Below are 57,671 nucleotides of genomic sequence, written 5' to 3'. Positions count from 1 at the left end.
CTCCTCGAACGATTGCTGGACGAGGTGAGCAAGATCTTGACCAACCCGGGAGTTCCGTGGCGGGTGTCCAACGCGGCTGAGTCGTGGAGTACCGAGGTTGGCGCCAGGGTAAGCGCGCTCGTTGCGAGGGTGATGTCGGATTCACTGAAAGCCGACAACAGATGGGAAGGGCCGGCCGCCGAAGCGTACAAGGACGCCTTGGACCGGCAGAAGGAGGCGCTTGCGGCCATCAAACCAATCACCGACGGTATCGATGCTGCACTGTCCGGAGCGTCAGGGGCGATCTGGGCGCTATGGGGCGCAGTTGTCGCGGCGCTCCTGTCCTTAATTGTCGCAATAGGAACAGGGATCATCGCTGCGATGAGTGTGGTCGGGACACCTGCCGCCGTAGCCGCTGTGATAAGCGGTGCTATCGCGGCAATCGGCCTTGTCACCGCTGCGGTCACGGCGTTTGTGACCTTCGTGGGTTCCACCCAGACTGCCGTGAGCCAGTTGCGCCAGCAGCTGACGGCCAACCAGGGCTTCGACGGTGACCACCGCTCGCGTCACTGGCCCGTCAGCGATACACCAGCCTTTGCCGATGGCCACATCTCCGGCCAGAAGTGGAAGATCAAGTGACTGGCCGGCGCGGGGCCGCGCCTCCGGGCTACATGCCACCCGCCGGTGCGACGCTCGCCAAACTGCGTACCGCGTTGGCGGTCTACGCCGCCGTTCTCGCGATGATGATTGCGGGATTCCTGCTCGGGCTTGCGCTCTGTGTGCTGATGCTGGTGTTTGCCCGCGGGTACCGCGTGGGCGCGTACGCGGGTGTCTGTTCCAGCAGCGGCTTGGTTCTTGCCTCTGCGGCACTGGTCGTTGCGGGTATCCTTGGCCGCCGGGCCATCGACACCTCGACCCTTTCGGTGTGCTCCGATCGGATCCGCGCGGCCAGGCAGGGCGTAATTGTCGCCTGGCTCGTGGTCGCTCTTACCGCCGCGGCAGTGGTCGCTGTCGCTGTGACGGTGCGGGGCTCTGGCGGCGAGCGTGCGTTCGCCCTTCTTTTGATCACTGTCCTTGCCCTGCCGGCGGGATTCGCGTACGCGACGGGCAGCACGCTACGCGCGGCCGTCCGGGTCGTTTCCAGCTAGTTATGTGCTGAAAGTCACGTCGTGTTCATATTCGCGCCGTATCTGGATGGTGCACTGGGGTCTCCCGGGGAGCAGAGAGGTGTGGGTGTGACGCGCTGGCAGGTTGCCTGTATCGACATGGCGGGGACCACGGTCCACGACGAAGGCCTGGTCGATCAGGCCTTCACGGTGGCCGTGGCAGGCCAGGGGGTGGTTCCGGGGGCGGCGGAGTACGAGCGGATGCGCGCCGTGGTCCGCAAGACGCAGGGGCAGAGCAAGATCGACGTGTTCCGGCTGCTGTTCGGTGGGGACGAGCGACGGGCCGACGCCGCCAACGAGACGTTCGAGGAGGCGTACGGGCTCCTCGTCGACGAGGGCGCCGTCACGCCGATCCCGGGTGCGGCCGAGGCGATCGAGGCGCTGCGCGCCGCCGGCGTGAAGGTGGCGCTGATGACCGGCTTCGCCCGGGCCACCCAGGAGGCGATCGTCGACGCCGTGGGCTGGCGGGGCCTGGTCGACCTGACGCTGTCGCCGGCCGAGGCCGGGCGCGGTCGTCCGTACCCGGATCTGGTGCTGGTGGCGGCGCTGCGCCTGGGCGTCGAGGACATGCGCCGGGTGGCGGTCGTCGGCGACACCCCGCTCGACGTGATCGCCGGGTGCCGTGCCGGGGCCGGGCTCGTCGCGGGCGTACTCACCGGCGGGTGCGACCGGTCCACCCTGCTGGCGGCCGGCGCCACCCACGTCATCGGCTCGGTCGGCGAGCTGCCCGAGCTGCTCGAGGTGGAGCAGCGGCAGCCGTCATTGCACCTCGCCTGAATCGTCTGTGGACTTGCGCCGGCGCAGCTCCTCCTCGCGTCGGCGCAGGTCGGCCTCCCAGCGCCGGAGCATCTCCTCGTCGTCGCGGCGCTCGCGGGTGAGGTTGCGCAGGAACTCGGGGTCGTCGTCGGGTGCGACCTGGCGGGGCCGTGACCGCTCGGAGAAGCCGTCACCGGGCCGCCAGGGCTGCGGTCGGGCCGCGGTCTCCCGCTGCGGCCTGCCGGCGACGAACCAGACGATGGGGCCGATCGGCGAGAACAGCAGGATGATGAAGACCCAGGCCACCTTCGGCAGCGCGCGGATCTCGTACTCCTCGGAGGACAGACAATCGATCAAGGCGATGACCAGCAACGCCAGGTCGACGAGCGCGAACAACAGGTACAAGCGGCCCATGGCGCTTATCATTACGCAACCTTCACGCCCTGCGCAGTCCCCATAGGAGCATGCCGAGCAGGGCGTAGCCGAGCACGGCCGCGGCGAGCGCCGCCGGTGAGCGGCCGGCGTCGACCCGCCGGGGCGCTGCCAGGGCGTTGATCCGTCGCTGGGTCACCGCGACGACCACGAGCCAGAGCGCGGCCACGCCGGCGGTGCCGAGCGCCCCGCGGGCGGTCAGCCGGTACCCGACGGCCAGCCGTACGGCCAGAATGGACACCACCGTCGCCGCGAGAGCAGTCCGCCGCCAGGACAGCCGGGTCCGCTCCGACTGCAGTCCCGGCTCGGGCCGCGCGTCCCGCTCCGGCCGCGGCCCCGCCCCGCCGCTCACCGGCCGACCGCGCCGGCCAGCACCATCGCCAGCAGGGCACCCGCGCCGAACGTGACGAGCAGGGCCAGTACCGCCGGGAAGCGCGACGGCGGCAGTTCGGCGCCCCGGCGGATGGCCCGTTCGCAGCGGGCCCAGTGGTCGAGCGCGCGGACGGCGACCAGGCCGCCGAGCGCGAGCAGCACCAGCGCGAGAACGTCGCGGGCGAGCCCGCCGGACAGGAACTGGGCCACCGCGAGGCCGCCGCCGATCAGCGCGAGCCCGGTGCGCAGCCAGGCCAGGAAGGTCCGCTCGTTCGCGAGCGAGAAGCGGTAGTCGGGTCGCTCGCCCAACCGGTGGTTCTCGCTCGGGTCGAGCCAGGTACGTACGGAGCTGAGCACACCGAATTATGTTCCCCACAGCGGTCGCAGCCGCCGGCGCACGCACTCCTCGCGTAGCAGCCCACAGGTACACCGGGGGTTGTCTCGGTGCGGACGGTGGGTGACGGGCTCCGCGGATTTCGCCGCGCCATCCAGGTCACTCTCCGACGAAGTCGACATATCAGACCTCAGCTCTCTCGCGCCTTCAATTCCGAGCACGGTGAGCCGAGTCACGCCGGTTCAATCGGGGTAAAAACTTACTCGTAGGTAACATCTGAGGTGTCCAGGCGGGCCCAGGTCGCGCTGACCGGTCCCGTAACGTGTGGCGGGACCAACGCGCCGTGTTCACCAGAACACTGTCAAGCAGGAGGACGTCGGAGAACGATGAAGATCGTCGTACTCGTCAAGCAGGTGCCGGACTCCGGCGCGGAGCGCAACCTGCGCAGTGACGACAACACCGTCGACCGTGGGTCGGCCAACAATGTGATCAACGAGATGGACGAGTACGCCATCGAAGAGGCGCTGTCGATCCAGGAGAAGCACGGCGGCGAGGTCGTGGTGCTGACCATGGGCCCCTCGGGTGCCACCGAGTCGATCCGCAAGGCGCTCTCGATGGGGCCGGACTCGGCCGTACACGTCGCTGACGACGCCCTGCACGGTTCGTGCGCCGTCGCCACCTCGAAGGTGCTCGCCGCGGCGATCGGTCAGCTCGACGCCGACCTGATCATCTGCGGCGCCGAGTCGACCGACGGTCGGGTGCAGGTCATGCCGCACATGATCGCCGAGCGGCTCGGGATCGCGGCGCTCACGGGCGCCCGCAAGCTCACCGTCGACGGCTCGACGCTCACGATCGAGCGGCAGACCGAGGAGGGCTACGAGGTCGTCACGGCCTCCACCCCGGCCGTGGTCAGCGTGTGGGACACCATCAACGAGCCGCGGTACCCGTCGTTCAAGGGCATCATGGCGGCCAAGAAGAAGCCGCTGGAGACCAAGTCGCTCGCCGACCTGGGCGTGGACGCCTCCGAGGTGGGCTTCGACGGTGCCACCAGCACGGTGGTCGAGCACAGCAAGCGGCCGCCGCGCCAGGCCGGCAACAAGGTCGCCGACTCCGGTGACGGTGGCGTGCAGCTGGTCCAGTACCTGTCCAGCGAGAAGTTCGTCTGAGAGGGGCCGGAGAGATGGCAGAAGTACTCGTTGTCGTCGAGGCCTCCCAGGCCGGCGTCAAGAAGGTCACCCTCGAGCTGCTGACGATCGCCCGCGAGCTGGGCGAGCCGTCCGCGGTCGTCCTCGGCGGGCCGGGTGCGGCCGCCGCGATGTCAGACAAGCTCGGTGAGTACGGCGCGCAGAAGATCTACGCCGCCGAGAGCGAGGAGATCGACGGTCACCTGGTGGCGCCGAAGGCGACCGTCCTGGCCAACCTGGTCACGTCGGTCTCGCCGGCCGCCGTCCTGCTCGCCTCCAGCCAGGAGGGCAAGGAGATCGCCGCTCGCCTGGCGGTCAAGCTGGACAACGGCATCCTCACCGACGCCGTCGGGCTCGACGCCGACGGCACCGCCACCCAGGTCGTCTTCGCAGGCCAGACGATCGTGAAGTCGAAGGTCACCAAGGGCATCCCGCTGGTGACGATCCGACCGAACTCGGTGACCCCGACCCCGGCGGCGGCGTCGCCGGCCGTGGAGAACCTGACGGTCGAGCTGACCGACAAGGACAAGCTGGCCCAGGTCGTCAACCGGGTCGCCGAGCAGAAGGGCTCCCGCCCGGAGCTCACCGAGGCCTCGATCGTCGTCTCCGGCGGCCGCGGCGTCGGCAGCGGCGACAACTTCAAGCTGGTCGAGGAGCTGGCGGACCTGATGGGCGCCGCCGTCGGCGCGTCCCGCGCGGCCGTCGACTCCGGCTTCTACCCGCACCAGTTCCAGGTCGGCCAGACCGGTAAGACCGTGTCGCCGCAGCTCTACGTGGCGCTCGGCATCTCCGGTGCGATCCAGCACCGCGCCGGTATGCAGACCTCGAAGACGATCGTCGCCGTCAACAAGGACGAAGAGGCTCCGATCTTCGAGCTGACCGACTTCGGCGTCGTCGGCGACCTGTTCAAGGTCGTACCGCAGGCGGTCGAGGAGATCCGCAAGCGCAAGGGCTGAGCACGGTTCTACGGATCGGGGTGGGCGCCGAGAGGTGCCCACCCCGATCCGTCTTTTCGACGCGGCTTTTTGGACCGGGCGCCGGGTAGAGGACCGGTACCGGCCCGATAGGCTGGACGCGATGACCTATCTGGATCATGCCGCTACCACGCCGATGCTGCCCGAGGCGTTGGACGCTTACGTCGCAACCGCGCGTGAGCTGGGCAATGCTTCGTCGTTGCACGCCCCCGGCCGCTACGCGCGCCGCCGGGTGGAGGAGTCGCGTGAGCGGATCGCGGCGGCGTTGGGTGCGCGGCCGTCCGAGGTGATTTTCACCAGCGGCGGTACCGAGAGCGACAACCTCGCCGTCAAGGGCATCTTCTGGGCCCGCCGGGCCGTAGACCCAGCCCGTACCAGGATCATCGCCTCCGCGGTGGAGCACCACGCCGTGCTGGACTCGGTGGAGTGGCTGGTCCGCCACGAGGGCGCCACGGTCACCTGGCTGCCGGTCGACGGGGTCGGCCGGGTCGAGGTGGACGCGCTGCGGGTGGCGCTCGACGAGTACGGCGACGAGGTGGCCCTGGCCACGGTGATGTGGGCCAACAACGAGGTGGGCACGGTACAGCCGGTAGCCGAACTGGCCGGGCTCTGCGCCGGCCGCGGCGTGCCGCTGCACACCGACGCGGTGCAGGCCGTCAGCCAGGTGCCGGTCGACTTCGCCGGCAGCGGCGCCGCCGCGCTGACCGTGACCGGCCACAAGCTCGGCGGCCCCGTCGGGGTCGGCGCGCTCGTCCTCGGCCGCGACGTCGAGTGCACGCCGCTGCTGCACGGCGGCGGTCAGGAGCGCGACGTCCGCTCCGGCACCCTCGACGTCCCCGGCATCGTGGCGTTCGCCACCGCCGTGGAGATCGCGGTCAAGGGGCGCGCCGAGTACGCCGCGCGGGTCGGCTCGATCCGCGACGCCCTGGTCGCCGGCGTACGCGAGGCCGTACCGGGCGCGGTCCTCAACGGCGACCCGATCGACCGGCTGCCCGGCAACGCGCACTTCTCCTTCCCCGGCTGCGAGGGGGACGCCCTCCTGCTGCTGCTCGACGCGCAGGGCATCGCCTGCTCGACGGGGTCCGCGTGCTCGGCCGGGGTCGCCCAGCCCTCCCACGTCCTGCTGGCGATGGGCGCCGACGACGACCGCGCGCGCTCCTCCCTGCGGTTCACCCTCGGCCACACGTCGACCCCGGGCGAGGTCGACGCACTGGTCGCCGCGCTGCCCGCCGCGGTGGAGCGGGCCCGGCGGGCCGGAGCCGTCCGAGCCGCCCGCGCCTGACCGGCTAATCTCGGTAGCTGTGAAGGTTCTCGCGGCGATGTCGGGCGGTGTCGACTCGGCGGTGGCGGCCGCCCGGGCGGCGGCGGCGGGGTACGACGTGACAGGCGTCCATCTCGCGCTCTCCCGCAACCCCCAGACGTACCGGTCCGGCGCGCGCGGCTGCTGCACCCTCGAGGACGCCCGCGACGCCCGCCGGGCCGCCGACGTCATCGGCATCCCCTTCTACGTCTGGGACATGGCCGAGCGGTTCCACGAGGACGTGGTCGACGACTTCGTCGCCGAGTACGCGGCCGGGCGTACCCCGAACCCGTGTCTGCGCTGCAACGAGAAGATCAAATTCGCCGCGGTCCTCGACCGGGCCCTGGCCCTCGGCTTCGACGCCGTGGTGACCGGCCACCACGCCCGGCTGGGCGCGGACGGCCTGCTGCGCCGATCGGTGGACCTCGGCAAGGACCAGTCGTACGTGCTCGCCGTGTTGACCCGCGAGCAGCTCGATCACTCGATCTTCCCGCTCGGCGACTCCACCAAGGCCGACGTCCGGGCCGAGGCGGCCCGGCGGGACCTGGCCGTGGCCGACAAGCCCGACAGCCACGACATCTGCTTCATCGCCGACGGCGACACCCGGGGCTTCCTGCACGGGAAACTGGGCGCCACGCCGGGCGACATCGTCGACGCGACCACCGGCGAGGTCGTCGGTACGCACGAGGGCGCGTACGCGTACACAGTGGGCCAGCGGCGCGGGTTGGACCTGCGGCGCCCGGCCGCCGACGGCCGGCCCCGGTACGTGCTCTCGATCACGCCGGTGACCAACACAGTGACCGTCGGGCCGGCCGAGGCGCTCGAGGTGGACCGGGTGTACGGCGAGCGTCCGGTGTGGACCGGCGGTTCGGTCCCGGCGGCTGACGTGGAGTGCGAGGTGCAGTTGCGGGCGCACGGCGCGCCGGTACCGGCGACCGTGCGGGTCGAGGACGGCCGGCTCGTCGCCTCCCTGCACCGGCCGGCTCGCGGGATCGCCGCGGGCCAGGCCGTTGTCGCGTACCGCCCCGACCCGGCCGGGGACGTCGTGCTCGGCTCGGCCACGATCGCCACGACCGAGCGGGCCGGCGCTGCGGGCTCGCCGGCCTCCGGCGGTACCCATTGATTTCTTCTCCACATCCACGGCGGTGCGGCTACGACGCGGGACCGTGGCCGCGAGAGCGGGCGTGCCCCCGGAACGGCGACCGGGCCCGACGGTAACCTCACCGAGGTGAGCACTTCCTGGCCCTGGCCGTCCGGCGCCGCCACCGGCATCGGCTCGCTGCCCGGCACCGACATCGTCGAGGCGGTACGCGTCGTGCTGGGGGAGCTGCCGGACCTGCCGCACCTGCCCGAGCTGCCCGACCGGGGGCCGGGCGCGGACCTCATCGGGCGCGCGGCCGGGCTGCTGGTGGACATGCCGGTCGAGGTGTACGCCAACCGCTGGCGGGTGGCCGCCCGGCCCGGTCACGACCTGCGGGTCGCGCACGACCTGTTGGAGCGTGACCTGGACGCGGTGACCGAGCAGGCCGCCGACTACGCGGGGTCGTTCAAGGTACAGGCGGCCGGCCCGTTCACCCTCGCCGCCGGGATCGAGCTGCCGACCGGCGGCCCCCTGCTGCGCGATCCCGGCGCGGTCCGCGATCTAGCCGGGTCGCTCGCTGAGGGGCTACGCGGCCACCTGGCCGACCTGGCCGCCCGGTTGCCGCGCGCGACGCTCCTGCTGCAGGTCGACGAGCCGTCGCTGCCCGCCGCGCTGGCCGGCCGGGTGCCGACCGAGAGCGGCTTCGGCACCCTGCGCCGGGTGGAGGAGTCCACCGCCCGGTCCGCGCTGGCCAGCATCGTCGACGCGGTCGGGGTACCGGTCATCGTGCACTGCTGTGCTCCGGACGTACCCATTGATCTTGTGCGTGGTGCCGGTGCCGCGGCGGTCGCGCTCGACCTGACCCTGCTGGAGGATCTGGACCCGCTGGGCGAGGCGCTCGACGCCGGGTTGGGGCTGATCGCCGGGGCCGTGGACACCCGCACGCCGGGCGGGCGCCCGCCGTCGTCGACTCAGGCCGCGACCCGGGTCCGCGAGGTCTGGGCGAAGCTCGGTTTCCCCGCCGCGCGGCTTCCCGAGCAGGTCGTGGTCTCCCCGACGTGCGGGCTCGCCGGCACGACCTGGGAGTACGCGCGGGCGGCGATGGCCGCGTGCCGGGATGCCGGGCGGCGCCTGCGCGAGGACTGACGTTTTCTGTCGTACCCGCCGGGCATAGTGACGGGCATGATTGGACGTCTGTACTCGGTGGTCATCGACTGTCCCGAGCCGGAAGCGCTGGCGCGGTTCTACGAGGAACTGCTCGGGCTGTCCCGGAAGAGCACCGACAGCGACTGGGTCACGATCGGCGACGACACCACGAGGATCGCTTTCCAGTCGGCACCCGACCTGCGCGAGCCGCGCTGGCCGGACCCGGAGCGGCCGCAGCAGTTCCACCTCGACGTGGTCGTCGACGACGTGGACGCGGCCGAGGCGAAGGTGCTGGCGCTGGGCGCGAGGCGGCTGCCGGGGGAGGGCGACGACTTCCGGGTGTACGCCGACCCGGCCGGTCACCCGTTCTGCCTGGTCTGGGACGTGTAGCCGGTTGGGTGGCATAGCCGGCGGCTTGCGCGCCGGCTATGCCACCCAACCGGTGTCGTGCATTCGCCGCACCGCGCGCCAGGTCTTGTCGTCGATCGTGCCCGCCTTGCGGGAGAACGCGGCGTCGCGCAGCCGGAACGGGTCCGTCAGGTCCAGGAAACTGTTGTGGGTCGCCTTGCGGTCCCACGCCGTGGTCGGGATCTCCAGGTGATCGGAGCGGGCGCTCCGGTCCTGGCTGGTGATCTTCAGTACGTCGACCTGGCGCCGGTGCGTGCGCAGTACCAGGCAGGGGCGCACCTTGTGGCCGGAGCCGTCCTCGTACGGGACGTCGGCCCACCAGATCTCGCCGGGCTGCGGTCGGGTGCGCCACGACGCGTCCGGGGGCGCGGTGCGCAGCCGCGGCCGGGTCGGTTCCGGCCGCCGTCGCGGTGGTCGGACGGGCCCCCGCCGGCGTCGCGCCACCCACCAGGCCAGCGCGGCGAGCACGATCAGGACCGCCAGCCACACCAATGCCGTACGCACCGTCGACCTCCCCTTTGTCGCCCGCGAGCCTAGGTGAGTCGATAGACCGGCCGGTTACTGCCCGTTTGGTCGGGTCCGTTATGAGCGGCGTGTCGACATTCGTCGGTAGACCCCTCCCGTAGATTTATTAGCGTACGTCGTAAGGGTTGCAGATAACGATGTACGTAAATGAGAGGGAGATCGGCGTGTTCGCAGCGCTGGGCAGGGCCAGCTTCCGGTACCGGCGTTGGTTCCTGGTGTTGACCGCGTTGGTGACGGTGTTCGCGGCCGTGTGGGGAACCGGGGTGTTCGGGGCGCTGGGCGGTGACGGCTTCGACGACACGGGCAGCGAGTCCTACCGGGCGGGCAAGGCGGCCCAGGCCGTTCTCGGCGGTCGCGGCGCCGACGTCGTGCTGCTGGTCGAGCATCCGACCCTGACCGTGGCCGACCCGGCCTTCGGCAAGGCTGTCCAGGAGATCGTGGGCTCCCTGCCGGCGAGCGAGGTCGACATGGTCGCCACCTACTGGACCACGAAGTCACCCGCGATGGTCTCCCGGGACCAGCGCGCCACGTACGCCGCGATCCGCTTCGCCGGCGATCATCCGGGGGACACGTACGAGCGGCTCGCCGACAAGGTACGGGCACCGGCCGGCTTCACGGTCTCCAAGGGCGGCCGGGTGCCGCTCAACCAGGACATCAACGACCAGGTCGGCAAGGACATCGCCCAGGCCGAGATGCTGTCGTTCCCGGTCCTGCTGCTCCTGCTCGTGGTGGTGTTCGGCGGCCTCGTCGCCGCCAGCCTCCCGCTCGCCGTGGGCGGCGTCGCGATCCTGGGCGCCTTCACCGTGCTGCGGGTGATGACCGGGTTCACCGAGGTGTCGGTCTTCGCGATCAACATCGTCACGATGCTCGGGCTCGGCCTGGCCATCGACTACGCCCTGTTCATCGTCAGCCGGTACCGGGAGGAGTTGCGGGCCGGCCGCGACGTCGAGCAGGCGCTCGTCGCCACGATGTCGACCGCCGGCCGTACGGTCGCCGTCTCCGGTGTCACGGTGGCGGTGTCGCTCTCCTCGCTGCTGCTGTTCCCGCAGGTGTTCTTCCGTTCGATGGGGCTCGGCGGCATCGCCGCGGTCGGTGTCGCCATGCTCGCCGCGCTGACCGCCCTTCCCGCGCTGCTCGCGGTGCTGGGGCCGCGGGTCGACGCGCTCCGCCTGCCTGGTCTGCGCCGGCGCTCGGGCGCCACGGACGGGCGCGGCGCGTGGTACCGGATCGCGCACAGCGTCATGCGCCGGCCCGTCCTGTACGTGGCCGTGATCGTCCCGGTACTGCTGCTGGCCGGCTCGCCGTTCCTGCGGGCGCAGTTCGGCGGCGTCGACCACCGGGCGCTGCCCGACGGGGTGCAGAGCCGCGAGGTGTCGGAGCGGCTCGTCGCGGACTTCCCGGGTGGCGGCGAGAAGATCCGGGTCGTCGTGGACGGCGCCACGCCGGCCGTACTCGAGGCGTACGTCGGTTCGTTGAAGACTCTGGACGGAGTGAAGGGCGTCGCCGTCGCCGGGGCGTCGGGCACCCGGGCCGTCGTCGACGTCGCGCACCAGTTCGACCCGTACTCGTCACAGGCCCGGTCGCTGGTCGCCCACATCCGCGACGCGCCGCCGCCCGCCGGTACCGAGGTCACGGTCGGCGGTGCGACCGCGAGCCTCGTGGATCTGCTGCACGGCCTCGCGGTGAAGCTGCCGTGGATGGCGTTGTGGGTGTTCGGCGTGACCGCCGTCCTGCTGTTCCTCGCGTTCGGGTCGCTGCTGCTGCCGCTGAAGGCGATCGTGATGAACCTGCTGTCGCTCACCGCGTCGTTCGGCGCGATCGTCTGGATCTTCCAGGACGGGCACCTGTCCGGGCTGCTCGGCTTCACCTCGACCGGCACCGTGGAGGCCACGCAGCCGATCCTGATCCTGGCGATGGCGTTCGGCCTGTCCATGGACTACGAGGTGTTCCTGCTCAGCCGGATCCGAGAGCAGTGGGACGCGACCGGCGACAACGTCCGCGCCGTCGCCACCGGGCTCCAGCGCACCGGAGGCATCATCACCAGCGCGGCGCTCCTGCTCATCGTGGTCATCGGCGCGTTCGCCACCGGTGGGATCACGATCATCAAGATGATCGGGGTCGGCATGGTGGTGGCCGTGGTCATCGACGCCACGATCGTGCGGGCGCTGCTCGTACCGGCGACGATGCGGCTGATGGGCCGCGCCAACTGGTGGCTGCCCGGCCCGCTGGAGACGGTGTGGCGCCGGTTCGGCATCCGCGAGGGCGAGGCCGCTCCCGACCTGCCCGCCGCGCGCGAGACCGAGCCGGCGCTGCGGGGCTGACGCTGCTTGGGCATAGAGCATGTGACCTGCGCACGCCCGGCAGGTCGAGGCCGTGAATGTCGGACCGGCGGGCTACCGTGCGGACAGCGCGACGGTCAGGGGGATGGCATGAGTGAGCGAAGCGAACGAATCGGGGGCTCAGTGTGTCGCGAATGCATCGCCGAGCGCAGCGAGGTGATCGCATGAGTGAGCGAAGCGAGGACGAGATCAGCGAGGTGGTGGCGACCGCCACCCCGGCGCAGGAGGCGGCTGCCGGCGGGGAGCCACCCGCGGAGGTACGGGAGCAGCACGCCGAACTGGCCCGCGAGCTCAACGAGCACCAGTACCGGTACTACGTGCTCAGCTCCACGACGGTCGACGACGCCACCTACGACCGCATGATGCGCGAGCTGGAGGCGATCGAGGAGCGGTACCCGTCGCTGCGCACCCCTGAGTCGCCCAGCCAGCGGGTCGGCGGTACGTACTCGACGCTGTTCACCCCGGTCACGCACGTGGAGCGGATGCTCAGCCTGGACAACGCGTTCGACGACGACGAGCTGGCGGCGTGGGCGGAGCGGGTCGAGCGCGACGCCGGCGGGCCGGTGAGCTACCTGTGCGAGCCGAAGGTGGACGGGCTGGCCATCGACCTCGTGTACGAGCAGGGCCGGCTGGTCCGGGCGGCGACCCGGGGTGACGGACGGGTCGGTGAGGACGTCACGCTCAACGTCCGCACGATCGACGACGTGCCCGAGCGGCTGTCCGGCGATGACGTGCCCGACCTGCTCGAGGTCCGGGGCGAGATCTACTTCCCGATCCAGTCCTTCGCTGAGCTCAACGCCGCCCTGGTGGCCGCCGGCGACAGGCCGTTCGCCAATCCGCGCAACGCCGCGTCCGGCTCGCTGCGGCAGAAGGACCCGCGGATCACCGCCGGTCGGCCGTTGCGGATGGTGGTGCACGGCACCGGCGCCCGGCGTGGCTTCGACGCCGAGACCCAGTCCGGCTCGTACGAGCAGTTGAAGGCCTGGGGGCTGCCGACGAGCACCCGCTGGCGCGCGGTCGCCGACATGACCGGCGTCCGGGAGTACATCGACTTCTACGCGGACCACCGGCACGAGGTCGAGCACGAGATCGACGGCGTGGTCGTCAAGGTCGACCAGGTGTCGGTGCAGCGCCGGCTCGGTGCGACGAGCAAGGCGCCGCGCTGGGCGATCGCGTACAAGTACCCGCCGGAGGAGGCGATGACCCGGCTGGTCGACATCCGGGTCAACGTGGGTCGGACCGGTCGGGTCACCCCGTACGCGGTGCTGGAGCCGGTCTTCGTCGGCGGCGTCACGGTGACGACCGCGACCCTGCACAACGCACAGGAGGTCGCCCGCAAGGGGGTCCTGATCGGTGACACCGTGATGATCCGGCGCGCCGGCGAGGTGATCCCCGAGGTGCTCGGGCCGGTCGTCGACAAGCGCGACGAGAACGCCGTGCGCGCGTTCGAGATGCCGGATACCTGCCCCGAGTGCGGCTCGCCCCTGGCGCCCGCCAAGGAGGGCGACGTCGACATCCGGTGCCCCAACAGCCGTACCTGCCCCGCGCAGTTGCGCGAGCGGGTGTTCCACCTCGCCGGCCGCGGCGGGTTCGACATCGAGGTGCTCGGCTACAAGGCCGCGGTGGCGCTGCTCGACTCGCAGGTGATCACCGACGAGGGCGACCTGTTCAGCCTCGACGCCGACCGGCTGGCCACCTCGCCGTTCTTCGTCAACAAGGACGGTTCGCTGGGCAGCAACGCGCAGCGCCTGCTGGTCAACCTGGAGGAGGCGAAGAGCCGCCCACTGTGGAGGGTGCTGGTCTCGCTGTCGATCCGCCACGTCGGGCCGACCGCCGCACAGGCGCTGGCCCGCGCGTTCGGCTCGGTGGAGGCGATCGAGGCGGCGACCGTCGAGGAGTTGGCCGCGGTCGAAGGGGTCGGCCCGACCATCGCCGAGTCGGTCAAGGAGTGGTTCACCGTCGACTGGCACCGCGAGGTCGTACAGAAGTGGCGCGACGCGGGCGTACGGATGGCCGAGGAGCACGCCGAGACCGGCCCCCGCCCGTTGGAGGGGATCACCGTCGTGATCACAGGTTCGCTGCCGACGTACTCGCGGGACGAGGCGACGGAGGAGGTCGCGAACCGGGGCGGCAAGGTGACCGGCTCGGTGTCGAAGAAGACCCACTTCGTGGTCGTGGGGGAGGCGCCGGGGTCGAAGTACGACAAGGCGGTCGCCCTCAAGGTGCCGATCCTCGACGAGGACGGGCTGCGGGTGCTGCTGGCCGAGGGGCCGGACGCGGCCCGGGCGGTGGCCGTGGTCGAGGAGAACGGCGGATAACGCACGGGTCATTACGGATGTGAAGCCGGGCGTACGGTGCTCGGGTGACATCCGGGTGGATCGCCTACGTCGATGAGTCCATGCGTGTCGGGGCCGGAGCGTACGTGCTCGCCGCGGCCTGCTTGGAGGTGGTGGAGTGCGAGGACGCGCGGCGCACCGTTGCCGGTCTCGCCAAGCCCGGACAGCGGTTTCACTGGCGGCAGTCATCCGTACCGATGCAGCACAAGGCAGTGGGTGTGGTCGCCGGCTTGCCAGCGCTGCACCTGGTTGTGGTCGCCGCGCCGCTGGATCCGCGACGCCAGGAGCGCGGCCGCCGACAATGCCTGCGCCGGCTGCTCTTCGAACTTGAGAACTCCGGGGTCGGCCGAGTCGTGATGGAGGCCCGCGAGCAGCGCCTGAACGCCCGCGACATCCAGGCGGTCGACGCTTTTCGCGCGGCTGGTTTGATCGGTCCGGATATCGTTGTCGAGCACGCCTACCCGGCCGGACCAGCCGGAGAGCCTTTGCTGTGGGTGCCGGACATCGTCGCTGGGGCGATTGGTGGCGAACTGGACCGGGGTGATCCGCTCGCCGGCCAGCTCTCAAGTGTGGTGACCCGCTACTACATCGAGCTGAACTGAGCCGAGAAAGCGCGGAACCGAGGCCCTGAAATCCATCAGGAGTCCCCGGTCCACTTCCAGCCCGTCAGCGGCGGGCGGCTCCGCTTCACTGTAGCAAAATAGCTACAGCAACGGGTCGGCACATTGGCAGGCGGGCGCCGACACGGCATATCCTTCGTCGGCTTCGCAGCGGGCCAAATAGACTCGCAGGGTCGAAGGACATCTCAGATCGAAAAGGGGCACCCGATGGCTGCCATTTCCCGCGAGGAGGTCGCGCACCTGGCGCGTCTCGCGCGGCTCGCCGTGAACGAAACGGAGCTGGACACGTTTGCCGGGCAGCTCGACGTGATCCTCCAGGCCGTGGCGCGGGTGGGCGAGGTGGCTGCCGCGGACATCCCGCCGACCTCGCACTCCGTACCGCTGACGAACATCCTGCGCGACGACGTCGTGAAGCCGGGGCTGACCCGCGACGAGGCGCTGTCCGGCGCGCCGGACGCCGCCGACGGGCGGTTCCGGGTACCGCGGATTCTGGACGAGGAGGCGTGACCGCCGTGAGTGACGTAACCAGGGCGACCGCCGCGGAGCTGGGTCGCATGATCGGCGCGGGCGAGGTCTCCGCCGAGGAGGTCACCCGGGCCCACCTCGACCGCATCGCCGCGGTCGACGGCCAGGTACACGCCTTCCTGCACGTCGACGCCGAGGGTGCGATCGCCGCCGCCCGGGCCGTCGACTCCGCCCGCGCGCGCGGTGAGAAGCTGGGGCCGCTGGCCGGCGTGCCGATCGCGATCAAGGACGTGATCGCCACCAAGGGCGTGCCGACCACGTGCGCTTCCAAGATCCTCGAAGGGTGGCGGCCGCCGTACGACGCCACCATCATGGAGCGGATCAACGCTGCCGGCATGGTGATGCTCGGCAAGACCAACATGGACGAGTTCGCGATGGGCTCGTCGACGGAGTACTCGGCGTACGGCCCGACCCGCAACCCGTGGGACCTCGGCCGCATCCCGGGTGGCTCCGGCGGCGGCTCGGCGGCGGCGGTCGCCGCGTACGAGGCGCCGCTGGCCATCGGTACCGACACCGGTGGCTCGATCCGCCAGCCCGGCGCGGTCACCGGCACCGTCGGGTCCAAGCCGACCTACGGCGGCACCTCCCGGTACGGTCTCGTCGCCTTCTCGTCGTCGCTGGACACCCCCGGCCCGGTGACCCGCACCGTGCTCGACGCGGCGCTGCTGCACGAGGTCATCGGCGGCCACGACCCGCGCGACTCGACGTCGATCCCGGCCCCGCTGCCGGCGATCGTCGAGGCCGCCCGCCTCGGGGCGACCGGTGACCTGAGCGGCGTGCGGATCGGCCTGGTGCGCGAGTTCGCCGGCGAGGGTGCCGAGCCCGGCGTCGCCGCGGCGGTCCGCGAGGCGATCGAGGCGCTGGTCAAGCTGGGCGCCGAGGTCGTCGAGGTCTCCTGCCCGCACTTCGAGTACGCGCTGCCGGCCTACTACCTGATCGCGCCGAGCGAGGCGTCGTCCAACCTGGCCCGCTTCGACGCGGTGCGGTACGGCCTGCGCGTCGGCGACGACGGCCAGCACTCGCTGGAGGAGGTCATGTCGCTGACCCGGGAGGCCGGCTTCGGCCCCGAGGTCAAGCGGCGCATCATGCTCGGCACGTACGCGCTGTCGAGCGGCTACTACGAGGCCTACTACGGCCAGGCGCAGAAGGTCCGCACCCTGATCACGAACGACTTCAAGGCGGCGTTCGAGCAGGTGGACGTGCTGGTGTCACCGACGACGCCGTTCGTGGCGTTCCCGTTCGGCTCGCGTACCTCCGACCCGTACCAGATGTACCTCGCCGACCTGTACACGATCCCGACCAACCTGTACGGCGGCCCGGCGATCTCAGTACCCGCCGGCCTGTCCGAGGGGCTGCCGGTGGGCCTGCAGATCATGGCCCCCACCATGGCCGACGACCGGATGTACCGGGTCGCCGCAGCCCTGGAGACCGTGATCCCGCCGCTGACGCCGCCCGCCCTGTCTGGGAGCAACTCATGACCATCACCGCCCCGCCGGAATTCGAACAGGTCGTCGCCCGCTACGAGCCGGTGATCGGCCTGGAGACCCACGTCGAGCTGGGCACCAACACCAAGATGTTCTGCGGCTGCCCGACCGAGTTCGGCGCCGAGCCGAACACCCAGGTCTGCCCGGTCTGCCTCGGCCTGCCCGGCAGCCTGCCGGTCGCCAACAAGGCGGCGATCGAGGCGACGATCCGCATCGGCCTCGCGCTGAACTGCTCGATCGCGTCGTGGTGCCGGTTCGCCCGGAAGAACTACTTCTACCCGGACATGCCGAAGGACTACCAGATCAGCCAGTACGACGAGCCGCTGTGCGTCGACGGGTACCTGGACGTCGAGGTCGAGGGGCAGACCGTACGGGTCGGGATCGAGCGGGTGCACCTGGAGGAGGACACCGGCAAGACGCTGCACCTCGGCGGCGCCACCGGGCGGATCCACGGCGCGACCGAGTCGCTGGTCGACTACAACCGCGCCGGCATCCCGCTGGTCGAGATCGTCACCAAGCCGGTCGCCGGTACCGGGGCGCTGGCTCCCGAGGTGGCGCGGGCGTACGTGACCGAGCTGCGCGACATCATCCGCTCGCTGGGCGTCTCCGACGTCCGCATGGAGCAGGGCTCGCTGCGCTGCGACGTCAACACCTCGCTCAACCGGCCCGGAGACGACTGGGGCACCCGTACCGAGACCAAGAACGTCAACTCGCTGCGGTCGGTCGAGCGCGCGGTCCGGTCGGAGATGCTGCGCCAGGCGTCGGTACTCGACGCCGGCGGCACGATCACCCAGGAGACCCGGCACTTCCAGGAGGACACCGGCGACACCCGGTCCGGGCGCAGCAAGGAGGAGGCGACCGACTACCGGTACTTCCCCGACCCCGACCTGGTGCCGCTCGCCCCGGACCCGGCCTGGGTGGAGGAGCTGAAGGCCGCCATGCCCGAGCCGCCGCGGGTGCACCGCGAGCGGCTGCGCGAGCAGTGGGGCATCTCCGAGCTCGACATGCAGTCGGTGATCAACGCCGGCGCGGTGGAGCTGATCGAGGCCACCGTCGCGGCAGGCGCGTCGCCGGACGCGGCCCGCAAGTGGTGGCTCGGTGAGCTGGCCCGGCGGGCCAACGAGACCGGCGCGGAGCTGGCAGAGGTGGGGGCCACCCCGGCCCACGTGGCCGAGCTTCAGCGCCTGGTCGACGAGGGCAAGCTGACCGACAAGCTCGCGCGTACCGTCCTCGAGGGCGTCGTCGCGGGCGAGGGCAGCCCGGCCGAGGTCGTCGCGGCCCGCGGCCTGGAGGTCGTCTCCGACACCGGCGCGCTGACCGCCGCCGTCGACGAGGCGATCGCCGCCAACCCGGACGTGGCGCAGAAGGTCCGTGACGGCAAGGTCGCAGCGGCCGGTGCCCTGGTCGGTGCGGTCATGAAGGCCACCCGTGGCCAGGCGGACGCCAAGACGGTGCGGGAGCTGATCCTGTCGCGGCTCGGCGCAGTCTAGGCATTACGTGGATCGTGGACGCTTGGCGGTGCTGTACAGGACCGCCAAGTGTCCACGATCGCGTCAGGAGCTCGGCGACGCCGACGGTGCCGGGGCAGGGCCCTTGTCGTCCTTGATGAGGTGCCGCTGGAGGCTGACCTCGGTCTGACCGGTACCGCCGACGGTGATGTCGTCGTACGCCTGCAGCGTGTGCTGCTTGGTGTCGAAGTACAGCACCGACAGCGCCAGCGGCGTCGGCTCCTTGCCCTCCAGACCGCGCAGGCCGGCCCCGCCGGTCGAGCCCTCGATCATGTGCAGCGTGCGCGCGGCGTCCGGCTTCGTACCGGTGGGGTTGTCCAGCCGGCGGACCTCGCGCTTGTGCAGGTGGCCGGAGAGCACCAACGGGACCCGGCCGGCCAGCGGCGGCGCGGCGGCCGGGTCGTGGACCAGCGCGACGTTCGGCGGGTGCTCCATCTCCAGGATCGAGTTCGCCAACAGCTGCCCGGAGTTGAGCTGGAGCTGGCCCTTGTCCTGGCCGCCGGGGGCGTTGCCGGGCGAGGACTTGTCCGGGGTGAACTCCGGGTCGCCGATGCCGGCGATGGTGAGCCCGTCGACCGTGACCGTACCGCCGTCGAGCACCTTCGCGTTCGGCTGCTTGGCGACGGCGGCCTGGGTACGGGCCGAGTCGTGGTTGCCGCGCACGTACACGTACGGCACCTTCAGCGCCGCGATCGACGACACGTACGAGTCCTCGGGCTCGCTGCCCCAGTCGGTGATGTCGCCGGTGTCGATCACCACGCCGATGTTGAACTGCTTCACGACCGTCTGGACGACCGACCAGGCGGCCGGGTTCAGGTGCATGTCGGAGATGTGCAGCACCCGGATGGTGGAGTTGTCCGGCTCGTACAGCGGCAGGGTGGAGACCGCGCCGTAGAGCTTGCCGACGTTGCCGACCAGCTGCTGCAACTGGGCCCGGTACGCCGTGTACCGGCTGGCGATCTGCCGCGCGTCGCCGACCACGGCCGGCGCGTTCACCAGCAGACCCTCGTACCGCGGCTCCGCGATGGCGCTCGGCCGGAACGTCCCGAGCGACACGAGCGCGGTGCCGGCGAGGATGGCCAGGGCCGCGCCACCGACGGCGGCGACCCGGCGCATCGAGCGGTACAGCAGGGCGGCGAGCAGCATCGCCCCGAGTACGGACACGCCGGCGACCTGGAAGATCAGGCGGACGACGCCGGTACGCAGGTCCTCCACCACCCCGCTGGACGCCTGTGAGAGCGCGTTCGGGTTGGTGACCAGCGCTTTGGTGCGCTGCTCGTCGAGCGCTTCGAGCTGGACCGACAGGTGTGCCGGACCGGAGTGGCTGGACAGGTGCAGCGAACCGAGCGGTGGGATCGCGACGTCCGTACCGCCGTCCACCGCCGGCGTGATCGCCAGCCGCGCGTGGAAAGGCCCGACGTCCGCGTGGACCCGGCCGGCCACGAGCACGGCCAGGACCATGCCGACCGCGGCCACGGCGAGTACGCCCAGCAGCCGGCCGGCGCGCCGGGCGTGGCGGTGCCGCCCGACCCGTACGACCGGAGCAACGCCCCGGCGCAGCGGGGTCAGCCGCTGGTACACGGCCGCGACCCAGCCGCGGTTGAAGATCGCCTCGTACGATGACACGCCGTCTATAGTGCCCGACCGTCAGCTACGGTCGGCCCCTCCCGCTCCGGAGATGACAACCCGGATGATCCGGTCGTCATCGGGCTTGGGGTTGCCGCGGCCGTCCCGGTTGGACGTGGAGACCCACAGCGAGCCGTCCGGGGCCAGGGTCGCGGCGCGCAGCCGGCCGTACGCCCCGACCAGCAGCGGGGTGGGGGCGCCGAACAGCGCGCCGGTCGAGGTGAGCTGGGTCAGCCACAGCCGCTGGCCCTTCAGGCAGGCGGCCGCCAGTACCCTTCCGGCCACGACGGCCGCCCCGGAGCAGGACGCGTCGGACGGCTTCCACTGCACGATGGGGTCGACGAAGCGGGGATCGCCCGCCGCGCCCTCCACCGTCGGCCAGCCGTAGTTCTTGCCGGCCTCGATGACGTTGATCTCGTCCCAGGTGTCCTGGCCGTACTCCGTGGCGTACAGGCGCTTGCCCGCGTCCCACGCCAGCCCCTGGACGTTGCGGTGCCCGTACGAGTAGACCAGGTTGTTGAACGGGTTTCCCGGTGCCGGCTTGCCGTCGGCGGTCATCCGCAGGATCTTCCCGCCGAGGCTGTTCGGGTCCTGCGCGCTCGGGCGCTGGCCGGCGTCGCCGGTGGCGGCGTAGAGGAACCCGTCGGGGCCGAACGCGATCCGGCCGCCGTTGTGGACGCCCGCCCGGGGAATGCCGGTGACGATCGGCTCGGGCTTGCCGCCGAGGGTCAGCTTGGCGATGCGGTTGTCGGTCGCGGTCGTGTAGTACACGAAGATCGTCTTGTCCGTGGCGTAGGCGGGGGAGACCGCGAGGCCCATCAGCCCGCCCTCCCCGGCGGGGACCACGTCGTCGATGGTCTGGACCGGGGAGACCGTGAGGCCGTCCGTGCCGCCGTCCGGGCCGACCTTGAGGATCCGCCTGCTGGTGCGCTCGGTGACCAGCGCTGCCCCGTCGGGCAGGAATCCGATCTCCCACGGCACGTCGAGGTGCTTGGCGAGGACCGTGGTCACGACGCTCATCTCGCCCTGCCCGGAGCTGGCCGAGGACGAGGGGGCCGGCAGCTTCGGCGGCGAGCCGGCCTGGTCGGGCGGGGGCGGCCCGAACGAGCAGCCCGTGACGACGAGGCTCGCGGCCAGGGCACCGACCATCGCGCGTAGGGCGACCGTGGCTCGTGGCCGCCGGTTGTGCGGCGCTCGGCGCCCTCGCCGCCGGTTGCCGGCAACGGCGCGCGCGGGGGCGGGGGCGATCACGACGTCCAGCCTAACCGCCGGAGCAAACCCTCCGGCCGGACGCGGAGATCGGTGAGGATCCGTCGGCCGATACGGTCTCCTCGTGAAGGTGTGGATTCCCCATGAGATCGGTCCGTCGCTGATCGGTGAGCTACCCCCGGGTACGACCCTCGAGGTGTTCACCGGTGACGGGCAGGGCGTGCCGTCCGACCCGGAGACCGTCGAGTTCTGGTCGCCGCCGTTCCTGTCGACCGGTGACACGTCCGGCCTGCTCGAGCGGATGCCCCGGCTGCGCGTGGTGCAGCTGCTCTCCGCGGGCGCGGACGCCTGGGTTGGCCTGGTGCCGGCCGACGTCACCCTCTGCGACGCGCGCGGCGTTCACGACTCGTCCACCTCGGAGTGGGTGGTCGGGGCGACGCTGGCGTACCTGCGGAACCTCCCGGCGTTCGTCCGCGCCCAGGAACGGCACGAGTGGGCGTACGGCCCGACCGACGAGCTGGCCGGCAAGCGCGTACTGATCGTGGGAGCCGGCTCGATCGGCGCGGCGATCACCCGCCGGTTGGAGCCGTTCGAGGTGTCGCTGACCCTGGTGGCCCGGAGCGCCCGGCCGGGGGTACACGGCGTCGAGGAACTGCCCCGACTGCTGCCGCACGCCGACGTGGTCATCCTGGTAGTGCCACTGACCCCGGCGACCACCGGCCTGGTCGACGCCGCGTTCCTGGCCGCGATGCCGGAGGGCGCCCTGCTGGTCAACGCCGCCCGCGGCCCGGTGGTCAACACCGAGGCGCTCACCGCCGAGCTGGCGACCGGGCGGATCTCCGCCGCCGCCGACGTGACCGACCCCGAACCGCTGCCGGCCGGTCATCCGCTCTGGGACATGCCGAACTTCCTGCTCACGCCCCACGTCGGGGGATCGGTCCGCGGGCTGCTGCCCCGGGCGTACCGGCTCGTGGGCGAGCAGCTCCGGCGGATGGCCGCCGGACAGGAGTTGGAGAACGTGGTGACCAACGGCTACTGAGCCGTGTCGTTACCCGGATCCTTCGCGGCCGCAGTCTTCACGGCGGCTGTGTCGGCGAAGGTCGCCAGCTCGGCGGCCCCGACCGCGGGCAGCCTGACCTGCCTGCCGGTGGTCAGGACCGCGTAGGTCCGCCTGCGGTCCGCGGGCACCAGCGCGGTGATGTGCGACCACGGTACGAGCCGCGAGCCGAACAGGGCGCGGATGCGCAGCCCCGCCGACTCGACGTCGGTGCCGGCCCGCCAGCCCCACACCCCGACGAGGATCGGTACCAGGGCGATCGGCAGCAGGTACGCGCGCGAGGTGGCAAGGGGTACGGCGCCGAAGAACGCGACGACGGCGGCGACTGTGATCGCGGCGTTGTGCCGGAACTTTTTGAGGCGCACACGCGCATCGTCCCACCCGTACGCCAAGGGCATTCACGCCAGGGGCCGAACTTGTCGGACCCGGACGATGTCGGGTCTGGCAAACCCGGTCGAGGACGGCGCAAATCCGCGTGTTGCCGTCGATGGCGGGCGGCTGACAAGGTATCGAGAGTGAGCAGCGGAGAAAGCTGGACACGCGGCGCCGACCCGGCCACCCCGGAGCAGCGTGGCGGAGACGAGCGGCCGTCCGGCGAGCAGGCGGCCGACGATCGCTCGATCCCGCCGCACGCCTCGACCGATGATTCGAGCCCTCGGCGGGCCCGTTCCCGCTGGTCGAGGCTGAGCCGTACCGCCCTGCGCGAGGAGACCGCGCCACTGGCCGAGGAACTCGAGGACGAGGCGTACTGGTCCTACCTGCGCGGCGACCTGGACCGGCCTTCGGTGGACGACGGCCAGGGGCGGCGAACCGTCTCGTCCGGACAGCGCACTCCGTCGGCGAGGCAGCGTACGGACCTGCCGCACCAGCCTTCGACGACGCCCGATCGCGAACGGCCCGCAGTGCCGGAGCGGCCGCGCTTGGAGGCGAGGCCGCAGGCGCGGCGCTTTGAGGCGCCGGAGCTGGACGGCTTGAAGGCGCCGGAGCCGGACCGTCCCGGCGCGCCGGAGCCGGACCGTCCCGGCGCGCCGGAGTCGGACGGCTCGAAGGCGCCGGAGCCGTCGGTCCGGCACCGCCGCGCCGACGGCCGACCGGCGGTGCAGTCCCGTTCGGCCTGGCCGACCCGTGGGCGCGCCAGGCCGACGAGTGGGAGCCCCGGGTCGGCCCAGCCGATAACCGCGCCCGAGCCGGCCGCGGCAGCGTCGGTCACGCCCGAGCCGGCCCAGGCAGCGTCGGTCACGCCCGAGCCGGCCCAGGCGGCGTCGGCGGCGCCCGAACCGGCCGCGGCAAAAACGAAGACCCGGGTTGAGGCGAAGATCCGGACCTGGATGACCCGGACGGACCGGGTCGGGACCACCCCGACGGACCGGGTCGAGCCGGCAGCGCCGGCCCGGCTGGCGCCCCCTGCGGAGCAGGTCACCGTGTCGGAGCGGACCAGCGTGCCGGACAGGGACACTGCGCCCGACCGGCCCGGTGTGCCGGACCAGGGACCGGAGCCGGAACGCACCACGCCTCCGCGTCGCCGTGCCGACAGCGTGGCTGACACGGCCTCCGGGCCTCGGCCCGTCCTCGACCTGCCCGGCCCGCCGCTGTGGCAGCGCCTGACCGGGTCGGGCCGCCGCGAGCGCGTACTCCCCGGGATCGCCCGACCGGTCGCCCTGACGGCTGGCCCGGCGCTCGGGTGGCTCGCGGTCATGGCGTACGGCATGGTCCGGTTCGACCTGCTCTGGGGCCTGGCCGCGCTGGCGGCGGGCGTGGGCGCGCTCGCCCTGGGCCTGCGTGGCCGAGCGGTGATCGGGCTGCTGCCGGTACTGGTCGGAGCGGTGGCCTGGGGCCTGGCCACCGGTAGCCAGGCGCCGGGCCCGCACTCCGATCCCGCCGGCCTGGCGCGGCTGATCGGGTGGAACGTGCTCTACGCCGTGCCGCTGCTGATCACGTACCAGCTCACTGCCGGGTTGGAGTCCGCCGTGTCTGCCCGGGACCGCGGCCGCGCCGCGCTGAGCGGCCGGCGCTGGTGGGGTGCCGTCGACGTACCCGACGCGGAGCCGAACATCACCGCGCTGGAGGCCGTCCCGTCGGCGCGCTTCTTCCAACTCGACGGCGGCTCGTGCCCGCACCTGGTCACCGCAGGGCGGCGGGCGGCGCTGATCCGCTCGACCGTCTGGCCGCGCGGCACCTACACGGCCACCGCGGCGGGCGAGGTGCAGCGCAACGGCCGGGCCTTCCTACCCGGCCGGGAGGACGTCAACGGGATGGTCGTCGCCGTCCGTACCTGGGCCGAGCGCCTTCAGCCCGCCGCACGCGACGTCGCCGGCTTCCTCGTCGTCCACCCCGCCAGCGTCCGGATCGGCGACAGGGTGGCGCTCGACCTTCCGGAGACCGGCGGGGTAAGGCTGGTCAACGCCGACGAGTTCGCGGCGGTGGTGGGGGAGTTCCTGGCCGCCGAGCCGTACCGGCTGGACGTCCTCCTGGCCGAACGGCTCGACAGGCACCTGCCCGTCTTCGAGCCGACGGAGGGCTGAGCCGACCGCACCCGCCGTACCACGGGACCGTGGCACGGCGGGTGCGGTCGCGTCAGTCGGGTATCCGGCGGTACGCGCCGTCGCTGGCGCTGGTCGCCATCGACGCGTACGCCCGGAGCGCCGCCGACACCGGACGCTGGCGGTCGGTCGGGGTGTACGGGCGGTCGCGCTTGTCCTGCGCGATCCGGCGGGCCTCCAGCACGTCGTCGGCCACGTCGAGCACCAGCGACCGGGCTGGGATGTCGATGGCGATCTCGTCGCCGTCCTCCACCAGGGCGATCAGACCACCGCTGGCCGCCTCGGGGGAGATGTGCCCGATGGAGAGCCCGGAGGTGCCGCCGGAGAACCGGCCGTCGGTGATCAGCGCACAGGCCCGACCCAGGCCCCGGCCCTTGAGAAACGAGGTCGGGTAGAGCATCTCCTGCATGCCGGGGCCGCCGCGCGGGCCCTCGTACCGGATGACCACGACGTCGCCGGGCTTGATGTCCCCGCGCAGGATGCCGCTGACAGCGTCGTCCTGGGACTCGAAGACCCGGGCCGGGCCGCGGAAGGTAAGGCAGTCGGCCGGTACCCCGGCGGTCTTGACCACGCAGCCGTCGGGCGCCAGGTTCCCGAAGAGGATCGCCAGGCCGCCGTCGGCGGAGTACGCGTGCTCGGCGTCGCGGATGCAGCCCTCGGCGGCGTCGGTGTCAAGGCTCGACCAGCGGTTCTCCGTCGAGAACGGCTCGGTGGTGCGCACCCCGCCGGGCGCGGCGTGGAACAGCTCGACCGCCTCCGGGATCGCGGCGCCACTGCGCACGTCCCAGTCCGACAGCCAGGACTCCAGGGTCGGCGCGTGCACCGCGTGGACGTCCTTGTGCAGCAGGCCGGCCCGGTTGAGCTCGCCCAGGATGGCAGGGATGCCACCGGCGCGGTGCACGTCCTCCATGTGGTACTGGGGCGTGTTGGGCGCGACCTTGCACAGGCACGGAACCCGGCGGGAGACGGCGTCGACGCCGGCGACCGAGAAGTCGAGGTCGGCCTCGCGGGCGGCGGCGAGCAGGTGCAGCACCGTGTTGGTGGAGCCGCCCATGGCGACGTCGAGGGCCATCGCGTTCTCGAACGCCTCGCGCGACGCGATCGCCCGGGGCAGGACGCTGGAGTCGTCGTCGCGGTAGTAGCGGTTGGCCAGGTCCACCACGATCCGGCCGGCGTCGAGGAAGAGCTGGCGCCGGGCCGCGTGGGTGGCGAGGGTCGAACCGTTGCCGGGCAGCGCCAGGCCCATCGCCTCGGTGAGGCAGTTCATGGAGTTGGCCGTGAACATGCCGGAGCAGGAGCCGCAGGTCGGGCAGGCGGAGCGCTCGATCTCACCGAGCTGGTCGTCGCTGACCGCTTCGTTCGCGGAGGCGATCATCGCGTCGATCAGGTCGATCTTGGAGTGGACGATGCCCTCGATCGCGACCGTCTTGCCGGCCTCCATGGGGCCGCCGGAGACGAAGACCGTGGGGATGTTCAGGCGCAGCGCCGCCATCAGCATCCCCGGCGTGATCTTGTCGCAGTTGGAGATGCAGACCAGGGCGTCCGCGCAGTGCGCGTTGACCATGTACTCGACGGAGTCCGCGATCAACTCACGGCTGGGCAGCGAGTACAGCATGCCGCCGTGGCCCATCGCGATGCCGTCGTCGACGGCGATCGTGTTGAACTCCTTGGCCACGCCGCCCGCCTCGGCGACCGCCCCCGCGACGAGCTGCCCGAGATCCTTGAGGTGTACATGCCCCGGTACGAACTGGGTGAAGCTGTTGGCGATGGCGACGATCGGCTTGCCGAAGTCGCTTTCGGTCATCCCGGTGGCGCGCCAGAGGGCGCGCGCACCGGCCATGTTTCGACCGTGGGTGGATGTCTTCGACCTCAGTTCGGGCATGCGCCCAGTCTGGCACCGGTATCGCCGAACCGGGAGGCCTCCGCCGATGGAGTCCACGAGGCGGGACGTGGCGCATCCGCCATTCCGGCGAGCCGGCATCGGTGAAATGACCGATGCGGGTACGACGAATGGGCGACTACGGCTAGGACGGGGTCGCCTGCCTGGGGCACAGTGGAGTTCGTGCCTGTCGTCCACGGTCTCGTACCGGCTGCGGCGTCCGTTGCCGTCGCGGCCGTGCTGTGTGCGATCGTCCTGCTCAGGGCGGCACGTCGGTCGAAGGGGAGCGATACCCGGCCGGCGGGTGACGGCGGCCGCCGCGGTTACCTGACGATGGCGGCCGCGCTACCCGTGGGTGCACTCGCCCTGGGCGGTGCCGCGCTCGACGCGGTCACCACCGGCGCCCCGCCGCTCCGGCTCGGCGCGGCGGTAGCGGTCGGCTCGGCGCTGTCGATCCTGCTGATCCTGGGCGGGCTGCTCGGGGTGCTCGGCGCCGCGGACAGCGGCCGTGGCCTGTTGCGGCACATCCTGGACGGGCTGGTGATCGCGGCCAGCGTGTTCTACGCCGGCTGGACCCTGGTGATCGAGCCGCTGCACCGACACTACGTCGGCAACCCCATCCCGCTGCGGTTGCACGCCTCCTGCGTGGTGGCGGCGGGCCCCATCCTGGTCGGCGCTGTCGCACTGGGGGTGTTCGTGGCGGTGGCGCTCCAGTCGCCCGCGGTCCGGGGGCAGTGCCTCGCCGCCGCCGTCACGTGCCTGTCCGCGTCCGCGCTGCCCACCGCGGTCCTCTTCCACCACCCGGCGTTGACCGTGGTCTCGGCGGCAGGGTACGCGCTGGGCGGGCTGGTGCTGGCCGTGGTCGCCGCCGCGGCGCCACGCCGGTCGCGTCACCCGGCCGAGCCGTACCGCGACGGCCTGGCGGTCTCCCTCGGTCTGGTCGGCCTAGCCGCCGTGGCCTGCGTGGTCCACCTGCTGTTCCTCGACGGCACGATCGACCAGATCAGCGTCGCCACCGCCGTGGTCATCGGCGGGGCGCTCGCCGCGCAGCAGGCCCTGGCCAGGATGGACCTGCGCGGCACCACCGAGCGGCTGGCGAACAGCGAGGCGCACTTCCGGCTGATGGCACACACCGACCCGTTGACCGGGCTGGCCAACCGCCGGCAGTTGCTCGCCACGCTGCAGGATGAGGCCGTGGGCGGCCCGCCCTGCGTGCTCCTCTCGGTCGATCTCGACGGGTTCAAGAACATCAACGACACCCGCGGCCACGACGTCGGCGACGCGGTACTGGTCGAGGTGGCCACCCGGCTGCGTACCAACGTGCGCCCCGGCGACCTCGCCGTACGGGTGGGCGGCGACGAGTTCGCCGTGCTGATGTGGGCGCCCCCGAGCGAGGCGACGGCGGTCGCGGAGCGGCTGCTCGCAGTGCTGTGCCGCCCGTACGAGGTGGAGGGCGGCCTGGTGTTCCTGTCCGCCAGCGTCGGCCTGGCCGGCTGCGCGACCGCCGACTCGATCGAGGGCCTCGTGCGCAACGCCGACGTGGCGCTGCGCTTCGCCAAGCAGCGCGGCAAGCAGCGCGTCGAGCAGTACGACCTGGCGTACGACCAGTGGCTGCACCGCCGTACCGACCTCGAGCACGAACTGCGCGGCGCCGTCGACCGCGGCGAGCTGATGCTGGTGTACCAGCCGATCGTGCGCCTGCCCGAGGGCCGGGTGACCGGCGTGGAGGCGCTGCTGCGCTGGCACCACCCGCGGCTGGGTACGGTGCCGCCCGACGAGTTCATCCCGCTGGCCGAGGAGGCCGGGCTGATCAACCGGCTGGGCGCGTTCGTCCTGCACGAGGCGTGTCATCAGCTCTCCCGGTGGATCGTCGACGGCCACGACGTCCACGTCGCGGTCAACGTGTCACCCCGCGAACTGCACGACCCCGAGTACGCCCGGCGGGTGGCCGACGTGCTGCACGGACACCGGGTACCGCCGGAGCGGCTGGTGATCGAGGTCACTGAGCACGCCGTGGCGCAGGACGTGCAGCAGCTCGTCGACCGCCTCACCGCGCTGCGCGCCGCCGGCGTGCGGGTGGCGCTCGACGACTTCGGCTCCGGGTACTCGTCGCTGGGACAGCTGCGCACGCTCCCGGTCGACATCCTCAAGATCGACCGGACACTCGTCGCCCCGATCGGTACCGGCTCGGCGCGCTTCGCCCCGCCGCTGGCGGACGTGGTGGTCCAGCTCGGCAACCGGCTCGGGCTCGACGTGGTCGCGGAGGGGATCACCGAGGTGGGCCAGCACCGGGTACTGGAGGAGGCGGGCTGCCGGTACGCCCAGGGTGACCTGTTCGGCCGGCCCATGCCGGCGGAGCGGGTGGAGGCGCTGTTCCGGGCCGTCGAGGCGCCGCCACGAGAGCGCGACACCGAGCTGGACGAGTCGGCCAAGGTCCAAAACGTGGGATCGGTTGACTCAGGGCGTGAGATGGGGCAGAGTTAGCGCCATGTCGACCGGGTCTCGCCGAGTACTTATCACCTAGCGCGCCGACCTGTCTCGAGCGCGCTAGCCCCCGTGCCCCCCGCACGTGGGCTTTTTTAATGCCCGGCTTTCCCCCCGTACCCGCCGAGCCCGACCCGCTTAACCGAAGGCGATCCGATGAGCAGACCAACGCCAGAAGTCCTCGCCCACCGACCTTCCGCGCCGGCCGCCGCCCCCGTACCGACCTCTCCCGTGGTGCAGATCACGGAGGGGCCGATGAGCGGTGCCAGCGCACTCGTCCGTTCGCTCGAGGAACTCGGCGTAGACGTGGTCTTCGGTATCCCGGGCGGCGCGATCCTGCCGGCGTACGACCCGCTGTTCGACTCGCAGAAGGTCCGCCACATCCTGGTCCGCCACGAGCAGGGCGCCGGGCACGCGGCGACGGGGTACGCGCAGGCCACCGGGCGGGTCGGGGTGTGCATGGCCACCTCGGGGCCGGGCGCGACGAACCTCGTGACGCCGATCGCGGACGCGTACATGGACTCGGTGCCGATGGTGGCGATCACCGGGCAGGTGGCGAAGAGCTCGATCGGCACGGACGCTTTCCAGGAAGCCGACATCCAGGGCATCACGCTGCCGATCACCAAGCACAACTACCTGGTCCAGTCCGGCGAGGAGCTGCCGCGCATCCTGGCCGAGGCGTTCCACCTCGCCAGCACCGGCCGCCCCGGCCCGGTGCTGGTGGACATCCCCAAGGACGTGCTGGTGGGGCAGACGACCTTCAGCTGGCCGCCCACCCTGGAGCTGCCCGGGTACCACCCGACGCTGCACCCGCACGGCAAGCAGATCCGGGAGGCGGCGCGCATGCTCGCGTCGGCCAAGCGCCCGGTGCTCTACGTGGGCGGCGGCGTGCTCAAGGCGGGTGCGTCGGCCAGCCTGCGCAAGCTCGCCGAGCTGACCGGTGTGCCGGTGGTCACCACGCTGATGGCCCGCGGCGCGTTCCCCGACTCGCACCCGCAGCACGTGGGCATGCCCGGCATGCACGGCACGGTCTCGGCCGTGTACTCGCTGCAGCGCGCCGACCTGATCGTGGCGTTGGGCGCCCGCTTCGACGACCGGGTCACCGGCAAGCTCGACTCGTTCGCGCCGAACGCGGCGATCGTCCACGCCGACATCGACCCGGCCGAGATCGGCAAGAACCGGGTCGCCGACGTGCCGATCGTCGGTGACGCGCGGTACGTCATCGACGAGCTGATCACCGCGGTCGGTGCCGAGTACGCCGCCGGCCACAAGGCCGACATCGGCGACTGGTGGAGCCAGCTCAACGACCTTCGCGAGCGGTACCCGCTGGGTTGGGAGGAGCCGGCCGACGGCACGCTCGCGCCGCAGCAGGTGATCCAGCGGCTGGGCCAGATCGCCGGGCCGGACGCGATCTACGTCGCCGGCGTCGGCCAGCACCAGATGTGGGCCGCGCAGTTCATCAGCTACGAGAACCCGGCCACCTGGCTCAACTCCGGCGGCCTCGGCACCATGGGCTACGCCGTTCCGGCCGCCATGGGCGCGAAGGCCGGCGCCCCGGACAAGATGGTCTGGGCCATCGACGGCGACGGTTGCTTCCAGATGACCAACCAGGAGTTGGCCACCTGCGCACTGGAAGGCATCCCGATCAAGGTGGCCGTGATCAACAACGGCAACCTCGGCATGGTCCGGCAGTGGCAGACGCTCTTCTACGACGAGCGCTACTCCAACACCGATCTCGGTACCCACAAGCACCGCATCCCCGACTTCGTGAAGCTGGCCGAGGCGCTCGGCTGCGTCGGGCTGCGCTGCGAGACCGCCGCCGATCTCGACAACACCATCGCCGCGGCGATGGCCGTCACCGACCAGCCCGTGGTCATCGACTTCGTCGTCGGCAAGGACGCGATGGTGTGGCCGATGGTCGCGGCCGGTACCGGCAACGACGAGATCATGTTCGCCCGCGGCGTGCGGCCGCACTTCGACGAGGACGACATCTGACATGACGACGCATACTCTTTCGGTCCTCGTCGAGAACAAGCCCGGCGTGCTGGCCCGGGTCTCCGGGCTGTTCTCGCGGCGCGGATTCAACATCGACTCGCTCGCCGTGGGGGAGACCGAGCACCCGGAGGTGTCGCGGATCACGATCGTGGTCAACGCCGATGCGTCCCCGCTCGAGCAGGTCACCAAGCAGCTCAACAAGCTGGTCAACGTACTGAAGATCGTTGAGCTGGAGCACAATGCGTCCGTGCAGCGCGAGTTGCTGCTCATCAAGGTGCGGGCCGACCGGCCCGTCCGGTCACAGGTGCTCGAGACCGTACAACTGTTCCGCGCGCGGGTGGTCGACGTGGCCCCCGACGCGCTGACGATTGAAGCCACCGGCACGGCGGAGAAGCTGGACGCGTTGATCCGCGATCTGGAGCCGTACGGGATCAAGGAGATGGTGCAGTCCGGCATGGTCGCGATCGGCCGCGGTTCGCGGTCGATCACCATGGGACCATCGCTGCGGGCCGCTAGTTGAAAGGGAAGCAGATGTCCGCCGAGGTGTACTACGACGACGACGCCGACCTGTCGGTGATCCAGGGCCGCAAGGTGGCGGTCATCGGGTACGGCAGTCAGGGTCACGCCCACGCTCTGTCGCTGCGCGACTCGGGCGTCGACGTGCGGGTCGGCCTACCCGAGGGCTCGAAGAGCCGGGCCAAGGCCGAGGAGCAGGGGCTGCGGGTGGTGACGCCGGCCGAGGCCGCCGCCGAGGCCGACGTGATCATGATCCTGGCGCCGGACACCGCGCAGCGCCACATCTACTCCGAGTCGATCGCCCCCTCGCTGACCGCGGGCAAGGCGCTCTTCTTCGGCCACGGCCTCAACATCCGGTACGGGCTGATCGAGCCGCCGGCCGACGTGGACGTCGCCATGGTCGCCCCGAAGGGCCCCGGCCACCTGGTACGCCGCCAGTTCGTCGACGGCAAGGGCGTGCCGTGCCTGGTCGCCGTCGAGCAGGACGCCTCCGGCAACGCCTTCGCGCTCGCGCTGGCGTACGCCAAGGCGATCGGCGGCACCCGTGCCGGCGCGATCAAGACCACCTTCAAGGAGGAGACGGAGACCGACCTGTTCGGTGAGCAGGCGGTGCTCTGCGGTGGCGCGTCGGCGTTGGTGCAGACCGGCTTCGAGGTGCTCACCGAGGCCGGGTACGCCCCGGAGATCGCGTACTTCGAGTGCCTCCACGAGCTGAAGCTGATCGTCGACCTCATGTACGAGGGCGGCATCCAGCGGATGCGGTACAGCATCTCCGACACCGCCGAGTTCGGTGACTACACCCGCGGCCCGCGCGTCGTCGACGAGCGGACCAAGGAGGAGATGCGGAAGATCCTCGCCGAGATCCAGGACGGGACCTTCACCCGTCAGCTGATCGAGGAGGAGGACGCCGGTCGTCCGAACTTCAACAAGTACCGCGAGCAGGGCGCCGCGCACCCGATCGAGCAGACCGGTAAGAAGCTGCGCGACATGATGAGCTGGGTGGACCGCCCGCTCAACGAGACGGCGTAACCAGCCGGCAGCAGACGCGATCCCGGCGCCGGGGTGGCCACCATCGCCCCGGCGCCGGAACGCCGCTGTCAGTCGCGCAGCAGTGCGGTTAGGTCTATCGCGTTCCCCATCGCCTGGCAACCCGCGTCGTTCGGGCCGCGCCGGGCGGCCAGCGCCTCGTGCTTCACCCCTACAGTTGACGTGGCTCGACGACGTCCGCCATGGCCCGGTATCCGGCGTCGTTCGGGTGCAGGTGGTCCCCGCAGTCGTAGGCCGGCAGGATCCGGTGCGGGTCCGCGGGGTCGCGCACGGCGGCGTCGAAGTCCACCACCCCGTCGAAGGCTCGGCTGGTACGGATGAAGTCGTTGACCGCCAACCGGACCGCCTCCAGCTCGCCGGTGTAGGCCGGCCAGCCCTTGAACGGGGTGAGCGTGCCGGCGATCACCCGCAGGCCGCGGGCGTGCGCACGATCGGCGATCGCGCGCAGCGCGGCGTTGATCTTCGCCGGGTCCGTCTGATGCGGAGACTGCTGGATGTCGTTGATGCCCTCCAGCACGATCACGGTACGGGCGCCGGTGCGCGACAGCACGTCCCCGTCCAGCCGCTCTGATGCCGGCGGGCCGAACGCGTCGACCAGTGGCGGCAACAGCAGGCGATTGCCGCTGATGCCGGCGTTGAGTACGCCGAGGTGAGGGCCGAAGGTCCGGTCCGCCAGTCGGTCGGCCAGGAAGTCGGGCCAGCGGTGGTCGGCACCGTAGGTGGATCCGTACCCGTCGGTGATGGAGTCGCCGAATGCGACGACGGAGCCGTGTGCCAGCGGGTTGAGCACGTCGACGCCGGTCACGTAGAACCACGAGGACCGCTGCTGCGGGTACGCGGTGCCGGACACGTCGGCCGCGTGGTCGCCGCCGGGCGCGAGGTACGACGTCTGCCCGGCCAGCGCGTGGTAGGTGACCGGGCCGGTCTGGGTCGGCAGGTACACGGAGACCAGAAGGTCCGTCCGGGCCGGTACGGGTAGCGCCACCGGGTCGCTCACCACGTCCGTCCCCGGCCCTGCCGTCACCGAACTCCGGCCGGCGAACGTGACGTCGCGAACGGTGCCAGGGCTGGCGGCCGAACCGTCGGCGCCCGACGCCCGGCGCGCCACGGTGACGTGGCCGAAGGTCAACGCCGTGGTGCCGAACCGATTGGACAGCCGGATCCGGGTGGCCGCGCCGCCGACGCTGACGCGTACCACGTTGCGGATGGAGTAGCCGGCGAACGTGTCGGCGGTGTCGCGGGTGGGCGCGGCCTCCCAGGTGCCCACCCAGCCGTGCCCGGTCCCGTGGGCCGGCGCGCCGGTGGTGTCGTGGGCCGGTGCGCGTGCGGTGCCGTGGGCCGACGCGCTCGTCTGGACGGCCGGCACGCAGAGGACGAGCGCCAGCGCGACGGCACCGGCCCGGAGCCGACGGATCATGGCCGCTCCCTCACTGAGGTATCGATGAAAGTGAGTCGAGCCAACAACTTAACCGGTCCACTGTCAATAGCCCGCCTGCCACCTGGGCCGGCGCTCTCGAGACTGCGGCGACGGGCGCTGAACCGGTTCGCTGAGCACCGACTCCCGTCCCGGCTGAGTGATCTCGGTCACGTGGGATCGGGGGCGCGGGCGGCCTCGTCCGGGCCTACCATCGCCGGGAAGGCACGCCGCGCCGTATCTCCCGATCGAGAATCGAGGAGCTCAATGACGACCGTCGCTGACCGCCCGGTGGTGGTGATCGCCGAGGAGCTCGCCCCCGCCGCGATCGACCTTCTCGCCGACGACTTCGAGGTGCGACACGTCGACGGTGCCGACCGCTCGGCGCTGCTGGCCGCGCTCGCCGACGCGCATGCCGTCATCGTCCGCAGCGCCACCCAGATCGACGCCCCGGCGATCGCGGCCGCGCCGCGGCTGAGGGTCGTCGCCAGGGCCGGGGTCGGGCTGGACAACGTGGAGGTGGCGGCCGCCACCGCGCGGGGCGTGATGGTCGTCAACGCACCCACCTCGAACATCGTCTCCGCCGCCGAACAGGCGGTCGCCCTGCTGCTGGCGGTCGCCCGGCACACCGCCGCCGCCAGCGCCGCGCTCAAGGCGGGGGAGTGGACGCGGTCGCGGTACACCGGGGTGGAGATCAGCGGCAAGACGGTCGGCGTGGTCGGTCTCGGCCGCATCGGCGTGCTGTTCGCCCAACGGATGGCGGCCTTCGGGGCACGCCTGATCGCCTACGACCCGTACGTGCAGCCGGCCCGCGCCGCCGCGCTCGGTGTCCGCCTCGTGGGCCTGGACGAGCTGCTGCGCGAGAGCGATTTCATCTCGATCCACCTGCCGAAGACGCCGGAGACCGCGGGGCTCATCGGCGCGAAGGAACTGGCGACGGTGCGGCCCGGCGTGCGCATCGTCAACGCCGCCCGCGGCGGGTTGATCGACGAGCAGGCCCTGGCGGACGCCATCGCCGAGGGGCGGGTCGCCGGTGCCGGCGTCGACGTGTACGCGAAGGAGCCTTGCACGGCGTCGCCGCTGTTCGCGTTCGACTCCGTGGTCGCCACCCCGCACCTGGGCGCCTCGACCGTGGAGGCGCAGGACAAGGCGGGCCTCGCGGTGGCCCGGAGCGTGAAGCTGGCGCTGCGCGGCGAGTTCGTGCCGGACGCGGTCAACGTACAGGCCGGCGGCGTCGTGGCCGAGGACGTACGCCCGCTGCTGCCGCTGGCCGAGAAGCTCGGCCGGGTCTTCACCGCGGTGGCCGGCGGCGTCGCGGCGGCGGTGACCGTCGAGGTGTGCGGCGACGTGGTCAGCAACGACGTGTCCGTGCTCAAGCTGGCCGCCACCAAGGGTCTGTTCGCCGGCGTGGTCTCCGAGCAGGTCACGTACGTGAACGCACCGCTGCTGGCCGCCGACCGCGGGGTCGAGGTGACGCTCGCGACCTCACCGGAGTCCGTCGACCACCCCAACCTGGTGACGGTCCGCGGCGCGCTGCCGGACGGCCGCGTGGTCTCGGTCTCCGGTACCCACATCAGCGGTCCCCGGGAGTCGCTCAAGCTGACCGAGCTCGACGGGTACGAGCTGGAGCTCACCGCCGACGGAGTGCTCCTGTTCCTGCGCTACGCCGACCGGCCCGGCGTGGTCGGTACGGTCGGCTCGATCCTCGGCGCTGCCGGCGTGAACATCGCGGCCATGCAGGTCGCCCGGCGGGAGGCCGGTGGCGAGGCGCTGATGACGCTGACCGTGGACAACGCGCTCGACTCGGACCTGCTGGCCTCGGCCGCGGAAGCCGTCGGCGCGACCGCCGCCAGCACCGTCGACCTCTCCGAGTCCGCGTAGTCCCTCATGGGAGGGCGTCCAAAAAGTGGACCCGGTGTACCGAACCCTAGGACGATGGCTTAACGTTCCCTAGACGGTACGGCGAGAGAACGGACTGACGACGGTGACGCGGATCGCGGTGGTGGCCGGAGACGGTATCGGACCCGAGGTTGTCACGCAGGCGCGCAAGGTACTCGACACGGTCCTGCCCGGTGTCGAGGCGACCGAGTACGACCTGGGCGCGGCCCGTTACCACCGTACGGGCGAGGTGCTGCCGGAGAGCGTGCTGACCGAGCTGGGCCAGCACGACGCGATCCTGCTCGGTGCGGTAGGCGACCCGTCGGTCCCGTCCGGCGTCCTGGAGCGGGGGCTGCTGCTCAAGCTGCGGTTCGCGTTCGACCAGTACGTGAACCTGCGCCCGTCCCGGTTGTGGCCCGGCACGGCGAGCCCGCTGGCGAACGCCAAGCCGGGCGAGATCGACTTCGTGGTCGTGCGGGAGGGCACCGAGAGCCTGTACGCGGGCGCCGGCGGCAACCTGCACCTGGGTACCGCCGCCGAGGTCGCCACCGAGGAGAGCCTCAACACCCGGTACGGCGTCGAGCGGGTCATCCGCGACGCGTTCGAGCGCGCGGCGAAGCGGCCCCGGCGCCACCTGACCCTCGTCCACAAGAACAACGTGCTCACCCACGCCGGTGGGCTGTGGGCGCGCACCTTCAACGAGGTGGCGGTGGAGTACCCCGCCATCAGCACCGAGTACCAGCACGTCGACGCGGCTGCCATGTTCCTGGTGACCCAGCCGCAGCGGTACGACGTGATCGTCACCGACAACCTCTTCGGCGACATCCTCACCGACGTCGCCGCGGCCGTGACCGGCGGGATCGGCCTCGCCGCGAGCGGCAACATCAACCCCGACCGGCGGTACCCGTCCATGTTCGAGCCGGTACACGGGTCCGCGCCCGACATCGCGGGACAGGGCGTAGCCGACCCGGCCGCCGCGGTGCTGTCCGTGGCGCTGCTGCTGGACCACCTCGGCCACCCCGAGGCGGCCCGACGGGTAACCGACGCGGTAGGCGACGAGCTGGCTGGGCGTACCCCCGGCGCCGCCCTCCGTACCGAAGAGGTCGGCGACCGGATCGCCGCGGCCGTAGCCGCCTGACCCGGTCCTCCTCCTGTTGATCTAGGGGAAACGGCCCGGCGCCTGCCCGTTTTGCGCTGCTCTTCTCCTAGTTCGGCGTCTTCCGCCCGACGGCTGACCTCATGAACGACCGTTCGGGGGGTAAGTTGCAGGCACGGCCGGTTCCGGCCGTCAGACACACCATCACTTTCACGAAGGAGCACCCATGATCGGTGGTGAGAGCCTCGAGTTCGAGATTCGTCCGAATCCGGCACCGGTATCCGCCGCCGAGCGGGCCGCTCTGCTGGCCAACCCCGGGTTCGGGCGGGTCTTCACCGACCACATGGTCACCATTCGGTACGCCGAGGGCAAGGGCTGGTACGACGCCCGGGTCGAGGCTCGCGCACCGATCCCCATGGACCCGGCGACCGCCGTCCTGCACTACGCCCAGGAGATCTTCGAGGGCCTGAAGGCGTACCGGGTGGACGACGGCCTGACCATGTTCCGGCCCGACGCCAACGCGCGCCGGTTCCGCGAGTCCGCGCGGCGGATGGCCATGCCGGAACTTCCCGAGCAGGTGTTCATCGACTCGCTCGCCGCGCTGGTGGAGATCGACCGTGAGTGGGTGCCCGACGACCCGGACGGCAGCCTGTACCTTCGCCCGTTCATGTTCGCGAGCGAGGTCTTCCTCGGCGTCAAGCCGTCGTCGGAGTACCTGTACCTGGTGATCGCCTCGCCGGTCGGGCCCTACTTCAAGGGCGGGGCCGTGGCGCCGGTCACCGTCTGGGTGTCGACCGACTACACCCGCGCCGCCCCGGGCGGTACGGGCGCGGCCAAGTGCGGCGGCAACTACGCCACCAGCCTGGTGGCTCAGGCTGAGGGGATCGAGCACGGCTGCGAGCAGGTCGTGTTCCTCGACGCCGTTGAGCGGCGCTACGTCGACGAACTGGGCGGGATGAACGTCTTCTTCGTGTTCGACGACGGCTCCCTCGTCACTCCGCCGCTGACCGGCACGATCCTGCCCGGCATCACCCGCGACGCCGTGATCGCGCTCGCCGGCGAGCAGGGGCACGAGGTGCGCGAGGAGCTGTACTCGTTCGACCAGTGGCGTGCCGACGCCGCGAGCGGCCGGCTGCGTGAGGTGTTCGCCTGCGGTACCGCGGCCGTGCTGACTCCGGTCGGGACGGTCCGCTCCGCCGACGGCGAGTTCGTGATCGGCGACGGCGGCACCGGCGAGGTCACCTCGCGGCTGCGCCGGACGCTGGTCGACATCCAGCGCGGTCGGGTCGCCGATACCCACGGCTGGGTGCGGCGCCTGCCCTGAAATCACGCCACGGGTGTGCCGCCCGTACGGGCGGCACACCCGTGTTCTCTTTCGGGAACCGGGCCGGCGTCGGGCGCGTCCAAGCACGCATGTCGAACTCAGCCCGCTACACAGATCTGCCGCTGCCGACTCTGGTGCTGACGCTTCGAGTCCGGACGTCGTCCGATGTGCCGAAGCCTTCGGCAAAGCCCGGTCGCGCCGAGCGCTGATCCCGTCGACGTCCGGCGATCGCTTGCCCGGCCGAGCCGAGAAGTGACACCGCTGCCGCAGGTTCGAAAAATCGCATACCGCGGATCTGCCGGACGATGCGGTCGGTCGGCGGGTCAGAGCGACCCGCGCCCTTACCGGATCGTTGTGACTCCATTACACTGTGAAGTCGCGCACTCTACGGTCCCGAAATTCGGAAACTGCTTCCAGAATGTAGGCCGACGTGGCAGTGTGCGAAGCGTGACCGTGGTCCTCGCCGTACTCATTATTGGCCCCTAGCGCGCCCAGCAACCGACGCTGAGCGCGCAGACCTCTCGCATTCGCGAGGGGTCTTTTTCGTTGTGGAGAGGCTGGAAGATCAATGCAGGTATACGACACCACGCTGCGCGACGGGGCCCAGCGCGAAGGCATCTCGTACTCGGTGGTCGACAAGCTTGCGGTGGCGCGGCTGCTCGACGACTTCGGGGTTGGCTTCATCGAGGGTGGCTGGCCGGGGGCGCTTCCCAAGGACACCGAGTTCTTCCGACGAGCGCGCACCGAGCTCAACCTCAAACACGCGCTGTTCGTGGCGTTCGGGGCCACGCGCAAGGCCGACACGGCCATCGACAAGGATCCTCAGGTACGGGCGCTGCTCGACGCGGAGACGCCGGTCGTGACGCTGGTGGCCAAGTCGGATGTGCGCCACGTCGAGCGTGCGCTGCGCACCACCTTGGACGAAAACCTCGCGATGGTACGGGACACCGTGGCCTTCCTGGTGGCTGAGGGCCGCCGGGTGTTCCTCGACTGCGAGCACTTCTTCGACGGGTACCACCTCGACCCGCGGTACGCGACGGAGGTGGCCGCGACCGCGCTGGCCGCCGGCGCGGAGGCGGCGGTCATGTGCGACACCAACGGTGGCATGCTGCCGTCGGCGATCACCAGGGTGGTCGGCGAGGTGAGCGGGCGGCTCGCGGCGCGGCTGGGTATCAGCGTCGACGAGGCAGTCGCCAAGCTGGGCATCCACTGCCAGAACGACACCGGCTGCGCGGTCGCCAACACGGTCGCCGCGGTCGAGGCGGGCGTACCGCACTTCCAGTGCACCGCCAACGGGTACGGCGAGCGCGCCGGCAACGCCGACCTCTTCGCGGTCGTCGGCAACCTGCAACTCAAGCTCGGGCTGCCGGTCCTACCGGACGGCTGCCTGGACCAGATGGTGCGCGTCTCGCACGCCATCGCGGAGATCGCCAACATCGCACCCGACACCCACCAGGCCTACGTCGGGTCGTCGTCCTTCGCTCACAAGGCGGGGCTGCACGCGAGTGCGATCAAGGTCGACCCCCTGCTGTACAACCACGTGGAGCCGGAGGTCGTCGGTAACGACATGCGCATCCTGGTCACCGAGATGGCCGGGCGTGCGAGTGTCGAGCTCAAGTCCCGGGAGCTGGGCATCGACCTCGGTGCCCACCCCGAGGCGCTCTCCCGGGTGACGGCGAAGATCAAGCAGTTGGAGGCGGGTGGGTGGTCGTTCGAGGCGGCCGACGCCTCGTTCGAGCTGCTGGTACGGGCCGAGCTGAACGGCGGGGTCACTCGCCCGTTCGCGCTGGAGAGCTACCGGGTGCAGGTCGAGCACCGCGAGGACGGCGCGGTGGTCAGCGAGGCGACGGTCAAGGTACGGGTACGCGGTGAGCGCATCATCGCGGCGGCGGAGGGCAACGGCCCGGTCAACGCCCTCGACGAGGCGCTGCGCGTGGCCCTCGTCAAGCACTACCCGGAGCTGTCGACCTTCGAACTGGCCGACTACAAGGTGCGCATCCTCGAAGGCAGCCACGGCACCGGCGCGGTGACGCGGGTACTGCTGGAGACGGCCGGCGGCAACGGCGACTGGACCACGGTCGGGGTACACGAGAACGTGGTCGAGGCGAGCTGGCACGCGCTGGTCGACGCGCTCAGCTACGGCCTGTCCCAGCAGCACCTGCCCGCCTGATCGTCACAGCGTGCCGGAGGTCGTGGCCCCCGCGCCACGACCTCCGGGCGTTCAGGGGCCGGGCAGCACCAGCTCCGTGTAGATGGCCCGGTGGTCGCTGCCGGGGACCTGGTACGCGTCGTAGCCGGTCACACCCACCCGTCGATCGGCCAGCACGTGGTCGATGGTCACCCCGGGGATCCACGACCTCCCGTCGTACGGCCAACTCGCCGTGAACCCGCGCCCGCGTACCGAGGCGGCGTCCCGGTACCCGGTCTCGATGAGTTGGCGCAGGCGTACGTGGTCGAGGGTGGCGTTGAAGTCCCCGATCAGGACCCGTACCACCCCGTCGGGGCTGGCGGGCGGCTCGGCCGACAGGTCGATGCGCGAGCAGTCCGGCGGCAGCGGTGCGCAGGGGTGCGCCGACTCGACCGCGACCGTGACCGCGCCGGGCACCCCGATCGTGGCGGTGGCCTGGGTGAAGCCCGAGGGGAGGGTACGCAGGCCGTCGTCGCGCAGCGGAAACCGGCTGAACAGCCCCGAGCCGCCGGCGCCGGGCTCCGGGTAGGAGACCCGGTGGGGGAGCAGGTCCGCCAGTCCGGCCGCATCGAGCGCCCGCTCCGCCTCCGGCGTGAACTCCTGCACGGCGAGAAGTTGTACGCCGTTGCGGCGTACCAGGTCGACGATCGCCCCGGCGTCGGCGCTGCCGATCATCATGTTGGAGCTGAGTACCCGCAGCCGGGGCCCGCTGCCGGCGCCGCCACCGGCGGCCAGGCCGCGCGGCACGACGCAGACCAGCAGGGCGATCGCCACCACGCCCGCCACCGCGGCCGGCCACCACGCGCGCAGTGCCGTGGCCAGGCCGACCACCGCGAGGGCGCCGACGGCGACGTACGGGGTGAACGCGACCAGCGGGAACAGCGGGCCGCCGAAGCGGTCCAGGCCGAACACGCGTACCAGGGCCCACGCGGCGAAGCCGGCCACGATCAGCCACAGCACCAGGCGTACGCCGGTGTGGACCGTCGTGGTGGTTCGCTGAGCGGACGCCTGGGAGATCGTCATGCTCGTGAACCTAGCCGTCATGTCGCCCACCCCTGCCCCGCTTCGCCGGATCATCACGACGTCTTCACGACGACGGTGGACCCGTGACGCGCGACGAACGCCGACGCGCAGGGTATCGAGGTGGGGCTAGGGTCCCGACAGGGGTCAGGCCCGGCTGAATCGGTTCAGGTGCGTGCGACTACGCAGGAAACGGCGCTGGTTGGGCATCTGCGGCGGGTCGCCGGTCACCGGCAGCCCGTACCCGGCGAGGGTATTGGCGGCACCGTTGGCGGCGTCACAGGGGCAGGGGCGTCCGCAGGCCTCGCAGAGTCCGGTCTCCCGCTGGATCCGGTGGACCGCCAGGGTCACCTTGGCTCTGGCGATCCGGTTGCGGAGCTCGTGCGGAGAGTTGGGTGCGGTGGTCATCGGTGCACTCCTGGATCGGCCCGTACGGGCATCGAGAGCAACAGCCGTCCCCTGTACATTCGTCCTTGCGAAGCCGGTCAAACAACCGCCATCTGACCCGAGTCGTCACCCCAGGTAGGGCTCGGATCAGCCGAGCGTGTCGCCTAAAGATGGGACCGGGCCCCCGTTTATCGCCAGACGAAAAGGGCATTGATCACTGTTAACCCGGTGAAACGGTTAACGGCTCCGATTGGCGTACGCGCTGACGGCGAGCTCCACCCGGGAGTTCAGGCCGAGCTTGGCGAGGATGTGCGACACGTGGTTGCGCACGGTCCGCCGAGACAGGTACAGCTCGGCGGCGATGGCGGGGTTCGAGCGGCCCTCGACCACGAGCCCGGCGACCCTGCGCTCGGTCTCGGTCAGCGCCTCCCAGCCGCTCTTCGGGCGCGGCCGGACATGCCGGTACCGGATCCCCGCGCCCTTGAGCCGCGCCTGCGCCCGGTCGAGGTCCCAGGCGGCGCCCACCCGCTCGTAGCAGCCGATCGCCGAGTCCAGGGCGGCCCGCGCCGGCGCGACGCTGCCCGCCGCCGCCAGGACGTCGGCCGCCTCCTCGTACGCGTACCCCTGGTACAGCGGCCGGCCGGCCTCGCCGTACGTCTCCGCCGCGGTGAGCAGCAGGGCCGGGTCGGCCTCGGCGACGCCCCGGCACAACTCGGCGGCCGCGCGTACGTGGGGGCCGGCGTGCCGGGCGGCGAGCCGGCCGAGCGCGTCCGCGGCCGTACCGGCCCGCGCGCGCTCCCCGGTACTGCCGGCCAGCCGGGCCAGGTCGGCGGCGAGGCAGGTCCACATCGGACCGGGGTGGCAGGCGTCGAGCAGGGTCAGCAGCGCGCGGTGGGGGTCGCCCGCGCGCTCCCACGTCAGGGTCCGCGCCGACAGGCGCAGCCGCCCCCAGTACGGGTGCGGGTCGGGGCGGGCCAGCGCGTCGGCGTACGTGTCGAAGTCGCCGCGGTGCATCGCGATCAGGGCGGCCTGGCTGCGCAGCGCTTCCGCGACGCCCAGCCGGTCGGGCGCGTCGAGCCCGAGCAGGACGTCCGCGAGCGCGTCGTCCCACCGGCCGTGCAGGTACCGGCCCCGGGCGCTGGCCAGGTGGTGCCAGGTGAGGAAGGGCTGGCCGCCACGCTCGGCGTGCCGGCGGCCGTCGCAGCAGGCGGCGTCCGCCTCCCCGAACCGGTCCAGCTCCAGCAGGCAGAGCGCGCGTACCAGGTGGGGCGCGAACGGCCGGTCGGGCTGGATCTGGTCGTCGCCCAGCGCCACGAGCGCCCGGTCCGCGAGGTCGAGGGCCTCCCGGGGGCACTTCCGGATCAGCCGTACCGCGGAGCTTGCCGCCAGGGCGTACGCGGCGTCGTAGCCACCGGCGCCCGCCAGTGCCTGTTCGGCGGCCACGTCGGCCGCCTCGACGCGGCCCAGCAGCAGCAGACACTGGGCGACGAATCCGTGGAAGCGGGCCGCCTCAGCGGCGCTCAGCCGCGCGCCGGCCAGCACCTCCTCCGCGACGGTCAGGGCACTGTCGACGCGTCCGCTCTGCAGGTACGCCTGGGCCAGCAGCCACCGCAGCGTCACCCCCCGGGCGCCGCCGGGTAGCGCCTCGCCGCCCGACGGCGCCCCACCCCCCGGCAGCGAGTCGTTGGCCTGCGGTAGCGCCTCGCTATCCAGCGTCGGCTCGCTGCCCGGCAGCGAGTCGTTGGTCTCCGGTAGCGCCTCCTGGGCGGCTCGCTGCGCGTCGGCCGGGCGACCGGCCCACAGCAGCGCCCGCGCGTACTGCACCCGCAGGATCTGCGGCGCGTCGGCGGCCCGCTGCGCGAGCGTCCGCTCCAGCAGCGGCGTGGCAAGCTCCGGAGCGCGGGTGACCAGCGCCTCCGCCGCCCGTGTCAGCCAGTCGACCAGGTCCGGGGCCAGCCCGGTGGCGGCGGTCAGGTGCCGCGCGACCCGTTCGACCCGCGCGCCGGCGGTCGCCAGGGCCCGTCCGGCGCGCAGCCGCAGCGCGTCCGCGGCGGACGCCGAGAGGTCCTCGGCGAGTACCCGACGGATCAGGTCGTGCCGGAACACCAGTTGGTCGCCGGCGTCGACGAGCAGACCCGCCGCCACCGCCTCGTTGACCGGCTGCCACAGCAAGATCACCGGTATACCGAGGACGGCCGCCAGTTCGGTCAGGTCGACCCCGGGGCCGCCGAGGACGGCTGCTGCCCGCAGCAGGCCGAGCGCGGCCGGGGACATCGGCTCCAGCCGGCGCCGGATCAGGTCGAGCAGGGGCGGCGGTACCTCCGGAAGGGCACCGCCGCCGCGGAGCGTGGCCGCGCCCTGGACGAGCCGGATGCGGCCGGTACGGGCGAGCGCCCCCAGCAGCTCGGTCACGTAGCGCGGGTTGCCGCCGGCCCCGGCGAGCACGCCGTACAGGTCGGGGCCGGGCGGTGCGCCGAGCAGCGACGTCACCAGCTCGGCGACCTCGGGTTCGGGCAGCGGCCCGAGGGGCATCGACTCCGCGCCCCGGCCGAGCAGGCTGCGCAGCAGCGCGTCGAGCGGCTCGCTGCGCGGGGTGGGCCGGTAGGCGGCGACGAGCAGCAGTGGAAGCTGGCGGACCGCGCGGTCGACGCAGCCGAGCAGCAGCAGGCTGGACGGGTCGGCCCACTGGAGGTCGTCGACGAGGACGACCATCGGGGACGTCGCGCACCACCGTTCGATGCGCCCGATGACCGCCTTGGTGATCACGAGATGGTGGTCCGTGACGGCCGGCTCGCCGGGCGGGCACCGGTCCAGCCACGACCGGATCACCCCGTACGGCGGGGGCGGGTCGAGCGGGATGCCGCCGCCGCGCAGGACGCGGGCGCCGAGCCGGCGCGCCTCGTCGGCGGCGTGGGCCAGTAGCGCGCTCTTGCCGATGCCGGCTTCACCCTCGACCAACAGGGCCGCGCCATGCCCCATGGCCGCCCGTCCGACCAGCTCACGCAGGTGCGTGAGCTGGTCTCTCCGCCCAACGACGGTTGTGCGCATCGGCACCTACCCGTGTCTGAGGACCTCGCGGGCGATGTCCACCCGCGAACGTGCCTTGAACTTCACGAGGATGTTGGACACGTGCGACTGCACCGTGCGAGGCGAGAGCAGCAGCTCGGCGGCGATGTCCGGATTGGACAGTCCTTGCGCCACCAACCCCGCGATCGTCACCTCGGTGGGCGAGAGCGCGGCCCAGCCGTACGTGGGCCGGCGGCGCGGACCTCGCGCCCCCCACCGGATACCGTACGGGCGGACGCTGGCTGCGGCCCGCCGTAGATCCCATTGGGCGCCGAGGCCCGCGTACACCTCCATGGCCGGCGCCAGGGCGCACTTCGCGGCCTGGCGTTCGCCCCGCCGTGCCAGCACGAGCGCCAGGTCCTCGCAGGTGCGGGCGTACTCAACGGTGCGTCCGGCCGCGTGCAGGTAGCGGCCGGCTCTCGTCAGGAGATCGGGGTCGCCGGTGAGCAGCCCGAGGCAGCGCTCCACGGCCGCGACCCGGCCGGGGATGGCCGGCCCGGGATCCCGCTCGCACAGCTCGGTGGCCTGGCGCGCGGTGTCGAGATCTCCGATAGCCATGGCGGCCCGTACCACGTCGGGCAGGGGAGTGTGGCGCTCCATCCGCGCGTACCGCGGTTCGAGGAGCTCCCGCCACTGGAGTACGGCGTCCTCGGGTCGGCCGTCGCGCTCGGCCAGCATCGCGCGGGCCGCGATCAGGAAGCCACGGTTGGCCACGTCGAACGCGGTCGAGGTGTGTTGATCGGGGTACGCCTCGACCCGGGCCGAGGCGGTGGCCCGATCGTCGCGGTGGCAGGCGATGAGCGCGCGGACCCCGACCGCGATCGGTGCCAGCCGGGGGCTTTCCGGCAGGTCGCCGGCGGTCTCAAGCTCCGAGAGCGCGTCGTCCCAGCGTCCGGTCCAGAAGTGTACGACCGAGGCGGGCGCGTGGAAGCGCGCGAGCCCGGCGTACCCGGCCCGCCGCTCCGCCAGGTCCCGCGCGTCGGCGAGGCTGCGCTCGGACTCCGCCAGGCGGTCGAGGATCGACAGCGCCAGCGCCCGGTTGCCGAGAAGCAGCAGCCGCAGCTCGAGGTGCTCCATGTCGTCGGCGAGCAGCTCCAGCGCGCGGTCGAGATGGCCGAGTCGGGTTTCCTGGTCCCGGCGCATCAGGGCGATCGTGGACAGGCTGAGCAGGCAGTACCCGATCGCCAGCCGGTCACCGGAGGCGGTGGCGGAGGCCAGGCTCGCCGCCGCGATCGCCTCCGCCTCGTCGAGGTCGTCCACGGAGGTGGAGTGGATGCGGGCCGACATCGCCTCCAGGCGCGCCCGCCATACGGCCGGTACGTGGGGCTGGCGCAGCCCGTGCTCGACCACGCGCCGCGCGTCGCCGTAGCCGCCGGCCCGCAGCAGCCGCTCGCCGAGGATCCACCGCATCTCCGCGGCGAGCGCCGGGTCGCCGGTGTGCGCGAGGACCTGTCGTGCCCGCGCCTCGGCGTCGCGCCCCAACCGGAACAGCACCCGTACCAGCGCGCCGGCCAGTACCTCCCAGTGCGGCGCCCCCGGCAGTAGCTGGCCGACGGCGCGGTCCAGCAGCTCCGCGGCGACGGTCGGCGCGCGGTCGATCAGTTGCGGGGCGGTACGGGCCAGCCACCCGGTGGCCCACCCGTCCACGGCGGGGCCGGCCGGCAGCAGTTGGGCGGCGACCCGCTCCGCGCCCGCGCCGGTGGCGGCGAGCGCCTCGGCCGCGTGCCGGTGCAGGGCCGACCGCACCACGCCCGGCATCTCCTCGTACAGCGCCTGGCGGATCAGCGGGTGCCGGAACGACAACCGGATGCCGGGCGTGATGACACCCGCCGCCGTCGCCTCGGCGAAGACGCCGTCGAGGTCGCGGGGTGGCTGTTGCAGTACCGCGGCCACGTCGTCGAGCGAGAACTCCGGACCCAGGAGCGTGGCGACCCGTAGTGCGGTGGTCGCGCCCGGGGACAGGAAGCCCAGCCGTCCGGCGATCGCCGCGGCGAGCGTCGCGGGAGCCCGCCTCGTCGACCCGCCCACCAGCTCCGCCCGCCCGGCGGCATCCGCCGCGATCGCCGCCTCCCGTACCAGCGCGTCGACCAGTTCCCGCAGGTACAGCGGGTTGCCGCCGGCGTGCGCCGACAGCGACCGCAGCCTGGGCCCGGCGGGCGCGCCGGCGAGCCCGGCGACCAGTTCGGCGACCATCGGCTCCGGCAACGGACCGAGCCGGATCAGGGTGCCGCGGGACACCGCCTCGGCGCGCAACCGGTCCAGCTCGGCGCGGTGCGGCACCGGCCGGTACGCGCCGACCAGCAGCAGCGGGAGGTGCTCCACGGTGCGGGTCAGCCGCTGCCAGGCCAGTAGGCTCGTCTCGTCGGCCCACTGCAGGTCGTCGGCGACCAGAACGAGGGGACCGTCGGCGCAGAGCTTCTCCACGAAGGTCAGCGCCTCGTCGACCAACGCGGCCATCGGATCGCCGCCGGAGGCGACGGTGCCCGACAGGTGGTGTCGAAGGATCGCGGTGACGTCCAGCCGGTGCGGGTCCGCCGACCGCGACTCGATCTCCAGGCAGTCCAGCAGCAATCGGAGCGGGAAGCGCGGGCTCAGCTCGTCGGCCACGGACCATCCGATCTCGCAGCCCATCCCGGCGGCCTCGACCAGTCCGTGGTACAGCAGGGCGGACTTGCCGATGCCGGGTTCGCCCTCGACCAGGACGACGCCACCCCGGCCGGAGGCGACACCGGTCAGCGTCGATCGGAGAAGCTCCATTTCGGAGCCCCGTCCGACGACGGTGGCGGGCTCTGGCCCGGGCGACATGCACCTAAGCCTATTGGGACGTGCGCGCCGCGCGAGCCGGACGAGCTGTACGTCGGCCGCCGGCAGAAGTGCTCAGGGCGGCTGCCTGCCGGTTCAGGTGACTCTGCCGGCTGTTGATTCTCACTCACCGCAACTTTGCCCATTCCGAGAATCTGCATCTGCACGCGCATCCGACGCCGGAACCCCACCGGTGCGCGGCGAATGTACAGAATTGAAGGCGTGATCCAATCACGTTCTCAGCGCGACGACGGCCCGTCGCGCCCGACCGACGAGGCGATGGCGGCCCGCGCCGTCCGGCTGGAGCGGCTGTTCGGCAAGCTCGACCCGGCCCACCTGCCCGGCTGGCTGCGCCCCACCGGGGGAGAGACGCGCTGGCCGGCCGCGCTGGCCGTCCTGGTCGCGATCGCCCTTCAGCTCGTACTGCCGCCGAAGTTCGCGTTCGGACCGCGCTGGCTGCTGCCGCTCGTCGAACTGCTACTGCTCTGCCTGCTGGTCGCCATCAACCCGGTGCGGATCAACCGGGAGTCGGGGGTGCTGCGTACCGCCGGTATCGCGCTGATCGCCGTCGCGTCGCTCGCCAATGCCTGGTCGGCCACGCTGCTGGTCCGCCAGCTGGTGCACGGCGGCTTCGCCGACGCCGGACCACTGCTGCTCACCGGCGGCGCGATCTGGCTGACCAACGTGATCGTGTTCGCGCTGTGGTACTGGGAGGGCGACCGGGGCGGCCCCGCGGCCCGGGCCCACGCCCGCGAGGACTACCCGGACTTCCTGTTCCCCCAGATGGCCACGCCCGAGATGGTGCACCGGGACTGGGAGCCGCGCTTCGTCGACTACCTGTACGTGTCGTTCACCAACGCCACCGCGTTCAGCCCGACGGACACGATGCCGCTGTCCCGCTGGGCGAAGATGACCATGATGGGTCAGTCGGCGGTCTCGCTGCTGATCGTCGCGCTCGTGGTGGCGCGGGCGGTCAACATCCTGCGCTGACGTCGTCGCGGTTGCCGGCCCGGGCGGCGCGGTCGCCTGCTCGGGCGGCGACGTCGACCAGCGCGGCCCGCAGCGGTGCGGCCCGCTCCGCGAAGCTCCGCTGCGCGGCGACGTACTCGGCACGCCCTTCGGCGGTCTCGATCTCCACCGGCGGGTAGCCGAGGTCGGTCAGGTCGTACGGGCTGGCCCGCATGTCCAGCGTCCGGATGTCGCGGGCCAGCGCGAAGCAGTCCGCGATCAACTCGGCGCTCGTGAGGGGCTGGAGCTTGTAGGCCCATTTGTAGAGATCCATGTTCGCGTGCAGGCAGCCCGGCTGTTCGTTCTCCGCCTGGGTTTCCCTCGTCGGGCGCAGTAGGTTCAGCGGCCGGGCCGGGGCGGTGAAGAACCGGTACGCGTCGAAGTGGCTGCACCGGATGCCGCGCTCCTCGACGACGCGGGCGACGCCCTCCGGCGGCAGGCGCAGCGGCCAGGCGTTGTGCCGGACCTCGGCCTGGGTCTGCCGGTAGACCATCGCCCACTCGTGGACGCCGAAGCAGCCGAAATGCGCCGGGCGCGTCAGGGTGGCGGCGAGCAGGTCCCCGATCCACCGGACCGACTCGCCGCGCCGGGCGAGGAACGCCTCGACGTCCACCGTGAGCCCGTCCGCCACGTCCCGGTACCCGGGACCGAGGTCCACGGCCCGGTACTCGGGACCGAGGTCGGTGGCGCCGGCCAGCACGACGCCGGCTCCGGGGTGCCAGCGGCGCAACTGCGCCGGCCGGTACGAGTAGTAGGTGAAGAGGAAGTCCTCGACCGGATGCCTGACCCCGGCCCGCCGGCGGGCGAGGTGCGGCCCGACCCACGCGTCGACCCGCGCCGTGTGCGCGGCCGAGCGCTCTCGCCACTCGGACTCGGACAGGACCCTCACCCACCAAGTGTGGCAGGCCCGCCGGGTGGTCCCGGTGATGACTGGGAGAATGCGGGCTGCGAGCCGACCACCTGTGGAAAGGTCTGTACTCCCGTGGCACGAGAGATCAACAAGGACACCGTGCTGTGCATGTCGCTGGCCTCGCGGCCGAGCAACCACGGGACGAGGTTCCACAACTTCCTCTACGAGGAAATGGACCTCGACTTCGTGTACAAGGCGTTTACGACCACGGACCTCGCCGCCGCGATCGGCGGTATCCGGGCGCTCGGCATCCGCGGCTGCGGCGTCTCGATGCCGTACAAGGAGGCCTGCATCCCGTACCTGGACGCCCTGGACGACTCCGCGACCGCGATCCAGTCCGTCAACACGATCGTGAACACCGACGGCCGGCTGGCGGCGTACAACACCGACTACATCGCGATCGCCAAGCTGCTGGCCGAGTACTCGGTCGATCCGGCCGGTGATTTCGCTGTGCTCGGCAGCGGAGGCATGGCCAAGGCGGTGGTCGCGGCGCTGCGGGACGCCGGGTTCGCCTCCGGTACGGTCGTTGCCCGCAACCAGACCACCGGTACCGCCCTGGCCGACCAGTACGGGTACGCCTGGCGGCCGGAGCTGGGATCGAGCCGGCCGCGCCTGATCGTCAACGCGACCCCGGTCGGGATGGCGGGCGGTCCGGCCGCCGACGACGTACCGGTCTCCCCGGACGTCGTGGACGCGGCCGAGACCGTCTTCGACGTCGTCGCGATGCCCGCTGTGACGCCTCTTGTACGCCTCGGGCGTGACCGGGACAAGAAGGTGATCACCGGTGCCGAGGTCGCCGCGCTCCAGGCGCTGGAGCAGTTCGTCCTTTACACCGGTGTGCGCCCGACCGACGAGCAGGTGCGGCGGGCGGCGGAGTACGCCCGCTCGTAGCCGGTCCCCTCAGCGCAACTGCGCGGCGGCGTCCGGGGGCAGATGACGTGCCAGCGCGGCGGTCAGCGCGGCGCGGCCGGGAACGAGCGTGCCGATCGGCACCACGACAGGCTCGGCGCCACGGCCCTTCAGGTACGCGCTCTTGGCCGGATCCCCGTCGGCGCGGTCGGTCGGGATCACCCGCATCCGGGTGAACGGTCCCCAGCCCCGGAACCGGACCGCCCCGATCACGCCCCAGGGCACCCGCAGCTCGCCGTACTTGGGGAGTCGCAGGTCGAGGCCGGCTGGCGAGACCGTGATCCGTACCTGCCTGCGGCTCCCGAGCAGGCCCGCCTGCGCAGCCATCAGTCCGCCGATCAAGCCCGGCAGAGGAAGGTCGGTGATCAGCCAGAACGCCGTGCAGACGAGCACCGTGATCGGCACCGTCACGGCGAGCTCACGCGCGAGCGAGCTTCGGAAGACGACCGGGTCGGACATCGCGGCTCCCATCCCGTGGGACCCGCATCGTACGGGCGGCGAGCCCGCCAGCGGTGCCCGTGATCACGGTGCGGGATAGATTTGCCTGATGCGTATCGCTCGTTTCGCCCACGCCGGTGGGATGTCGTTCGGTGTCGTCGAAGGAGAGCCCGAGGCCGGTGCTGAGGCGCTGACCGTGGCCCAGATCGAGGGCCACCCGTTCGGTGAGATCCGTTTCACAGGGGAGCGCTGGGCGCTCCCCGACATCCGTCTGCTCTCGCCCATTCTGCCGAGCAAGGTCGTCGGGATCGGCCGCAACTACGCCGAGCACGCCGCCGAACTGGGCAACGAGGTGCCCGCCGAGCCGCTGATGTTCCTCAAGCCGACGACCTCCGTGATCGGACACGGCGACGTGGTACGCCTGCCGCCGCAGTCCAAGCAGGTCGAGTACGAGGCCGAGCTGGCCGTCGTGATCGGGGCGTCGGGCGCGCGCCGCGTGGACAAGGCGGGCGCCGCGAAGGCCATCTTCGGGTACACCTGCGCCAACGACGTGACCGCGCGGGACCTGCAGCGCAAGGACGTCCAGTTCACGCGGGGCAAGGGGTTCGACTCGTTCTGCCCGCTGGGCCCGTGGATCGTTACCGGGGTGGACGCCTCCGACCTGGAGGTTCGCTGCGAGGTGCTGCCGGCCGGCTCCCCGCCCGGCACCGAGCCGGAGGTGCGCCAGCTCGGGCGTACCAGCCAGATGATCTTTGATCCGGCGACACTTGTGTCATACGTGTCACACGTCATGACGCTCCTGCCTGGGGACGTCATCCTGACGGGCACGCCCTCAGGGGTGGGGCCGATGGCAGCCGGCGACACCGTGAGCGTGAGGATTGAGCAGGTCGGGACGCTGACGCACCGGGTCATGACGCTCGAATAGGGGCCCCGCCAGGGCGCCGCGACGCGCTGAGGGGGGAGCGGATTTGGCGGTGCAACGGTACTCGGGTAAAGTTCCTCCCCGGTGCAGCGAGCACCGGTGGGGTATGGGGTAATTGGCAGCCCGGCTGATTCTGGTTCAGCTAGTCTAGGTTCGAGTCCTGGTACCCCAGCTGTATCGATGTTCGCATCGATACCCTTGGCCCCGTCGTCTAGCGGCCTAGGACGCCGCCCTCTCAAGGCGGTAGCGCCGGTTCGAATCCGGTCGGGGCTACAAGGAAAGGCCCGCCACCCTTCGGGGTGGCGGGCCTTTAGCGTTACCGGGGTGCGGGAGGCAGGCGAACGCGCGGGTCAGGCCGCTACGGGGGCGCGCAGCGGCCTCAGGCGCCCGCTACAGGCCCGACAGGCGCTGCCCGGCGCGGATCACGGCCATCGCATGCCGATCGCCTGGCCGGCGTCCCAGCCGCTCGATCGGGCCGGAGATGCTGATCGCGGCGATCACCCGGCCGGTACGGTCGCGGATCGGCGCGGAGACGCTCGCCACACCGGGCTCGCGCTCGGCGACGCTCTGTGCCCAGCCTCGACGGCGTACCTCGGCCAGGGTGCGGCCGGTGAACTTGCAGCGGGGGAGCAGCGGCATCACGGCCTCGGGGGGCTCCCAGGCGAGCAGGACCTGGGCGGCGGACCCGGCCGTCATCGGCAGTACGGAGCCGACCGGGACGGTGTCGCGAAGACCACTCGACCGCTCGGCCGCCGCCACGCACAGCCGCTCGTCGGCGCGGCGCAGGTACAGCTGGGCGCTCTCGCCGGTGGCGTCGCGCAGCGCGGCCAGCATCGGCTCGGCGGCGGTCAGCAGGACGTCGGGTGCGGCGTTGGCGAGCTCACCGAGGCGCGGACCGGGCCGCCAGCGTCCCTGGGTGTCCCGAACCAGCATCCGATGGATCTCCAGGGCCTGTGCCAACCGGTGCGCGGTGGCCCGGGGAAGCTTCGTCCGCTCGACGAGTTCGGCCAGGCTGGCGCCGTCCACGCAGGCGGAAAGGATGACCACCGCCTTGTCGAGCACGCCGACACCGCTCATACTGTGTCCCACGAACCGAAACTTACCTCCCAAACTTTAGGATGTCCAGATGCTGGGAGAAGCACCACGCACCCTGTCCGAGAAGGTCTGGGACGCACACGTCGTCCGCGCCGCCGACGGCGAGCCTGACCTTCTGTACATCGATCTGCATTTGCTCCACGAAGTGACGAGTCCGCAGGCCTTCGACGGTCTGCGGATGGCCGGGCGGCAGGTCCGCAGGCCTGACCTCACGCTCGCCACCGAGGACCACAACACGCCCACCGACAACCTGATCACGATTGCTGACCCGGTCAGCCGCATCCAGATCGAGACCCTGCGCAAGAACTGCGCCGAGTTCGGGGTCCGGCTGCACCCGCTGGGCGACGCCCAGCAGGGCATCGTGCACGTGATCGGGCCGCAGCTCGGGCTGACCCAGCCGGGCATGACCATCGTCTGTGGCGATTCGCACACCGCCACCCACGGCGCGTTCGGCGCGCTGGCCTTCGGTATCGGTACCAGTGAGGTCGAGCACGTCCTCGCCACCCAGACCCTGCCGCAGCAGAAGCCGAAGACCATGGCCGTGAACGTCACCGGGGAGCTTCCGACCGGCGTCACCGCCAAGGACCTGATCCTGGCGCTCATCGCCAAGGTGGGCACCGGCGGCGGCCGCGGCCACATCGTGGAGTACCGGGGGCCGGCCATCGAGAAGTTGTCGATGGAGGGCCGCATGACCATCTCGAACATGTCCATCGAGTGGGGCGCCAAGGCCGGTCTCATCGCGCCGGACGAGACCACGTTCGCGTACCTGGAGGGCCGGCAGTACGCGCCGAAGGGCGCCGACTGGGAGCGCGCCCTCGAGTACTGGCGGAGCCTGCGCACCGACGAGGGCGCACGCTTCGACACCGAGGTGACGATCGACGCCTCCACGTTGACGCCGTTCGTCACCTGGGGCACCAACCCGGGTCAGGGCGCCCCGCTCGACTCGGTCGTGCCGGACCCGACCAGCTTCGACGACGCGGTCGAGCGCACCGCCGCTCAGAAGGCCCTGGAGTACATGGACCTGCGGCCCGGTACGGCGCTGCGGGACGTGGCCGTGGACGTCGTGTTCCTGGGCTCCTGCACCAACGGGCGTATCGAGGACCTGCGGGCGGCGGCCGAGGTGCTGCGAGGCCGCAAGGTGGCCGACGGCGTACGGATGATGGTCGTCCCGGGCTCGGCCGCGGTACGGGCGGCGGCGGAGGAGGAGGGCCTGCACGAGGTGTTCACCGCCGCCGGTGCGGAGTGGCGCTTCGCCGGCTGCTCGATGTGCCTGGGTATGAACCCGGACACGCTCAAGCCCGGCCAGCGTTCGGCCTCCACCTCCAACCGCAACTTCGAGGGCCGGCAGGGCCGTGGTGGCCGTACCCACCTGGTCTCCCCGCCGGTCGCGGCGGCGACCGCCGTGACCGGCCGTCTGACGGCGCCCGCCGAGCTGAGCTGAGGTAAGGACCCATGGAGAAGTTCACCGTTCACACCGGCACCGCGGTGCCGCTGCGTCGATCCAATGTGGACACGGATCAAATCATCCCGGCCGTGTACCTGAAGCGTGTCACCAAAACGGGTTTCGCCGACGGTCTGTTCAACGCCTGGCGCGCCGATCCCGAGTTCGTGCTCAACAATCCGGTGTACGGCGGCGCCTCCATCCTCGTCGCCGGCCCCGAGTTCGGTACCGGGTCGTCGCGTGAGCATGCCGTGTGGGCGTTGCGGGACTGGGGTTTCCGCGCGGTCATCGCGCCGCGATTCGGGGATATCTTCCGGGGCAACGCGCTCAAGGACGGACTGCTGCCGGTGGAGCTCGAAGGCGCCGCCATTGAGGTTCTCTGGAACGCCGTGGAGGCCGATCCCGCGCTTGCCGTGACGGTCGACCTCCAGGCTCGGGAAGTCCGTGCGGGCGACAATGTCTGGGCCTTCCCGCTCGACGATTTCAGTCGTTGGCGGCTACTCGAAGGACTCGACGACATCAGCCTGACGCTTCGTCATGAAGACGCTGTGACGGCTTATGAAGAGCGTCGTCCGGAGTGGAAGCCGGCTGTCATCTAGGGCTGGCACAGGGGTTTGGCCGGTGGTCCATTTGGGGCACCGGCCATATCTCTTATGCCACAACGATTTCTTTTTTCGAAAGTCTTTGTATCCTGGCAAGTGAGACGATGTTGCGTGCGCGGGATTCAATCGCGCAAGTCCAGGTACAGGGGGAATCGTGAACAAGGCAGAGCTCGTCGATGCGCTGTCAGCTCGGCTGGGGGACAAGAGGGCCGCATCGCAGGCGCTCGACGCTGTGCTGTCAGAGATCCAGAACGCCGTCACCAAGGGCGACAAGGTTGCCATTACGGGGTTCGGGGTCTTTGAAAAGAAGGTTCGTGCCGCCCGTACGGCGCGCAATCCGCGCACCGGAGAGGCCGTGAAGGTCAAGAAGACGTCCGTTCCGGCTTTCCGGCCGGGCGCCGGCTTCAAGGAACTGGTCGCGAGCGGCAAGGTGCCGAAGGCCGCCGTGGCGAAGAAGAACGCCACCAAGGCGGCGACCAAGGCCGCGCCGGCCCGCGCGACCGCCACGAAGACCGCCGCCGCCACGAAGACCGCCGCTGCCAAGGCCGCGCCGGCCCGGGCCGCGGCCAAGAAGACGGCGGCCGTCAAGACCACCAAGGCCGCCGCCGCGAAGGCGACCGCTACCAAGGCGACCGCTACCAAGGCAACCGCCACCAGGGCCACCGCCGCGAAGGCCACCGCCACCAAGGCCACCGCGGCGAAGACCACCAAGGCCACCGCGGCGAAGGCCACCAAGGCGACCAAGGCCGCTCCCGCCAAGCGCACGACCACCAAGGCCACCAGGGCCGCGGTGGCGACGACGCCGCGCAAGACCACCACGGCCAGGGCCACCACGGCCCGGACGACCGCCGCCAAGAGCACCGCCGCCAAGGGCACCGCAGCCAAGGCGACGCCGGCCACGAAAAGGGCCGCGGCCGCTAAGAAGCGCTGACCGTTACCGCCAATAGAAAAGAGCCGGGCACCTCGCCCGGCTCTTTTCTATTGCATCGCCCGCGTTTCCTACATTGGCGGGGGTTGAAGGTCGAGGCGATCCGCGCCGACGAAGTCGGTGCCCGCGAATCCGAGGACCCAGGCCGATCCCTTGGGCGTGCTCAACGAACCCGGGTCGCGTCCGAGCAACATTCCGACCACGCCCGGGATCAGCCCGCCCTGGCTGCAGACCACCGTCACGCCGTCCCGGGCGGCCAGTTCCCGGATGACCGCCGCGGCGGTCGGGGCGTCGGCACACTCGTCGAAGCGGTCGTCGACCTCGACCGGCAGGCCGGTGAGGGCGGCCAGCGGCTTCACCGTCTGGACACAGCGGTCGGGCCGGGCGCTGACGACCCGGGTCGGGGCGTACGCGGCCAGCAACGGCGCCAGCGCCTCCGCGGTGGCCTTGCCGTTCCCGTCGAGCGGGCGGTGGTCGTCGTCGCCGTCCCACGTGTCGCGGTCCCCGGCGTACGCGTGCCGCAGCAGCACGACGAGCCCGTCCACCCGCGACAGCGGCGGGTACGCCGCGAGGACGCCCCGGTCGTGCGCGTACGTGAGCAGCCGGATCGCCTGCGCCACCGGTACCCAGCGCACGTCGTCGACCTCGTCGTTGGGTACGAACTCCTCGGCATGGCGGCAGACCATGGCCCAGTAGTCGACGGACTTCTCCACATCCGGGTCGCCGGTGAGGTACTGCGTGCCGGGCAGGCGCAGGCGGGGAGCCGCGCGCACGGCCGTCTCCTCGTACACCTCCCGCACCGCACCGAGAAGCGGATGCTCGCCGGGGTCGAGCTTGCCCTTCGGCAACGACCAGTCGTCGTAGCGCGGCCGGTGGACGAGGACGACCTCGACGTCGCCACCCGCGCCGACGCGCCCGACGACGCCGCCGGCTGCTCTCACCACCCGCGTCACGACGGGAGCCAGGCGGTGAGACGCGGCTTGTTGGCCGCCTTCCAGACGGCCGGGAACATTTCGCGTACCCGCCGGATCGCGGCCCGCTCCCGCTCGTACAGCCGGCCGGCGGTGACGGCGAGCGCGTGGTTCCCCGCGTGGGTCTGGGAGATGGCCAGCCAGGTGTCGGCGGCCACCGCGGCGTCCTGGTGCTCGCCGAGCAGGTCCTGCACGTCGGCGAGGGCCTCGGCCAGGTCGGCCGCGTCCGAGCCGAGCACCGCCGCGACCGCGTCCACGGCGTACCGGGCCCGCTTGCCGCGTACCCGCGCCGCGTGCCAGGCGCCGTCCGGATCGCTCGCCGACAGCGCGGTGGCCTTGCCGAGCCGGCGCCACGGCTTGCGGACCAGACCGGGCAACACCTTGCGGGCCGGCGCGTCGGCGGCGGGCTGGAGCCGCGGTGCTCGTGCCGCCGCCAGCAACCGCTCCAGC

The 57,671-nt window shown here is 71.7% G+C and carries 49 protein-coding genes and 2 tRNA genes (2 of these 51 only partly in view); 33 read left to right on the top strand and 18 right to left on the bottom strand.

Annotated elements, in window-relative coordinates; translation table 11 throughout:
• The 3 genes from Pme01_RS01785 to Pme01_RS01775 all read left to right on the top strand — a co-directional run.
• On the top strand, positions 1–618 hold the 3' portion of the coding sequence (locus Pme01_RS01785; RefSeq protein ID WP_168112985.1) for a hypothetical protein. The gene continues 201 nt to the left of window position 1, outside the view; 618 of the gene's 819 nt are visible here — the last part of the coding sequence; its start codon lies off the left edge, out of view; the stop codon is at positions 616–618.
• Positions 615–1,127, top strand: coding sequence for a hypothetical protein (locus Pme01_RS01780; protein WP_203935378.1), 513 nt, complete (start codon positions 615–617; stop codon positions 1,125–1,127). The genes Pme01_RS01785 and Pme01_RS01780 overlap by 4 nt, the downstream gene beginning before the upstream one ends.
• An 81-nt stretch (positions 1,128–1,208) precedes the next feature.
• On the top strand, positions 1,209–1,922 hold the full coding sequence (locus Pme01_RS01775; protein WP_275408482.1) for a phosphonatase-like hydrolase: 714 nt from the start codon (positions 1,209–1,211) through the stop codon (positions 1,920–1,922).
• Here the strand turns inward: Pme01_RS01775 and Pme01_RS01770 are convergent.
• From Pme01_RS01770 to Pme01_RS01760, 3 genes are read right to left on the bottom strand one after another with little or no spacing between them, the layout of a single operon-like run.
• On the bottom strand, positions 1,905–2,315 hold the full coding sequence (locus tag Pme01_RS01770; protein ID WP_168112987.1) for a PLD nuclease N-terminal domain-containing protein: 411 nt from the start codon (positions 2,313–2,315) through the stop codon (positions 1,905–1,907). The two genes, Pme01_RS01775 and Pme01_RS01770, sit on opposite strands and share 18 nt — an antisense overlap.
• A gap of 22 nt (positions 2,316–2,337) precedes the next feature.
• Entirely contained in the window at positions 2,338–2,685 is a 348-nt protein-coding gene (locus Pme01_RS01765; protein WP_168112988.1) for a DUF202 domain-containing protein, read from the bottom strand.
• Positions 2,682–3,062 (bottom strand): YidH family protein, encoded by a 381-nt coding sequence (locus tag Pme01_RS01760; RefSeq protein WP_168112989.1) that lies wholly within the window; start codon positions 3,060–3,062, stop codon positions 2,682–2,684. The genes Pme01_RS01765 and Pme01_RS01760 overlap by 4 nt, the downstream gene beginning before the upstream one ends.
• A gap of 363 nt (positions 3,063–3,425) precedes the next feature.
• Here Pme01_RS01760 and Pme01_RS01755 point away from each other — a divergent pair, with 363 nt between their 5' ends.
• From Pme01_RS01755 to Pme01_RS01730, 6 genes are all read left to right on the top strand, one after another.
• Entirely contained in the window at positions 3,426–4,205 is a 780-nt protein-coding gene (locus tag Pme01_RS01755; protein ID WP_168112990.1) for an electron transfer flavoprotein subunit beta/FixA family protein, read from the top strand.
• Between the two features lie 14 nt (positions 4,206–4,219).
• A complete protein-coding gene (locus tag Pme01_RS01750) occupies positions 4,220–5,179 on the top strand; it encodes an electron transfer flavoprotein subunit alpha/FixB family protein (protein ID WP_168112991.1) in 960 nt (319 codons plus the stop codon).
• A 121-nt stretch (positions 5,180–5,300) separates the two neighbouring features.
• Entirely contained in the window at positions 5,301–6,479 is a 1,179-nt protein-coding gene (locus tag Pme01_RS01745) for a cysteine desulfurase family protein (RefSeq protein WP_168112992.1), read from the top strand.
• A gap of 19 nt (positions 6,480–6,498) precedes the next feature.
• Entirely contained in the window at positions 6,499–7,620 is a 1,122-nt protein-coding gene (gene mnmA / locus Pme01_RS01740; RefSeq protein ID WP_203935377.1) for a tRNA 2-thiouridine(34) synthase MnmA, read from the top strand.
• 105 nt (positions 7,621–7,725) lie between these two features.
• Positions 7,726–8,724, top strand: coding sequence for a uroporphyrinogen decarboxylase/cobalamine-independent methonine synthase family protein (locus tag Pme01_RS01735; RefSeq protein ID WP_168112993.1), 999 nt, complete (start codon positions 7,726–7,728; stop codon positions 8,722–8,724).
• A 36-nt stretch (positions 8,725–8,760) separates the two neighbouring features.
• Positions 8,761–9,114: a VOC family protein gene (locus Pme01_RS01730; RefSeq protein WP_203935376.1), complete on the top strand. Its 354-nt coding sequence runs from the start codon at positions 8,761–8,763 to the stop codon at positions 9,112–9,114.
• Between the two features lie 36 nt (positions 9,115–9,150).
• Here Pme01_RS01730 and Pme01_RS01725 read toward each other — a convergent pair whose 3' ends face one another.
• Complete coding sequence (locus Pme01_RS01725) at positions 9,151–9,636, bottom strand: type II toxin-antitoxin system PemK/MazF family toxin (RefSeq protein ID WP_168112995.1); 486 nt, start codon at positions 9,634–9,636, stop codon at positions 9,151–9,153.
• A 185-nt stretch (positions 9,637–9,821) separates the two neighbouring features.
• On the opposite strand from Pme01_RS01725, the gene Pme01_RS01720 reads away from it, so the two are divergent.
• From Pme01_RS01720 to gatB, 6 genes are all read left to right on the top strand, one after another.
• Positions 9,822–11,978, top strand: a complete 2,157-nt coding sequence (locus Pme01_RS01720; RefSeq protein WP_168112996.1) for an MMPL family transporter — start codon at positions 9,822–9,824, stop codon at positions 11,976–11,978.
• Positions 11,979–12,160: 182 nt separating this feature from the next.
• Positions 12,161–14,314, top strand: a complete 2,154-nt coding sequence (gene ligA / locus Pme01_RS01715) for an NAD-dependent DNA ligase LigA (RefSeq protein WP_168112997.1) — start codon at positions 12,161–12,163, stop codon at positions 14,312–14,314.
• A 44-nt stretch (positions 14,315–14,358) separates the two neighbouring features.
• Positions 14,359–14,934: a hypothetical protein gene (locus Pme01_RS01710; protein ID WP_168112998.1), complete on the top strand. Its 576-nt coding sequence runs from the start codon at positions 14,359–14,361 to the stop codon at positions 14,932–14,934.
• 225 nt (positions 14,935–15,159) lie between these two features.
• Positions 15,160–15,459, top strand: coding sequence for an Asp-tRNA(Asn)/Glu-tRNA(Gln) amidotransferase subunit GatC (gatC, locus tag Pme01_RS01705; RefSeq protein ID WP_168112999.1), 300 nt, complete (start codon positions 15,160–15,162; stop codon positions 15,457–15,459).
• A 47-nt stretch (positions 15,460–15,506) separates the two neighbouring features.
• Positions 15,507–16,955 carry an Asp-tRNA(Asn)/Glu-tRNA(Gln) amidotransferase subunit GatA gene (gene gatA / locus Pme01_RS01700; protein ID WP_205863715.1) on the top strand — a complete coding sequence of 483 codons (1,449 nt, stop codon included), beginning with the start codon at positions 15,507–15,509 and terminating at the stop codon, positions 16,953–16,955.
• The gene (gene gatB, locus Pme01_RS01695) at positions 16,952–18,451 is read left to right on the top strand and encodes an Asp-tRNA(Asn)/Glu-tRNA(Gln) amidotransferase subunit GatB (protein WP_168113001.1); all 1,500 of its coding nucleotides are present in this window, start codon (positions 16,952–16,954) and stop codon (positions 18,449–18,451) included. The genes gatA and gatB overlap by 4 nt, the downstream gene beginning before the upstream one ends.
• A 63-nt stretch (positions 18,452–18,514) precedes the next feature.
• Here gatB and Pme01_RS01690 read toward each other — a convergent pair whose 3' ends face one another.
• Entirely contained in the window at positions 18,515–20,095 is a 1,581-nt protein-coding gene (locus tag Pme01_RS01690; protein ID WP_168113002.1) for a metallophosphoesterase family protein, read from the bottom strand.
• A 21-nt stretch (positions 20,096–20,116) separates the two neighbouring features.
• Positions 20,117–21,244 carry a PQQ-dependent sugar dehydrogenase gene (locus Pme01_RS01685; RefSeq protein WP_168113415.1) on the bottom strand — a complete coding sequence of 376 codons (1,128 nt, stop codon included), beginning with the start codon at positions 21,242–21,244 and terminating at the stop codon, positions 20,117–20,119.
• Positions 21,245–21,428: 184 nt separating this feature from the next.
• On the opposite strand from Pme01_RS01685, the gene Pme01_RS01680 reads away from it, so the two are divergent.
• A complete protein-coding gene (locus Pme01_RS01680) occupies positions 21,429–22,343 on the top strand; it encodes a 2-hydroxyacid dehydrogenase (RefSeq protein WP_168113003.1) in 915 nt (304 codons plus the stop codon).
• On the opposite strand, the gene Pme01_RS01675 is transcribed toward Pme01_RS01680, so the two are convergent.
• Entirely contained in the window at positions 22,337–22,726 is a 390-nt protein-coding gene (locus Pme01_RS01675) for a PH domain-containing protein (protein ID WP_168113004.1), read from the bottom strand. The two genes, Pme01_RS01680 and Pme01_RS01675, sit on opposite strands and share 7 nt — an antisense overlap.
• Positions 22,727–22,876: 150 nt before the next feature.
• On the opposite strand from Pme01_RS01675, the gene Pme01_RS01670 reads away from it, so the two are divergent.
• Complete coding sequence (locus Pme01_RS01670) at positions 22,877–24,883, top strand: hypothetical protein (protein WP_168113005.1); 2,007 nt, start codon at positions 22,877–22,879, stop codon at positions 24,881–24,883.
• A gap of 52 nt (positions 24,884–24,935) precedes the next feature.
• On the opposite strand, the gene ilvD is transcribed toward Pme01_RS01670, so the two are convergent.
• Positions 24,936–26,783 (bottom strand): dihydroxy-acid dehydratase, encoded by a 1,848-nt coding sequence (ilvD, locus tag Pme01_RS01665; protein ID WP_168113006.1) that lies wholly within the window; start codon positions 26,781–26,783, stop codon positions 24,936–24,938.
• Between the two features lie 180 nt (positions 26,784–26,963).
• On the opposite strand from ilvD, the gene Pme01_RS01660 reads away from it, so the two are divergent.
• The 4 genes from Pme01_RS01660 to ilvC all read left to right on the top strand — a co-directional run bounded on the left by Pme01_RS01660 (position 26,964) and on the right by ilvC (position 32,804).
• Positions 26,964–29,264, top strand: coding sequence for a putative bifunctional diguanylate cyclase/phosphodiesterase (locus tag Pme01_RS01660; RefSeq protein WP_168113007.1), 2,301 nt, complete (start codon positions 26,964–26,966; stop codon positions 29,262–29,264).
• Between the two features lie 156 nt (positions 29,265–29,420).
• Positions 29,421–31,259: an acetolactate synthase large subunit gene (locus Pme01_RS01655; RefSeq protein WP_168113008.1), complete on the top strand. Its 1,839-nt coding sequence runs from the start codon at positions 29,421–29,423 to the stop codon at positions 31,257–31,259.
• Position 31,260: 1 nt separating this feature from the next.
• Positions 31,261–31,779, top strand: a complete 519-nt coding sequence (ilvN, locus tag Pme01_RS01650) for an acetolactate synthase small subunit (protein WP_168113009.1) — start codon at positions 31,261–31,263, stop codon at positions 31,777–31,779.
• 11 nt (positions 31,780–31,790) lie between these two features.
• Positions 31,791–32,804 carry a ketol-acid reductoisomerase gene (gene ilvC, locus Pme01_RS01645; protein WP_168113010.1) on the top strand — a complete coding sequence of 338 codons (1,014 nt, stop codon included), beginning with the start codon at positions 31,791–31,793 and terminating at the stop codon, positions 32,802–32,804.
• Between the two features lie 169 nt (positions 32,805–32,973).
• On the opposite strand, the gene Pme01_RS01640 is transcribed toward ilvC, so the two are convergent.
• Positions 32,974–34,239, bottom strand: a complete 1,266-nt coding sequence (locus Pme01_RS01640; RefSeq protein WP_168113011.1) for an SGNH/GDSL hydrolase family protein — start codon at positions 34,237–34,239, stop codon at positions 32,974–32,976.
• 264 nt (positions 34,240–34,503) lie between these two features.
• On the opposite strand from Pme01_RS01640, the gene serA reads away from it, so the two are divergent.
• From serA to cimA, 4 genes are all read left to right on the top strand, one after another.
• Positions 34,504–36,117 carry a phosphoglycerate dehydrogenase gene (serA, locus tag Pme01_RS01635; protein ID WP_168113012.1) on the top strand — a complete coding sequence of 538 codons (1,614 nt, stop codon included), beginning with the start codon at positions 34,504–34,506 and terminating at the stop codon, positions 36,115–36,117.
• A 103-nt stretch (positions 36,118–36,220) separates the two neighbouring features.
• Complete coding sequence (locus tag Pme01_RS01630; RefSeq protein WP_168113013.1) at positions 36,221–37,252, top strand: 3-isopropylmalate dehydrogenase; 1,032 nt, start codon at positions 36,221–36,223, stop codon at positions 37,250–37,252.
• Between the two features lie 184 nt (positions 37,253–37,436).
• A complete protein-coding gene (locus tag Pme01_RS01625; RefSeq protein WP_168113014.1) occupies positions 37,437–38,534 on the top strand; it encodes a branched-chain amino acid aminotransferase in 1,098 nt (365 codons plus the stop codon).
• Between the two features lie 568 nt (positions 38,535–39,102).
• Positions 39,103–40,704, top strand: coding sequence for a citramalate synthase (cimA, locus tag Pme01_RS01620; RefSeq protein ID WP_168113015.1), 1,602 nt, complete (start codon positions 39,103–39,105; stop codon positions 40,702–40,704).
• 51 nt (positions 40,705–40,755) lie between these two features.
• On the opposite strand, the gene Pme01_RS01615 is transcribed toward cimA, so the two are convergent.
• The 4 genes from Pme01_RS01615 to Pme01_RS01600 form a co-directional block, all read right to left on the bottom strand.
• Positions 40,756–41,685, bottom strand: a complete 930-nt coding sequence (locus Pme01_RS01615) for an endonuclease/exonuclease/phosphatase family protein (protein ID WP_373315435.1) — start codon at positions 41,683–41,685, stop codon at positions 40,756–40,758.
• A 204-nt stretch (positions 41,686–41,889) separates the two neighbouring features.
• Positions 41,890–42,150, bottom strand: a complete 261-nt coding sequence (locus Pme01_RS01610) for a hypothetical protein (RefSeq protein ID WP_168113017.1) — start codon at positions 42,148–42,150, stop codon at positions 41,890–41,892.
• Positions 42,151–42,366: 216 nt separating this feature from the next.
• Positions 42,367–45,177, bottom strand: coding sequence for an ATP-binding protein (locus Pme01_RS01605; protein WP_168113018.1), 2,811 nt, complete (start codon positions 45,175–45,177; stop codon positions 42,367–42,369).
• A gap of 6 nt (positions 45,178–45,183) precedes the next feature.
• Positions 45,184–48,000 carry a helix-turn-helix transcriptional regulator gene (locus tag Pme01_RS01600; protein ID WP_275408480.1) on the bottom strand — a complete coding sequence of 939 codons (2,817 nt, stop codon included), beginning with the start codon at positions 47,998–48,000 and terminating at the stop codon, positions 45,184–45,186.
• Between the two features lie 219 nt (positions 48,001–48,219).
• On the opposite strand from Pme01_RS01600, the gene Pme01_RS01595 reads away from it, so the two are divergent.
• On the top strand, positions 48,220–48,987 hold the full coding sequence (locus Pme01_RS01595; protein WP_239087956.1) for a DUF1345 domain-containing protein: 768 nt from the start codon (positions 48,220–48,222) through the stop codon (positions 48,985–48,987).
• Here Pme01_RS01595 and Pme01_RS01590 read toward each other — a convergent pair.
• Positions 48,971–49,894, bottom strand: coding sequence for a 3-methyladenine DNA glycosylase (locus Pme01_RS01590; RefSeq protein WP_168113020.1), 924 nt, complete (start codon positions 49,892–49,894; stop codon positions 48,971–48,973). The genes Pme01_RS01595 and Pme01_RS01590 overlap by 17 nt on opposite strands.
• 93 nt (positions 49,895–49,987) lie before the next feature.
• Here Pme01_RS01590 and Pme01_RS01585 point away from each other — a divergent pair, with 93 nt between their 5' ends.
• On the top strand, positions 49,988–50,806 hold the full coding sequence (locus Pme01_RS01585) for a shikimate 5-dehydrogenase (protein WP_168113021.1): 819 nt from the start codon (positions 49,988–49,990) through the stop codon (positions 50,804–50,806).
• 9 nt (positions 50,807–50,815) lie between these two features.
• Here Pme01_RS01585 and Pme01_RS01580 read toward each other — a convergent pair whose 3' ends face one another.
• Positions 50,816–51,283, bottom strand: a complete 468-nt coding sequence (locus tag Pme01_RS01580) for a hypothetical protein (RefSeq protein WP_168113022.1) — start codon at positions 51,281–51,283, stop codon at positions 50,816–50,818.
• Between the two features lie 88 nt (positions 51,284–51,371).
• Here Pme01_RS01580 and Pme01_RS01575 point away from each other — a divergent pair, with 88 nt between their 5' ends.
• The 3 genes from Pme01_RS01575 to Pme01_RS01565 all read left to right on the top strand — a co-directional run bounded on the left by Pme01_RS01575 (position 51,372) and on the right by Pme01_RS01565 (position 52,457).
• Positions 51,372–52,187 (top strand): fumarylacetoacetate hydrolase family protein, encoded by an 816-nt coding sequence (locus Pme01_RS01575; RefSeq protein ID WP_168113023.1) that lies wholly within the window; start codon positions 51,372–51,374, stop codon positions 52,185–52,187.
• Positions 52,188–52,284: 97 nt separating this feature from the next.
• A tRNA-Gln gene (locus Pme01_RS01570) sits at positions 52,285–52,356 on the top strand.
• A gap of 28 nt (positions 52,357–52,384) precedes the next feature.
• Positions 52,385–52,457, top strand: a tRNA-Glu gene (locus Pme01_RS01565).
• A 117-nt stretch (positions 52,458–52,574) separates the two neighbouring features.
• Here the strand turns inward: Pme01_RS01565 and Pme01_RS01560 are convergent.
• Positions 52,575–53,261 carry an IclR family transcriptional regulator gene (locus Pme01_RS01560; RefSeq protein ID WP_168113417.1) on the bottom strand — a complete coding sequence of 229 codons (687 nt, stop codon included), beginning with the start codon at positions 53,259–53,261 and terminating at the stop codon, positions 52,575–52,577.
• A gap of 49 nt (positions 53,262–53,310) precedes the next feature.
• Between Pme01_RS01560 and leuC the strand changes: the two genes are divergently transcribed.
• From leuC to Pme01_RS01545, 3 genes are all read left to right on the top strand, one after another.
• A complete protein-coding gene (leuC, locus tag Pme01_RS01555) occupies positions 53,311–54,720 on the top strand; it encodes a 3-isopropylmalate dehydratase large subunit (RefSeq protein WP_168113024.1) in 1,410 nt (469 codons plus the stop codon).
• A gap of 11 nt (positions 54,721–54,731) precedes the next feature.
• Positions 54,732–55,319, top strand: coding sequence for a 3-isopropylmalate dehydratase small subunit (gene leuD / locus Pme01_RS01550; RefSeq protein WP_168113025.1), 588 nt, complete (start codon positions 54,732–54,734; stop codon positions 55,317–55,319).
• A 157-nt stretch (positions 55,320–55,476) separates the two neighbouring features.
• Positions 55,477–56,253, top strand: coding sequence for an HU family DNA-binding protein (locus Pme01_RS01545; RefSeq protein WP_168113026.1), 777 nt, complete (start codon positions 55,477–55,479; stop codon positions 56,251–56,253).
• 68 nt (positions 56,254–56,321) lie between these two features.
• On the opposite strand, the gene Pme01_RS01540 is transcribed toward Pme01_RS01545, so the two are convergent.
• Together Pme01_RS01540 and Pme01_RS01535 are read right to left on the bottom strand one after the other, a co-directional pair.
• A complete protein-coding gene (locus Pme01_RS01540) occupies positions 56,322–57,203 on the bottom strand; it encodes an NUDIX hydrolase (RefSeq protein WP_168113027.1) in 882 nt (293 codons plus the stop codon).
• Positions 57,200–57,671 carry the end of a CYTH and CHAD domain-containing protein gene (locus Pme01_RS01535; protein ID WP_205863596.1) on the bottom strand. It continues 1,055 nt past the right edge of the window, so 472 of the gene's 1,527 nt are visible here — the last part of the coding sequence; its start codon lies beyond the right edge, outside the window; the stop codon is at positions 57,200–57,202. Before Pme01_RS01535 ends, Pme01_RS01540 begins: the two co-directional genes overlap by 4 nt.

It is taken from the genome of Planosporangium mesophilum (genome assembly GCF_016863255.1).
In the GTDB taxonomy this organism is placed as follows: domain Bacteria; phylum Actinomycetota; class Actinomycetes; order Mycobacteriales; family Micromonosporaceae; genus Planosporangium; species Planosporangium mesophilum.
Note: the sequence above shows the minus strand (reverse complement) of the source record. Positions and strands in the feature narration are given on the sequence as shown.

What these genes read in the sequence shown, in the direction of transcription:
- gatB (WP_168113001.1), top strand. Translation starts at nt 16,952, where the DNA reads ATGACCATCACCGCCCCGCCGGAATTCGAACAGGTCGTCGCCCGCTAC.
- ligA (WP_168112997.1), top strand. Translation starts at nt 12,161, where the DNA reads ATGAGTGAGCGAAGCGAGGACGAGATCAGCGAGGTGGTGGCGACCGCC.
- Pme01_RS01560 (WP_168113417.1), bottom strand. Translation starts at nt 53,261, where the DNA reads ATGAGCGGTGTCGGCGTGCTCGACAAGGCGGTGGTCATCCTTTCCGCC.
- Pme01_RS01625 (WP_168113014.1), top strand. Translation starts at nt 37,437, where the DNA reads ATGATCGGTGGTGAGAGCCTCGAGTTCGAGATTCGTCCGAATCCGGCA.
- leuC (WP_168113024.1), top strand. Translation starts at nt 53,311, where the DNA reads ATGCTGGGAGAAGCACCACGCACCCTGTCCGAGAAGGTCTGGGACGCA.
- Pme01_RS01640 (WP_168113011.1), bottom strand. Translation starts at nt 34,239, where the DNA reads ATGATCCGTCGGCTCCGGGCCGGTGCCGTCGCGCTGGCGCTCGTCCTC.
- ilvC (WP_168113010.1), top strand. Translation starts at nt 31,791, where the DNA reads ATGTCCGCCGAGGTGTACTACGACGACGACGCCGACCTGTCGGTGATC.
- Pme01_RS01600 (WP_275408480.1), bottom strand. Translation starts at nt 48,000, where the DNA reads ATGTCGCCCGGGCCAGAGCCCGCCACCGTCGTCGGACGGGGCTCCGAA.
- serA (WP_168113012.1), top strand. Translation starts at nt 34,504, where the DNA reads ATGACGACCGTCGCTGACCGCCCGGTGGTGGTGATCGCCGAGGAGCTC.
- Pme01_RS01770 (WP_168112987.1), bottom strand. Translation starts at nt 2,315, where the DNA reads ATGGGCCGCTTGTACCTGTTGTTCGCGCTCGTCGACCTGGCGTTGCTG.
- Pme01_RS01730 (WP_203935376.1), top strand. Translation starts at nt 8,761, where the DNA reads ATGATTGGACGTCTGTACTCGGTGGTCATCGACTGTCCCGAGCCGGAA.
- Pme01_RS01580 (WP_168113022.1), bottom strand. Translation starts at nt 51,283, where the DNA reads ATGTCCGACCCGGTCGTCTTCCGAAGCTCGCTCGCGCGTGAGCTCGCC.
- leuD (WP_168113025.1), top strand. Translation starts at nt 54,732, where the DNA reads ATGGAGAAGTTCACCGTTCACACCGGCACCGCGGTGCCGCTGCGTCGA.
- Pme01_RS01750 (WP_168112991.1), top strand. Translation starts at nt 4,220, where the DNA reads ATGGCAGAAGTACTCGTTGTCGTCGAGGCCTCCCAGGCCGGCGTCAAG.
- ilvN (WP_168113009.1), top strand. Translation starts at nt 31,261, where the DNA reads ATGACGACGCATACTCTTTCGGTCCTCGTCGAGAACAAGCCCGGCGTG.
- gatC (WP_168112999.1), top strand. Translation starts at nt 15,160, where the DNA reads ATGGCTGCCATTTCCCGCGAGGAGGTCGCGCACCTGGCGCGTCTCGCG.
- Pme01_RS01610 (WP_168113017.1), bottom strand. Translation starts at nt 42,150, where the DNA reads ATGACCACCGCACCCAACTCTCCGCACGAGCTCCGCAACCGGATCGCC.
- Pme01_RS01655 (WP_168113008.1), top strand. Translation starts at nt 29,421, where the DNA reads ATGAGCAGACCAACGCCAGAAGTCCTCGCCCACCGACCTTCCGCGCCG.
- cimA (WP_168113015.1), top strand. Translation starts at nt 39,103, where the DNA reads ATGCAGGTATACGACACCACGCTGCGCGACGGGGCCCAGCGCGAAGGC.
- ilvD (WP_168113006.1), bottom strand. Translation starts at nt 26,783, where the DNA reads ATGCCCGAACTGAGGTCGAAGACATCCACCCACGGTCGAAACATGGCC.
- Pme01_RS01605 (WP_168113018.1), bottom strand. Translation starts at nt 45,177, where the DNA reads ATGCGCACAACCGTCGTTGGGCGGAGAGACCAGCTCACGCACCTGCGT.
- Pme01_RS01685 (WP_168113415.1), bottom strand. Translation starts at nt 21,244, where the DNA reads ATGGTCGGTGCCCTGGCCGCGAGCCTCGTCGTCACGGGCTGCTCGTTC.
- gatA (WP_205863715.1), top strand. Translation starts at nt 15,507, where the DNA reads ATGATCGGCGCGGGCGAGGTCTCCGCCGAGGAGGTCACCCGGGCCCAC.
- Pme01_RS01755 (WP_168112990.1), top strand. Translation starts at nt 3,426, where the DNA reads ATGAAGATCGTCGTACTCGTCAAGCAGGTGCCGGACTCCGGCGCGGAG.
- Pme01_RS01575 (WP_168113023.1), top strand. Translation starts at nt 51,372, where the DNA reads ATGCGTATCGCTCGTTTCGCCCACGCCGGTGGGATGTCGTTCGGTGTC.
- Pme01_RS01745 (WP_168112992.1), top strand. Translation starts at nt 5,301, where the DNA reads ATGACCTATCTGGATCATGCCGCTACCACGCCGATGCTGCCCGAGGCG.